General features: G+C 56.8%; 57 protein-coding genes and 2 tRNA genes (2 of these 59 only partly in view). 8 read left to right on the forward strand and 51 right to left on the reverse strand.

Translation table 11 applies throughout. The features are described from left to right. The 5 genes in view from Q0X28_RS06505 to Q0X28_RS06525 are tightly spaced (at most 2 nt apart) and all read right to left on the reverse strand, a layout consistent with a single transcriptional unit that may run on beyond the window. Window positions 1-326 carry the 5' end (the start) of an MFS transporter gene (locus Q0X28_RS06505; RefSeq protein ID WP_296237328.1) on the reverse strand. Its footprint begins 1,159 nt before the window's first position, so the window shows 326 of its 1,485 coding nt (coding positions 1-326); the start codon lies at window positions 324-326; its stop codon lies beyond the left edge, outside the window. Continuing rightward, window positions 319-1,098, reverse strand: a complete 780-nt coding sequence (cobA, locus tag Q0X28_RS06510) for a uroporphyrinogen-III C-methyltransferase (protein WP_296237329.1) — start codon at window positions 1,096-1,098, stop codon at window positions 319-321. Before cobA ends, Q0X28_RS06505 begins: the two co-directional genes overlap by 8 nt. After that, window positions 1,095-2,594: a cobyrinate a,c-diamide synthase gene (locus Q0X28_RS06515; RefSeq protein ID WP_296237331.1), complete on the reverse strand. Its 1,500-nt coding sequence runs from the start codon at window positions 2,592-2,594 to the stop codon at window positions 1,095-1,097. Before Q0X28_RS06515 ends, cobA begins: the two co-directional genes overlap by 4 nt. Next, on the reverse strand, window positions 2,588-3,202 hold the full coding sequence (gene cobO, locus Q0X28_RS06520; protein WP_296237708.1) for a cob(I)yrinic acid a,c-diamide adenosyltransferase: 615 nt from the start codon (window positions 3,200-3,202) through the stop codon (window positions 2,588-2,590). The genes Q0X28_RS06515 and cobO overlap by 7 nt, the downstream gene beginning before the upstream one ends. 2 nt (window positions 3,203-3,204) lie before the next feature. Further along, on the reverse strand, window positions 3,205-5,136 hold the full coding sequence (locus Q0X28_RS06525) for a VWA domain-containing protein (RefSeq protein ID WP_298577184.1): 1,932 nt from the start codon (window positions 5,134-5,136) through the stop codon (window positions 3,205-3,207). 131 nt (window positions 5,137-5,267) lie between these two features. On the opposite strand from Q0X28_RS06525, the gene Q0X28_RS06530 reads away from it, so the two are divergent. Together Q0X28_RS06530 and Q0X28_RS06535 are read left to right on the forward strand one after the other, a co-directional pair. Continuing rightward, on the forward strand, window positions 5,268-6,695 hold the full coding sequence (locus Q0X28_RS06530; protein ID WP_296237336.1) for a mycothione reductase: 1,428 nt from the start codon (window positions 5,268-5,270) through the stop codon (window positions 6,693-6,695). A gap of 96 nt (window positions 6,696-6,791) precedes the next feature. Beyond that, window positions 6,792-7,733, forward strand: a complete 942-nt coding sequence (locus Q0X28_RS06535) for a triacylglycerol lipase (RefSeq protein WP_298577187.1) — start codon at window positions 6,792-6,794, stop codon at window positions 7,731-7,733. 56 nt (window positions 7,734-7,789) lie between these two features. Here Q0X28_RS06535 and Q0X28_RS06540 read toward each other — a convergent pair whose 3' ends face one another. The 6 genes from Q0X28_RS06540 to rlmN all read right to left on the reverse strand — a co-directional run bounded on the left by Q0X28_RS06540 (window position 7,790) and on the right by rlmN (window position 15,090). After that, the gene (locus Q0X28_RS06540) at window positions 7,790-9,331 is read right to left on the reverse strand and encodes a cobyric acid synthase (RefSeq protein WP_296237339.1); all 1,542 of its coding nucleotides are present in this window, start codon (window positions 9,329-9,331) and stop codon (window positions 7,790-7,792) included. Window positions 9,332-9,416: 85 nt separating this feature from the next. Then, the gene (gene map, locus Q0X28_RS06545) at window positions 9,417-10,304 is read right to left on the reverse strand and encodes a type I methionyl aminopeptidase (protein WP_296237341.1); all 888 of its coding nucleotides are present in this window, start codon (window positions 10,302-10,304) and stop codon (window positions 9,417-9,419) included. Between the two features lie 48 nt (window positions 10,305-10,352). Continuing rightward, on the reverse strand, window positions 10,353-11,480 hold the full coding sequence (gene ispG, locus Q0X28_RS06550; RefSeq protein WP_296237343.1) for a flavodoxin-dependent (E)-4-hydroxy-3-methylbut-2-enyl-diphosphate synthase: 1,128 nt from the start codon (window positions 11,478-11,480) through the stop codon (window positions 10,353-10,355). 70 nt (window positions 11,481-11,550) lie between these two features. Then, the gene (locus tag Q0X28_RS06555) at window positions 11,551-12,786 is read right to left on the reverse strand and encodes an RIP metalloprotease (RefSeq protein WP_296237346.1); all 1,236 of its coding nucleotides are present in this window, start codon (window positions 12,784-12,786) and stop codon (window positions 11,551-11,553) included. Continuing rightward, entirely contained in the window at window positions 12,783-13,952 is a 1,170-nt protein-coding gene (gene dxr, locus Q0X28_RS06560) for a 1-deoxy-D-xylulose-5-phosphate reductoisomerase (protein ID WP_296237348.1), read from the reverse strand. Before dxr ends, Q0X28_RS06555 begins: the two co-directional genes overlap by 4 nt. 28 nt (window positions 13,953-13,980) lie before the next feature. Then, window positions 13,981-15,090 carry a 23S rRNA (adenine(2503)-C(2))-methyltransferase RlmN gene (rlmN, locus tag Q0X28_RS06565; protein ID WP_296237349.1) on the reverse strand — a complete coding sequence of 370 codons (1,110 nt, stop codon included), beginning with the start codon at window positions 15,088-15,090 and terminating at the stop codon, window positions 13,981-13,983. 72 nt (window positions 15,091-15,162) lie between these two features. Here rlmN and Q0X28_RS06570 point away from each other — a divergent pair, with 72 nt between their 5' ends. Next, window positions 15,163-15,576: a lipopolysaccharide assembly LapA domain-containing protein gene (locus Q0X28_RS06570; RefSeq protein WP_298577191.1), complete on the forward strand. Its 414-nt coding sequence runs from the start codon at window positions 15,163-15,165 to the stop codon at window positions 15,574-15,576. A 203-nt stretch (window positions 15,577-15,779) separates the two neighbouring features. Here Q0X28_RS06570 and Q0X28_RS06575 read toward each other — a convergent pair whose 3' ends face one another. The 5 genes from Q0X28_RS06575 to rpsB all read right to left on the reverse strand — a co-directional run bounded on the left by Q0X28_RS06575 (window position 15,780) and on the right by rpsB (window position 19,896). Beyond that, complete coding sequence (locus tag Q0X28_RS06575) at window positions 15,780-16,706, reverse strand: phosphatidate cytidylyltransferase (protein ID WP_296237351.1); 927 nt, start codon at window positions 16,704-16,706, stop codon at window positions 15,780-15,782. Beyond that, entirely contained in the window at window positions 16,703-17,260 is a 558-nt protein-coding gene (gene frr / locus Q0X28_RS06580; RefSeq protein ID WP_296237352.1) for a ribosome recycling factor, read from the reverse strand. Before frr ends, Q0X28_RS06575 begins: the two co-directional genes overlap by 4 nt. A gap of 39 nt (window positions 17,261-17,299) precedes the next feature. After that, window positions 17,300-18,031, reverse strand: a complete 732-nt coding sequence (gene pyrH, locus Q0X28_RS06585) for a UMP kinase (protein ID WP_296237354.1) — start codon at window positions 18,029-18,031, stop codon at window positions 17,300-17,302. Between the two features lie 153 nt (window positions 18,032-18,184). Next, window positions 18,185-19,000 carry a translation elongation factor Ts gene (tsf, locus tag Q0X28_RS06590; RefSeq protein ID WP_296237356.1) on the reverse strand — a complete coding sequence of 272 codons (816 nt, stop codon included), beginning with the start codon at window positions 18,998-19,000 and terminating at the stop codon, window positions 18,185-18,187. 29 nt (window positions 19,001-19,029) lie between these two features. Beyond that, window positions 19,030-19,896, reverse strand: coding sequence for a 30S ribosomal protein S2 (rpsB, locus tag Q0X28_RS06595; protein WP_298577194.1), 867 nt, complete (start codon window positions 19,894-19,896; stop codon window positions 19,030-19,032). Window positions 19,897-20,328: 432 nt separating this feature from the next. On the opposite strand from rpsB, the gene Q0X28_RS08605 reads away from it, so the two are divergent. Next, entirely contained in the window at window positions 20,329-20,859 is a 531-nt protein-coding gene (locus Q0X28_RS08605; RefSeq protein ID WP_366936983.1) for a M23 family metallopeptidase, read from the forward strand. Window positions 20,860-20,899: 40 nt separating this feature from the next. Here Q0X28_RS08605 and Q0X28_RS06605 read toward each other — a convergent pair whose 3' ends face one another. The 13 genes from Q0X28_RS06605 to rpsP all read right to left on the reverse strand — a co-directional run bounded on the left by Q0X28_RS06605 (window position 20,900) and on the right by rpsP (window position 30,751). Beyond that, complete coding sequence (locus Q0X28_RS06605) at window positions 20,900-21,883, reverse strand: tyrosine-type recombinase/integrase (protein ID WP_296237362.1); 984 nt, start codon at window positions 21,881-21,883, stop codon at window positions 20,900-20,902. A 31-nt stretch (window positions 21,884-21,914) separates the two neighbouring features. Continuing rightward, entirely contained in the window at window positions 21,915-22,928 is a 1,014-nt protein-coding gene (gene hemH, locus Q0X28_RS06610; protein ID WP_296237364.1) for a ferrochelatase, read from the reverse strand. Further along, the gene (dprA, locus tag Q0X28_RS06615; protein ID WP_296237367.1) at window positions 22,903-24,069 is read right to left on the reverse strand and encodes a DNA-processing protein DprA; all 1,167 of its coding nucleotides are present in this window, start codon (window positions 24,067-24,069) and stop codon (window positions 22,903-22,905) included. The genes hemH and dprA overlap by 26 nt, the downstream gene beginning before the upstream one ends. 11 nt (window positions 24,070-24,080) lie before the next feature. Continuing rightward, entirely contained in the window at window positions 24,081-25,673 is a 1,593-nt protein-coding gene (locus Q0X28_RS06620; protein ID WP_296237369.1) for a YifB family Mg chelatase-like AAA ATPase, read from the reverse strand. Then, a complete protein-coding gene (locus Q0X28_RS06625) occupies window positions 25,670-26,071 on the reverse strand; it encodes a YraN family protein (RefSeq protein WP_296237371.1) in 402 nt (133 codons plus the stop codon). Before Q0X28_RS06625 ends, Q0X28_RS06620 begins: the two co-directional genes overlap by 4 nt. Window positions 26,072-26,219: 148 nt before the next feature. Next, window positions 26,220-26,522 (reverse strand): DUF2469 domain-containing protein, encoded by a 303-nt coding sequence (locus tag Q0X28_RS06630; RefSeq protein ID WP_296237373.1) that lies wholly within the window; start codon window positions 26,520-26,522, stop codon window positions 26,220-26,222. A 3-nt stretch (window positions 26,523-26,525) separates the two neighbouring features. After that, a complete protein-coding gene (locus Q0X28_RS06635) occupies window positions 26,526-27,200 on the reverse strand; it encodes a ribonuclease HII (RefSeq protein ID WP_296237376.1) in 675 nt (224 codons plus the stop codon). A gap of 31 nt (window positions 27,201-27,231) precedes the next feature. Beyond that, complete coding sequence (gene lepB / locus Q0X28_RS06640; RefSeq protein ID WP_296237378.1) at window positions 27,232-27,999, reverse strand: signal peptidase I; 768 nt, start codon at window positions 27,997-27,999, stop codon at window positions 27,232-27,234. Window positions 28,000-28,141: 142 nt separating this feature from the next. Beyond that, window positions 28,142-28,483, reverse strand: coding sequence for a 50S ribosomal protein L19 (gene rplS, locus Q0X28_RS06645; protein WP_053961459.1), 342 nt, complete (start codon window positions 28,481-28,483; stop codon window positions 28,142-28,144). Between the two features lie 167 nt (window positions 28,484-28,650). Beyond that, a complete protein-coding gene (trmD, locus tag Q0X28_RS06650) occupies window positions 28,651-29,448 on the reverse strand; it encodes a tRNA (guanosine(37)-N1)-methyltransferase TrmD (protein ID WP_298577199.1) in 798 nt (265 codons plus the stop codon). Beyond that, entirely contained in the window at window positions 29,445-29,969 is a 525-nt protein-coding gene (rimM, locus tag Q0X28_RS06655) for a ribosome maturation factor RimM (RefSeq protein WP_296237383.1), read from the reverse strand. Before rimM ends, trmD begins: the two co-directional genes overlap by 4 nt. 57 nt (window positions 29,970-30,026) lie before the next feature. Continuing rightward, complete coding sequence (locus Q0X28_RS06660) at window positions 30,027-30,275, reverse strand: RNA-binding protein (RefSeq protein WP_296237385.1); 249 nt, start codon at window positions 30,273-30,275, stop codon at window positions 30,027-30,029. A 2-nt stretch (window positions 30,276-30,277) separates the two neighbouring features. Further along, complete coding sequence (gene rpsP, locus Q0X28_RS06665; protein ID WP_296237387.1) at window positions 30,278-30,751, reverse strand: 30S ribosomal protein S16; 474 nt, start codon at window positions 30,749-30,751, stop codon at window positions 30,278-30,280. A gap of 227 nt (window positions 30,752-30,978) precedes the next feature. On the opposite strand from rpsP, the gene Q0X28_RS06670 reads away from it, so the two are divergent. After that, window positions 30,979-31,818, forward strand: coding sequence for an SDR family oxidoreductase (locus Q0X28_RS06670; protein WP_296237389.1), 840 nt, complete (start codon window positions 30,979-30,981; stop codon window positions 31,816-31,818). Between the two features lie 68 nt (window positions 31,819-31,886). Here the strand turns inward: Q0X28_RS06670 and ffh are convergent, their stop codons facing one another. After that, complete coding sequence (ffh, locus tag Q0X28_RS06675; RefSeq protein WP_296237391.1) at window positions 31,887-33,458, reverse strand: signal recognition particle protein; 1,572 nt, start codon at window positions 33,456-33,458, stop codon at window positions 31,887-31,889. A 145-nt stretch (window positions 33,459-33,603) separates the two neighbouring features. Further along, complete coding sequence (gene ftsY, locus Q0X28_RS06680) at window positions 33,604-35,172, reverse strand: signal recognition particle-docking protein FtsY (RefSeq protein WP_296237394.1); 1,569 nt, start codon at window positions 35,170-35,172, stop codon at window positions 33,604-33,606. 129 nt (window positions 35,173-35,301) lie between these two features. Here ftsY and Q0X28_RS06685 point away from each other — a divergent pair, with 129 nt between their 5' ends. Beyond that, the gene (locus tag Q0X28_RS06685; protein ID WP_298577203.1) at window positions 35,302-35,643 is read left to right on the forward strand and encodes a hypothetical protein; all 342 of its coding nucleotides are present in this window, start codon (window positions 35,302-35,304) and stop codon (window positions 35,641-35,643) included. 4 nt (window positions 35,644-35,647) lie between these two features. Here the strand turns inward: Q0X28_RS06685 and Q0X28_RS06690 are convergent, their stop codons facing one another. From Q0X28_RS06690 to Q0X28_RS06750, 13 genes are all read right to left on the reverse strand, one after another. Beyond that, entirely contained in the window at window positions 35,648-35,932 is a 285-nt protein-coding gene (locus tag Q0X28_RS06690; RefSeq protein WP_296237398.1) for an acylphosphatase, read from the reverse strand. Then, complete coding sequence (gene smc / locus Q0X28_RS06695; protein ID WP_298577205.1) at window positions 35,932-39,543, reverse strand: chromosome segregation protein SMC; 3,612 nt, start codon at window positions 39,541-39,543, stop codon at window positions 35,932-35,934. Before smc ends, Q0X28_RS06690 begins: the two co-directional genes overlap by 1 nt. A 10-nt stretch (window positions 39,544-39,553) precedes the next feature. Continuing rightward, complete coding sequence (gene mutM / locus Q0X28_RS06700) at window positions 39,554-40,447, reverse strand: bifunctional DNA-formamidopyrimidine glycosylase/DNA-(apurinic or apyrimidinic site) lyase (RefSeq protein ID WP_296237402.1); 894 nt, start codon at window positions 40,445-40,447, stop codon at window positions 39,554-39,556. Further along, window positions 40,447-41,340, reverse strand: coding sequence for a ribonuclease III (rnc, locus tag Q0X28_RS06705; RefSeq protein WP_298577207.1), 894 nt, complete (start codon window positions 41,338-41,340; stop codon window positions 40,447-40,449). The genes mutM and rnc overlap by 1 nt, the downstream gene beginning before the upstream one ends. A gap of 4 nt (window positions 41,341-41,344) precedes the next feature. After that, entirely contained in the window at window positions 41,345-42,010 is a 666-nt protein-coding gene (locus Q0X28_RS06710; RefSeq protein ID WP_296237406.1) for a DUF177 domain-containing protein, read from the reverse strand. Between the two features lie 34 nt (window positions 42,011-42,044). Further along, window positions 42,045-42,956: a DivIVA domain-containing protein gene (locus Q0X28_RS06715; protein ID WP_296237408.1), complete on the reverse strand. Its 912-nt coding sequence runs from the start codon at window positions 42,954-42,956 to the stop codon at window positions 42,045-42,047. 99 nt (window positions 42,957-43,055) lie between these two features. After that, window positions 43,056-43,526 carry a pantetheine-phosphate adenylyltransferase gene (gene coaD, locus Q0X28_RS06720; protein WP_296237410.1) on the reverse strand — a complete coding sequence of 157 codons (471 nt, stop codon included), beginning with the start codon at window positions 43,524-43,526 and terminating at the stop codon, window positions 43,056-43,058. Continuing rightward, window positions 43,523-44,188 carry an RsmD family RNA methyltransferase gene (locus Q0X28_RS06725; RefSeq protein WP_296237412.1) on the reverse strand — a complete coding sequence of 222 codons (666 nt, stop codon included), beginning with the start codon at window positions 44,186-44,188 and terminating at the stop codon, window positions 43,523-43,525. Before Q0X28_RS06725 ends, coaD begins: the two co-directional genes overlap by 4 nt. Beyond that, entirely contained in the window at window positions 44,188-44,424 is a 237-nt protein-coding gene (locus Q0X28_RS06730; RefSeq protein ID WP_296237414.1) for a biotin/lipoyl-containing protein, read from the reverse strand. Before Q0X28_RS06730 ends, Q0X28_RS06725 begins: the two co-directional genes overlap by 1 nt. A 13-nt stretch (window positions 44,425-44,437) precedes the next feature. After that, complete coding sequence (locus Q0X28_RS06735) at window positions 44,438-46,738, reverse strand: ATP-dependent DNA helicase RecG (protein ID WP_298577210.1); 2,301 nt, start codon at window positions 46,736-46,738, stop codon at window positions 44,438-44,440. A 5-nt stretch (window positions 46,739-46,743) separates the two neighbouring features. Next, window positions 46,744-47,433, reverse strand: a complete 690-nt coding sequence (locus Q0X28_RS06740; protein ID WP_296237418.1) for a uracil-DNA glycosylase — start codon at window positions 47,431-47,433, stop codon at window positions 46,744-46,746. 30 nt (window positions 47,434-47,463) lie between these two features. Further along, complete coding sequence (thiL, locus tag Q0X28_RS06745) at window positions 47,464-48,582, reverse strand: thiamine-phosphate kinase (RefSeq protein ID WP_296237419.1); 1,119 nt, start codon at window positions 48,580-48,582, stop codon at window positions 47,464-47,466. Between the two features lie 50 nt (window positions 48,583-48,632). Beyond that, complete coding sequence (locus Q0X28_RS06750; protein WP_298577213.1) at window positions 48,633-49,748, reverse strand: D-alanine--D-alanine ligase family protein; 1,116 nt, start codon at window positions 49,746-49,748, stop codon at window positions 48,633-48,635. 186 nt (window positions 49,749-49,934) lie between these two features. Between Q0X28_RS06750 and Q0X28_RS06755 the strand changes: the two genes are divergently transcribed. Beyond that, on the forward strand, window positions 49,935-51,023 hold the full coding sequence (locus Q0X28_RS06755) for an NUDIX hydrolase (RefSeq protein ID WP_296237421.1): 1,089 nt from the start codon (window positions 49,935-49,937) through the stop codon (window positions 51,021-51,023). Between the two features lie 127 nt (window positions 51,024-51,150). Here Q0X28_RS06755 and Q0X28_RS06760 read toward each other — a convergent pair whose 3' ends face one another. From Q0X28_RS06760 to leuC, 3 genes are all read right to left on the reverse strand, one after another. Further along, entirely contained in the window at window positions 51,151-51,594 is a 444-nt protein-coding gene (locus Q0X28_RS06760) for an HU family DNA-binding protein (protein ID WP_296237423.1), read from the reverse strand. 270 nt (window positions 51,595-51,864) lie between these two features. After that, on the reverse strand, window positions 51,865-52,452 hold the full coding sequence (leuD, locus tag Q0X28_RS06765; protein ID WP_296237424.1) for a 3-isopropylmalate dehydratase small subunit: 588 nt from the start codon (window positions 52,450-52,452) through the stop codon (window positions 51,865-51,867). Between the two features lie 28 nt (window positions 52,453-52,480). Further along, a complete protein-coding gene (leuC, locus tag Q0X28_RS06770) occupies window positions 52,481-53,923 on the reverse strand; it encodes a 3-isopropylmalate dehydratase large subunit (RefSeq protein ID WP_296237425.1) in 1,443 nt (480 codons plus the stop codon). A 221-nt stretch (window positions 53,924-54,144) separates the two neighbouring features. Here leuC and Q0X28_RS06775 point away from each other — a divergent pair, with 221 nt between their 5' ends. Continuing rightward, window positions 54,145-54,846, forward strand: a complete 702-nt coding sequence (locus Q0X28_RS06775; RefSeq protein WP_296237426.1) for an IclR family transcriptional regulator — start codon at window positions 54,145-54,147, stop codon at window positions 54,844-54,846. Between the two features lie 57 nt (window positions 54,847-54,903). On the opposite strand, the gene Q0X28_RS06780 is transcribed toward Q0X28_RS06775, so the two are convergent. The 4 genes from Q0X28_RS06780 to gltX all read right to left on the reverse strand — a co-directional run. Further along, on the reverse strand, window positions 54,904-55,110 hold the full coding sequence (locus Q0X28_RS06780) for a cold-shock protein (protein ID WP_296237427.1): 207 nt from the start codon (window positions 55,108-55,110) through the stop codon (window positions 54,904-54,906). Between the two features lie 247 nt (window positions 55,111-55,357). Further along, a tRNA-Glu gene (locus Q0X28_RS06785) sits at window positions 55,358-55,430 on the reverse strand. Between the two features lie 104 nt (window positions 55,431-55,534). After that, a tRNA-Gln gene (locus Q0X28_RS06790) sits at window positions 55,535-55,606 on the reverse strand. 71 nt (window positions 55,607-55,677) lie between these two features. Beyond that, window positions 55,678-56,503, reverse strand: partial view of a glutamate--tRNA ligase gene (gltX, locus tag Q0X28_RS06795; RefSeq protein ID WP_296237428.1) — the 3' portion only. It continues 680 nt past the right edge of the window; 826 of the gene's 1,506 nt are visible here — the last part of the coding sequence; its start codon lies beyond the right edge, outside the window; the stop codon is at window positions 55,678-55,680.

A 56,503-nucleotide genomic window follows, 5' to 3' on the forward strand; every position in this document is an offset into this window, starting at 1 on the left:
ATAAGTGGCCATCGGGAGAGCCCACATAGTAGCGAGGCGACAGTAAATATTCCCACACCAATGAGGAACGCACGTTTGCGTCCCAAAACATCCCCGATACGCCCGCCGAGAAGGAGTAGGCCGCCGTAGGCCAAAGCGTAGGCGGTAATCACCCAAGAACTTGCTGATTCAGAGAGCCCCAACTCCCGTTGGATGGGAGCGAGAGCGAGGTTAACGACGGTGCCGTCAACCACCACCATGAATTGGAGGAGAGAGAGTACCAACAGCGGGAGACCGAATGCGGTCGTCTTCTCCTGCGGCGCAGCAGCCTGGGGAGTATCAGTCATGGGGGAACTCCTTCGCAGGGGTTTCTAACGTGGCGAGAGTGAGGCGGGAAACATCGCCCACCACGATAATGGCCGGTGCAGAAACCCGATTACTCACTAGACTATCTGCCATCTGTTGCAAATCGCCATTTACCACTGTCTGCGTGGCATGAGTTCCCTGCGAAATAGCACAGATTGGAGTACTTGGTGAGAGTCCTTCAGTGAGAAGAGTCTGTGCAATTTCAGCACTCCGCTTTACTCCCATGAGGATGACAAGTGTTTCCGCACTTCGCGCCAATGCCTGCCAGTCGGGGTCAGCATCCGCAGAATGCCCAGTGACGATGGTGACCGCCTGCGCCACACCTCGGTGGGTGACCGGGATACCAACACTTGCCGGCACTGCTAGGGCAGAGCTGATGCCAGGAATGACGGTAACGGGAATGCCTGCCGCCTGGCAGGCGAGGGCTTCTTCCCCACCCCGGCCGAAGAGAAAGGGGTCCCCGCCTTTCAGACGTGCTACCGTTTTTCCTTCCTTAGCGGCCTTCACAATGAGACCGTTGATGTCATGCTGAGTAACACTGTGACCCCCTCGCCGGTATGGAGTCTTCCCAACCTGAATAATCTCCGCCTGCGGAGCATGCTCCAACACAGCAGGGCTGACCAGCCGATCCACAAAAACTACATCTGCGATAGCAAGTGCATCAACTGCCGCCAAGGTGAGGAGGCGAGGGTCTCCAGGCCCGGCGCCAATCAGAATGACGCGACCGGTAGAAGAATGAGAAGGAGAGGTCATGCGTTTCCTTCGCGGGTTTTATGGTAGTGCTGGGCGGCATGGACAAAGCGCTGAGCCACGGCTGGGCGTGCTACCGGGTGGGTGTGCAGATAGCTGGCGTAGAGAGTGGGGCTTGCCCATCCCTCGGCTATGACGTTCTGATTGTCGTGGTTCTCCCACTGCCAGGCCGTATCGATGCGATGACTGTCTGGCGGTTCCGTAATGTGAGTCCGGTGGAATTCGTGTCCACTGATCCGCTCACCTGGGTGGAATGCCCAGGAGGCGCTAGTACACGTTGCCTCCCGGTACCCCAAGGTCAGCCGCCCACTGAAGGTCGTGCGGCAGGGAAGAACGCCTGCTAGGGGTGTTCCATCAAGTGCTGCGGAAAGGTACACCAGTCCAGCGCACTCAGCCCAGATTGGCATCCCGGCGGTGGCGGCGGCACGAATACTCGTCAACAGCGTGTGATTCCGGGTGAGGTCGGTGAGGTGTTCCTCTGGGAAGCCTCCCGGGATGAGGAGCCCTGCGGCGGAATCTGGTAGTTGGTCGGTGGCGGGGTCAAGAAGATGAATGTGTGCTCCGGCTGCACGGAGAAGTTCCACTTCTTCGGGGTAAGTGAAAGAAAAAGCTGGTCCGCCGCACACCACAATGGTGGGAGACAGCGCAGGCGGAGAAGCTGCAGCTGGAATGGATCCCGGAGGGCAGTCCACTAAGTGTTCATCATTATCGCGCAGCGCGTCTGCTGGGTTCCAGGGTGCAGTATCCACCGCGGGGGCTGCGGGTTGCGCCAGGTTAGCGAGTACCTCCAGGTCACAGTAGGTCTGTAGGTGTGTGGCGAAGCTTTCCAGTGCTTGGTCTGTTTCCTGCCATGCTTCCGCTGTGGTGATAAGCCCCAGGTGCCGCGAGGGGCGTTCAGCTGCTGGCAAGGTGGGGATGGTTCCGAGAACCGGAAAACCGGCCCGCTGGCAGGCGTGTTCCAGGATCGCAGCATGCCGAGTAGTTTTCACCCGGTTAATGAGTGCTCCCGCGAAGCGCAGTGGAGTAGTGGAGTCTACCGCTGGATAGGTACGGATTCCGTAGAGCAGTGCAGCCAACGTGTCACTGGTGTGAGATCCATCTACGACAAGAACAATGGGGAGAGTGAGAAGTTGCGCAACATGGGCGGTGGATCCATAGGGGATCCGTGGGGCGTCTGCAGCGAGATTCATCCGACCGTCGTAGAGACCCATCACGCCTTCCACAAGGGCAAGGCGGTGCCCCTCTGCTCCATAACGGTAGAGAGGCAGAATGGCATCCTCATCACACAGGACAGGGTCTAGGTTGCGGCAGGACTGCCCGCTCGCCACCTGGTGGTACCCCGGATCGATGTAGTCGGGGCCGACTTTGAATCCAACGACACTACCGTGGGGAGCATAAAGATTCCGAAACGCACGCAAAAGACCTGCGGTAACGAGAGTCTTCCCGACCTGTGAGTGCATACCGGCGATAACGAGTCCCGGCGCAACTGGGCTTACCATTCGATCCCTTTTTGCCCACGTCGGCCCACATCCATGGGGTGTTTGATTTTCTCCATTGAGGTCACGAGGTCGGCGGCGGCGATGAGTTCTGCGGGTGCTCGTCGGCCTGTGATAACGACATGTTGTTGTCCTGGACGCTGCTTAAGTGTGTCGATAACTTGTTCGCAATCTACCCATCCGCGCTCTAGCACATAGGTGAACTCGTCAAGAAGGTAGAAACCATACTCTTCGTCCGCAAGACGCCGGGTGATTTCCGCCCAGCCAGCTGCAGCGGCGGCGGCTGGATCGTCATCCTGCTGGTGACGAATCCACGACCAGCCGCTTCCGAGTTTGTTCCAGTCGACGGGAGCACCTCGTCCGGTGGTATCGTGGAGTGCCCCGAGTTCTCTGAAGGCGGTTTCCTCCCCTACTTTCCACTGAGGGGATTTCACGAACTGGAAAACTGCCAGAGGGATACCTGCGTTCCAGGCGCGCAGTGCCATCCCGAATGCTGCTGTGGATTTTCCCTTGCCATCACCGGTGAACACTGCGGTGATAGGAATCTGACGTCGCTGGCGGGTGGTGAGTCCGTCAGCAGGTGCGGGTTGGGCAAGCTGACCCTGGGGCATCGTCACCCTCTCTTCTGCTGGTAGTCCGTTACGGACGAGAGACTAATACAGCGGGCACCTGCCGCTTCCGCGAGGCGTTGTGCCAGGCCCAGCCGGATTCGGCCTTCTTCACAATCTACTACCAGGGTACTAGCCGGCAGCCCACGTAGCTGCTGTGCCACGGTAAGGGTCTCTTCGCGCGGCGAGTACCCGGGGCAGGTGGAAACGGTGGCCCGCCCATCGGTGAGAATGACGAGGGCCAAGGCGATGCCATCGTCTTTGGTGTGCTCTCGGTTAAGAAGAGAGACGGCCTGACGAAGAGCTCCTGCGAGCGGGGTGCGTCCTCCCACAGTGAGGTTATCGAGCGCTGCTGCCGCCCGGTCGAGCGAGCGGGTAGGGGGAAGAACCTCCCGACCCTCCGCCCCTTGGCAGTCGATAAGCGCAACTTTGTCTCGATGTTGGTAAGAGTCTGTCAGGATGTCTCCCATGAGAGTGCGTACCGCGGAGATACGGGCTCGTGCCGCCATTGATCCGGAGGTATCGAGGAGAAAGACGACGAGCGTTTCACGAGTGCCATGGGTCTCAGCACTGCGGAGGTGCTTCCCTTGCACATGTGGAGAGGTTGGGGAGCTGAGAGCAGCCTCTGTGATCGTCGCTGCCGGGTGCAATGGCAGGCCAAGCAAGAAATCAACCGCCCGTACTCGGTAGCCGCGGTCGGACTGCCCGCGAACGCTCCCCGCTCCCCCTCCCGCCGCCGTGACGGTAGGGGGAGCTAGATGGTGGCGGAGAAGCTGGGCATCCGTACGGATGGCAGCTGCAGTAATCGGGGCGGGACCACTATCCTTCGTCAGACTAGAGGTCATGCGCCCCGCCTCATCAAAAGGGTGGGGTGGCCGCTCCTGCGAGGTAGTGGGGAGGTCATTATTTGATGATGTCGGATCGCTCTGATCTGCAGCCAGGGGCGAGTCTGCGGAGGCGCCGGGCGGTATGTGCGGTGTGCCGGACGGAGGAGCTTGTGGTGGGGCGCTAGCCTGTAGTAGCTCAGAAATCTGATCTTCCGACATTTGGGGTGGGTCAAAGGGTGCCCGGCGCCGTCGATGCGGGAGTGCTAGTAGCGCGGCCTCCCGCAAGTCCTCATCGGTGACGGTGGTACGTCCCTGCCATGCGGCGTGGGCACATGCTGCCCGTGTCATCACGACATCGGCACGCAACCCATCAACCCCCGCATGGGTGGCAATTCGGGAGATGCGCAGCACGAGCTCGTCGGAGATCTCGACCGTGGGGAGCACTTCGCGGGCGATATGGAGTCGTGTGCGCAACTGGCTGGTGGCGTCCTCCCACAACCGTACGAAACCGGAAGGGTTCGCGTCATAAGCGAGCCTCCGACGTACAATCTCGACTCGTTGGGCAGGGTCGGAAAGGGGCTCACTCTCCACGCTAAAACCAAAGCGGTCGAGAAGCTGTGGACGTAGTTCTCCCTCTTCCGGGTTCATCGTCCCCACCAAGATGAACGAGGTCTGTGCAGTATGCGAGATACCATCTCGCTCAACATGGACGAAGCCCGTGGCTGCGGCATCGAGGAGGACATCCACAAGGTGGTCTTTCAGCAGATTAATCTCATCAACGTAGAGGACACCGCCATCTGCTTGGGAGAGAAGCCCGGGTTGAAAGTGGTAGTCAGAGGATTCCAGAACTGCTGCTAAATCGAACGATCCCACCACGCGGTCTTCGGTGGCCCCAAGTGGAAGCTCAACGATGGGATGCTCCGCTTCTCCTAGAAGCGGAGCCATTCCCCGCACTGCAGTAGTTTTGGCAGACCCTTTGGCTCCTCGAATCACCACTCCTCCGATTCGAGGATCGATGGCCAGTAGGCAGAGGGCTTCTCGCATCTGTTGCTGCCCAACGATAGCGGCGAAGGGGTAGGCAGGTGGCGGGGTAGTCGATACGGTGCTCATAGGAGAAAGCTTAGGGTGTTCGCGGAACGAAATGAAGCGATCGGGCGTATACCATGGGAGGTGACCTTCTCTCCTCGCGGAAAAGCCTCTTCTGAGCAAGGCTTAGCAGCACACTTCACAAGGATGGTTGAATGACTGCAACACATTATGACCTTGTCGTCATCGGCACTGGCTCTGGTAACTCACTTTTTGATGAACGCTTCGGCAGCCTGAAGATCGCTCTCTGCGAAGACAAAATTTTCGGTGGCACCTGCCTCAACGTTGGGTGTATTCCCACCAAGATGTTTGTTTACCCTGCTGATCGAATTCATGACCTGCAAGACCTGGATCGTCTGGGTGTCAACGCTCAGGTCAATGAGGTGCGATGGGCGGAAATTGTGGATCGGGTGTGGAACCGCATTGATCCTATTTCTGCTGGTGGCGAGCGTTACCGTGTAGAGGACTGCAGCAATATCGATGTCTATGGACATGCTGAGTTCATTGGTGAAAAGCGTTTCCGAGTAGCCGACCGCAACGGCGCCGACACTCATGAGATCACCGCCGACCGTGTTGTCCTGGCGGCTGGCTCGCGCGCGGCTGTTCCCGGAGTGGTCACTGAGTCTGGGGTGCAGTACTACACCAACGAGGACATCATGCGCATTGACCGTGTTCCAGAGCATCTTGTCATTCTCGGTTCTGGCTATATTGCCACTGAGTTCGCCAATGTGTTTTCTGGGATGGGTGCGGAAGTGACACTGATCGGCCGTTCCCAGGTACTCCTCAAGCACCTTGACTATGAACTCGCTGAACTCTTTACGGAGATCGCAGGCGAGAAATGGGATGTGCGTCTCGGACAAGGGACGACTGCCATTAACCAGATAGAAAAGCAGCGTGAAGACGGCTCCTCGTACCTCGAGACCACCATCACTTTTGCGGACGGCAGCACCGTCGCTGGAGATGCTTTGCTCGTTGCTACCGGCCGCACACCCAATGTCGATCGCCTGGGACTCGAGAACAACTCCGGTGTCACGGTCGAGAAGGGACGTGTCGTCGTCGATGAGTTTGGCCGTACCACCGCACCTGATGTATGGGCTTTCGGTGATATCTCGTCTCCTTACCAACTTAAGCACGTTGCTAATGCGGAGATGCGCGCTGTCCAGCATAATCTCATGGCAGAGTCACCCGCAGACTATCGGAAGATGCCCCACCAGGTGGTCCCGGCTGCTATTTTCACCAACCCCCAGATTGCCCATGTCGGCCTCACTGAAGAAGCGGCCCGTGCTAAGGGGGAAGCAGAGGGCTTCCCTGTGACGGTCAAAGTTCAGAAGTACGGTGATGTCGCCTACGGCTGGGCTATGGAAGACAAGCACGGGATCGTCAAACTCATTGCGAACGCGGCAACTGGTGAGCTGCTCGGCGCACACGTACTCGGGCATGAAGCTAGTTTGCTCATTCAACCCATTATTCAGGCCATGAGCTTCCATCTAAAGGTTTCTGACATGGCGCGGGGTCAATACTGGATTCACCCTGCATTGACCGAAGTTGTAGAGAATGCTTTGTTGGGTCTCGATATTCAGTAACATGTGAGACAACTCTGCAACATGGCCACCAGCGTACTGTTGTAGCTGGTGGCCATGTTTTTATTGGGCTTTTCACACACGGGAGAATAGACAACCATGCTTCGCACTCGCTTCCTGCGCAAGACTGGAGCAACTCTTGCTGCACTAGCGTTGCTTTGTGCTCTACCGTCGGCCAGCCTTCCCCGGGCAAACGCCGATGATGCCATTGACCAAGACGACGTTCCGATGAAGGATGGCGTCCCCGCTATCCTCAACCATTGGGACTGTCGCTCTGCCAAGCATCCAACTCCGGTCATCATGATTCACGGAACGTTCTCACGTCAGTTGAGCCAGATTGACACTACCCAGATGCTGCACGATAACGGTTACTGCGTCTATGGCATCAATGCCGGCTATAACCCAGATATTCTCTACACCAAGATGAACCCAGAGTATTACGGACTTGCCCACGTTGATGAAACAACAGCTCAAGTCAATGCTTTCATCGAAAAGGTGAAGCGTAAGACTGGCGCAAAGAAAGTTGACCTCATTGGGCACTCCCAGGGTGGTCTCATTATTCGCAATCGGATTACCCGCTACGGTGGGAAAGACGTACGTGTAGCTATGTTCCTATCGGGCACCCATCATGGCACCACTCTGATGGGTGCGGCGACCATGGTGAAATACGCTATGCCCCACCTTTTCCCGATAATCTCTGAACCGATCGTCGGCCCTGCGGTCTACGAGCAGATGGTGGACTCGCCTTTCATGACCAACCTCAACAAGCATCGGGATACCGTCTCTGGCGTAACCTACGTCGTCATGGTCACCCCGGATGACAAACAAGCCACGCCCTGGCAGTCTGGTTTCATCACCAACCCGGTAAAGGGTGCGACCGTCTTTAATATCAACATCAAACAGTTGTGTAATATCCCTGCGGATGACGAAATAGACCATTCCGATACCCACATCGATTACCGAGCACTACGGGTCATTCGATGGGCACTGTCCCAATCCACACAACCGGGCGCACATCCGAATTGCCTCGCTAATAAATAGTCACGAGGGTAACGGACCCGTCACTTCGTCTACCTCATCATCACTGCCCTCGCGCACTAGCGTGCAGGGCAGTGATCTATTGCGCACCGGAGGAGATCCACCTGCGCTTCTTCCACCGCCGTGGCAGAAATCGGCGGCTCATGCAGCACAAAGCCAGTCTTGCCCACAGACTGCGCAACGTGCCGCAGCCAGAGCTGACGAACCGCATCATTGTGGAAAAAACCGTGGCAGTGTGTCCCCCACACTGTTCCGACGCGGCATCCCTCCGGTGTGCCATCCGTATAGTTGAGCAAAGGTTCTCCATCCAGATACGTAGAACACCCTTCATGAATCTCATACCCCTGCACGGGATACGTCACCGCTTGAGCACTACCCTGTACTCCCCCGGCAGGCAGTGACACCAGGGAGCCGGAGAACTCAGCCACGGTCTTAGTAGATGCATAGCAAATCTTCACGGGGAGCAACCCCAGCCCACTTACCGACTCAGCTTCGTCGACCAGAAAGCAGCCCAGCATCTGATATCCCCCGCACAACCCCATCACCATTTTCCCCGCCGCTCCCGCCTGTGTCACTGCTTTATCGAGACCACGGCTCCGCAACCACTGAAGATCAGCCAACGTGTCTTTACTCCCTGGCAGGACAACAGCATCGGCAGTCTCCACTTCCCCTGGGTGTCTCGCCCAATACACGTCAACGCCCGGCTCATAGGACAGCGCTTCAAGATCCGTCGCATTAGCTAGGCGTGGATAACGGATGGCCGCGATACGGAGCCGCGTCGTCCCCGCTGCTGGCTGCGGCACCCCAACATACTGGCCTTCCACTGCTTGCAAGGAGTCTTCCGCACCATACCAGTAGCCCTGCACAAAGGGCACTACACCCAAAACGGGAACTCCAGTTCGCTCCTCTACCGTCACAAGACCTGGTTCCAGAAGGGCTTCATCACCACGAAACTTATTGACGATGAAACCTTGCAGCAGCTCCCTATCAGCGTCATCAAGGAGCTCATAGGTTCCCACAAAGTGCGCCAGCACTCCCCCACGGTCAATATCCCCCACCACAATCACCGGAATGCTGGCGGCAGCTGCCAACCCCATATTCGAGATATCGGTGGCACGCAAATTCACCTCAGCTGGAGATCCGGCCCCTTCGCACACCACAATGTCGTACTCGCGACGTAACTGCTGGAGGTCTTCCACACACAGCTTCCGCAATCCTCGACGGTCGGGAAAATAGTCACGGGCCCCGACATCGGCTACCGGTTTACCGTGCACGATGAGCTGCGATCGCTGGTCACTCCGTGGCTTGAGGAGAATCGGGTTAAGGAAGGTCGACGGAGTGATACCAGAGGCTTTGGCCTGCACATACTGCGCTCGTCCGATCTCTCCCCCGTCTGGAGTGACCGCAGCGTTGTTGGACATGTTTTGTGCTTTGAAAGGAGCCACTCGCAGTCCGCGGTGACGCAGCACTGCGCATAACGCGGTGACGAGCACAGATTTTCCCGCATTAGAGGTACAGCCAGCGATAAGAACCGCAGGAGCAAGCTCGTCCGTCGCAGCAGACTGGGCAATCTGGAGCACTGCATCAACGAGGGTCCTCATGGGTCTCCCCTCCTTCCCTCTCGTGCACACGAAGGGCATACCGAGTGAAGCGTTCTCAGTATGCCCGTGGTGTCACGTTGACCTGCTAGCGGTGCGCGGGGTCCCCAGTTCCATCTGAGCGGATTGTCAGTACTTCGTACGAATCCTCTGTCACCAAGATGGTGTGTTCGAACTGGGCAGTCCAGAGGCGGTCGCGGTTTTGCACTGTCCATCCATCGTCCCAAATATCGTAGGCTAGCGAGCCAAGGTTGATCATCGGTTCAACGGTGAGCGTCATACCCGGTTCCATGATGTCAGTGACGGAAGGCTCATCGTAGTGCAACACTGCCAGACCATTGTGAAAAGTGGGGCCAACACCATGGCCAGTAAAGTCGCGCACAACGTTATAGCCGACGCGCTTGGCGTAAGACTCAATAACGCGACCGATAACATTCACCTGACGACCGGGTCGAATCGCCTTAATACCGCGCCACATCGCCTCATGGGTGCGTTCTACAAGAAGGCGGTGTTCTTCGCTGGGTTCTCCAGCAAAAAATGTTGCGTTCGTGTCGCCGTGTACGCCGTTCTTAAATGCGGTGACGTCAATGTTGACGATATCGCCTTCCTGAATCACTGTGGAATCTGGAATACCATGGCACACAATCTCATTGAGTGACGTACAGCAGGACTTGGTAAAGCCTCGATATCCCAGTGTAGAAGGGTATGCTCCGTGGTCACACATGTACTCGTGCGCAATGCGATCCACTTCGTCGGTGGTCACGCCGGGAGCAACCGCCTCCCCGGCCACCTGGAGTGCATCAGCGGCAATTGTGGAGGCTTCCCGCATCGCCTCAATGACCTCGGGAGTCTGCACATAGGGCTCACCGATGGCTTCTTGCACATCGTCCTTCCACACATATTCAGGCCGCTCAATATCAGCGGGAACAGTACGGATAGGGGTGGGTTTGCCAGGGTATAGCGGTCCTCGAGTCATCGATAGTCCTCTCCCAATAGGATATTTCAAGTGGGGTCGGTAATGGGGTTACTCGGCGGAAAGACCTTGCTCATCGGCGATGCGCTGAGCTTCCTCAATAAGAGTGGGGACGATCTCCTTTTCCGGCACAGTCTTAATGACTTGACCCTTCACGAAAATTTGTCCTTTGCCATTACCTGAAGCACAGCCCAAATCAGCTTCACGAGCTTCACCTGGGCCGTTGACAACGCAACCCATAACCGCCACGCGCAACGGGAAGGATACGTCCTTGAGGCCCTCTTCGACCTCATTCGCTAGTTCAACAACGTCCACCTGGCAGCGTCCACATGAGGGGCAGGAGACGATCTCCAGGCGCTTGGGGCGAAGGTTCAAACTTCGCAGAATAGCTTCGCCGACCTTAATCTCTTCTACTGGCGGTGCAGACAGACTGACGCGAATAGTATCCCCGATGCCTTGCGCAAGGAGCGTACCGAAGGCAACTGACGACTTAACCGTGCCTTGGAAGGCGGGCCCAGCTTCGGTAACACCCAAGTGCAGTGGGTAGTCGCACTGGGCTGCCAGCAGTTCATAGGCCCGCACCATCGTCACGGGATCATGGTGTTTTACCGAGATGGCAATGTCGTGGAAATCGTGCTCTGCAAAAAGACCGGCTTCCCAGAGCGCAGATTCAACGAGCGCCTCGGGCGTGGCCTTACCGTACTTTTCTAGTAATCGTTTGTCGAGAGAACCGGCATTAATACCAATACGGATGGGGATATTGGCAGCACGGGCAGCAGTGGCCACTTCCTTCACTCGTCCATCGAACTCACGAATATTACCGGGGTTCACGCGAACAGCGGCACAGCCAGCATCAATAGCGGCGAAGATATAGCGTGGCTGGAAGTGGATGTCGGCAATGACCGGGATAGGGCTCTTTGCCGCGATGGCTGCCAACGCATCAGCATCTTCCTGTCGCGGGCAGGCAACACGTACAATGTCGCAGCCGGCAGCGGCAAGCTCTGCGATCTGTTGCAGAGTGGCGTTAATGTCATGGGTACGAGTGGTGGTCATCGATTGGACAGAGACCGGAAAATCGGAGCCCACGCCCACATTCCCCACCATCAGCTGACGGGTTTTCCGGCGGGGATGGAGTACCGGTTCGGGAGCTTGGGGCATTCCCAGATCCACATCGGTCACGATGATTCTCCTCTCGAAAGGCTCGGGACACCTTTCTGTATCACTTTCTAATGCTAGTCACTGCGCACGTTTACTGCATAAGCCGAACCGGGTTCACCACATCAGCGATCACCGTCACGATAAACAGCAAAACTAGGAGACCTACCACAATTGTGGTCAGTGGCAGCAGCTTAGAGTAGTCGGCTGGCCCCAACGGCTCTTTACCTTGGAGACGGCGGATAGCATCCCGCAGTTTCTCGTAGATGATGACCATCACGTGGCCACCATCCAAAGGAGGCAGTGGGATGAGGTTGAAAAGCGCGAGGCAGAAGTTAATTTGCGCCAACAGCATCAAGAAAACGGACCAGGAGCCGAAAGCAAGTGCGTCACCACCGGCCACCGAAGCACCCACTACACTCATGGGGCTATTTGCCGATCGTTCTCCACCGAAGATGGATTTGACGAGGCCTGGAATCTGGGAAGGAATATTAACGAGAGCCTTTGCAATGGCTCCATTCAGATCCCAGGAGAAACTGACGGCAGCGGGAAAAGCTGTAGCCACATTGTAGTGGCGGAGAGGTTCAAGCGGTTCCTGTCGAACGCTCACTCCGGCAACGGCAACCCGACGGAGCGTACCTTTGCCATCTTCACCGGCGTCCGGTTTCTTCACCAATCGCAATGCCTGTTGCGGCTCAATACGGTAGGTGTAGTTCTTACCGGCTCTCTCAACACTGTATGTCACTGTCGACGTCGCGGATTGAGTGAGCGAAATGACCTGATCAGGATTCTTAATTCGCGTCCCATTGACATGCGTGATGATGTCTCCCGCTTGCACTCCAGCAGTGCCTGCCGGACCTTTGCCAGTGCAGTCGGCAACTGTGCCGTCTGTACGCTGGTCAGCCACACAGGTGGTGGCGGCGACACGCGTCACCATAGGTGAGTCCATATTGGGAAGACCCCATGCTGCCGCAACCACCCAGATGAGGACAACACCCAGGAGGATGTTCATGAAGATTCCACCCAGCATCACAATGATGCGTTTCCAGGCGGGCTTTTTATACATGGCATCGGGAGCTTCTTCTTCGGTCAGCTCCTCATCCAAGATGGTCATACCAGCGATATCGCAGAAACCGCCCAACGGCAATGCCTTAATACCGTACTCAGTTTCCCCTTTACGGCGGGAAAATAGTGTTGGTCCGAAACCGATGAAATAGGCACGGACGCGCATTCCCGACCATTTGGCGGTAAGTAAATGCCCCGCTTCATGGAGCGCCACCGAGACGGCGACGCCGATGATAAAAAGAATGATGCCGAGGGCAAAGGTCATGCATGCTCCTGGAGCTTCTGCTGGGCGTGTACGCGCGCCCACGCTTCGGTAGCGAGAACATCCCCGACACTACTGGGGGTCGCTACCCACTGGTCGGCTTCGGAAAGAACGTCCGCAACAGTATCAACGATTGCGGGGAAGGTTAAGTTCCCGGCAAGGAATGCGGCGGCTGCTTCTTCATTAGCGGCGTTATACACGGCGGTCATCGTTCCACCGGCTCGTCCTGCTGCACGGGCAAGCTCGACTGCGGGAAAGACGTCGTTATCGAGCGGTTCAAAACTCCACTCTTGCGGACGACTGAAATCGCAGGCGGGTGCCGCATCTGGGACTCGATCTGGCCACATCATTCCTAGCGAGATGGGAATCTTCATCGATGGCGGAGAGGCCTGCGCAATGGTCGATCCGTCTACGAACGTAACCATTGAGTGGACGATGGATTGCGGGTGGACGGCAACGGTGATGGCGTCGTAGCTTATTCCGAACAGCAGGTGTGCTTCGATGAGCTCCAACCCTTTGTTGACGAGGGAGGCAGAGTTGAGTGTATTCATTGGCCCCATATTCCAGGTGGGATGAGCTCCTGCCTGTTCTGGGGTCACCGACTCTAATTGTTGTCGCGTCCACCCCCGGAACGGTCCTCCAGAAGCTGTGAGCACCAGGCGTGCTACTTCTGTTGTCCGCCCCGACCGCAAACATTGTGCAAAAGCAGAGTGTTCTGAATCGACGGGCACGATCTGCCCTGGTTGGGCAGCAGCAATGACTAGTTCCCCACCGGCGACCAGAGACTCTTTATTGGCCAGGGCAAGGATTTCTCCCGCTTCTATGGCAGCAAGTGTGGGCCCTAGCCCCAACGACCCGACGAGTCCATTGAGGACTGTGTGCGCGGGGACGGATGCAACGAGATCGGTTGCGGCGCTGGCTCCCGCCCGTACAGTGACCCCAGTCCGATCTTGGACACACTGTGCAGCGGCGGGATCGGCTACTGCGACTTCGGTGACGCCGAACTCCAGAATCTGATCACAGAGAAGGTCGACAGACTGCTGCGTAGTGCCACCTGCTGCCAGGCCGACAACCTTCAGCAGGTGTGGATTGTCACGGATAATATCGAGGGCTTGGGTACCGATGGAGCCGGTAGACCCGAGTAAGAGAATAGAACGGGGCTCGGTCACTGGATCTTCTTTCTTCTTTCCGCCTAGTCTACTTCTCTTCTGCGGCGAGTTGACCACAGGCTGCCGCGATGTCTTGTCCGCGAGTATCGCGCACGGTACAGGTCACACCCTGCGCGCTCACATGCGCGACAAAGGCGTCTTGGCGGTCTCGGGGGGAAGCATCCCACTCACTTCCGGGGGTGGGATTGAGGGGGATGAGGTTGACATGTGCCATCTGCTGGAGCTCCCGATGGAGGAGCTGGCCCAGCATGTCAGCGCGCCAGAGTTGATCATTGACGTCGCGAATAAGCGCATATTCAATCGAGATGCGTCGGCCAGTACGATCAGCGTAATACTTAGCTGCATCGATGACGTCAGCAAGAGGCCATCGGTTATTGGCGGGGACGAGGGTATTGCGGAGTTCGTCGTCGGGACAGTGCAAGGAAATTGCCAGGGTGACGGCGAGATCTTCCTCTGCCAAACGGCGAATAGCGGGGGCCACCCCTACTGTTGACACTGTGACGTGACGTTGTGAGATGCCAAAACCTTGTGGGATGGGTGCGGTAATCTGTCGAACTGCTCGCAGAACTCGCTTGTAGTTGGCTAGTGGCTCTCCCATCCCCATAAAGACCACGTTGGAGAGACGGCCCGGGCCTCCCTTCATCTCCCCTTTTTCCATAATGCTGGCAGCCACACGCACTTGCTCAACAATCTCAGCCGCCGAGAGTTGGCGTTGAATACCCAGCTGTCCCGTAGCGCAGAAAGGGCATGCCTGTGCACAGCCTGCTTGTGAGGAGATACAGAGCGTTGCACGGTCACTGTAGCGCATGAGAACGGATTCGAGGACGGTGCCGTCCGGCGACTTCCAGAGCGTCTTCTGGGTAGCTCCCCCGTCTGCCTCTATATAGCGAACCGGGCTGAGGAGCTGCGGGAACAGAGCATCCTTCACCGCTTCCCGGACACCGGCGGGAAGGTCGGTCATCTGCAGTGGATCGGCTTCATAACGGCCATAATAGTGACGTGCGATTTGGTCTGCTCGGTAGGCAGGCAGCCCAAGTTCACGCATTTTGTCCTTGACCTCGGGAATAGTGAGATCGGCAAAGTGCGTTGGGGGAAGCCCTCGACGGGGGCCACGGGCGAGAGGTACAGAAATCGTCATAGCACCTCCATTGTGCCAGCTCTCGACTAATTTTCTTCACACGGCTCCCGAGATTCTGCAAGAATTAGCAGCATGAGCACCAAGAATAGCGATTCTCAGCCGATCACCGGTTCCCCTGCACCCGGCGTCTCAACAACTTCCACCGTGAACGCCCCGGCAATTCCCCCCACTGGTCGTATGGATGCTTCCCCTCATTTGTCGATCTCTGAAAAGCCCGCTAAGACTTCCAGTAAAGTAGGTGCGACCTGGGTTTTCCTCTTCCTGGGGATGCTACTCCTTATCCTGTTGCTGGTCTTCGTTTTGCAGAATCTTGATCAGGTGTCGATGACTCTCTTTACCTGGCAGATGTCGTTCCCTCTGGGAGTAGGAATGCTTCTTGCGGCCATCGCAGGTGCTCTCATCATGGCGCTTATCGGATCGGTACGCATTATTCAGCTACGTCGCCAGGTGGCACGAAGTACAAACAAGGACACGACCAATCTCTAAGCGCACAGCATTAGTGGTTCTCTCTAACGGAGAGGAGTCCCTAGACTCTCCCCGGGAGGATAGATACTGCAAGGCGCTGTGGACACCTCTAAGGTGGCCACAGCGCCTTTTCTCTATCCGTGTGCTCAACATACCCTTCCCGATCTGTGTTGTGTGGTCAGAAGCCGGCACAGCATAGCAGATGGGAAGAGCTACAACTGGTGTTAGAACAGCCCGTTGAGGGCAACGGCGATGGTGAGGACAATCCATGTCATAGCTGCGCTCGGAAGCATGCCGTCGACACGGTCCATCATGCCGCCATGGCCAGGAAGCAGGTTGCTCATATCTTTAATGCCGAGCTCACGCTTAACCTGCGACTCCACCAGATCACCGAAGATGTCTGAGAAGACCAGGCCCACTGCCAACACAATACCAACCCACCCGGGAAGCTTGAGCAGAAAGACCGTCATGGGGATAGCTGCAATCAGCGCGCAGACAAGAGAACCAGTGAGGCCTTCCCACGATTTCTTCGGACTAACTTTCGGGGCGAGTGGGTGCTTCCCCCACAGTACACCGAAGGTGTAACCACCGGTGTCAGAGCATACGACTGTGACAACGAATGTCACGAGCAGGAGGTTCCCTTTCAGAGTCCCATCGGCAGTCTCAAAGCCCATCAGGACGGTAGTAAAGGCGCCCATGAGAGGAATCCATGCCAGTAAGAAGCCCCCCATGCTGGTATCTCGCAACCAACCTGTCGGGGCCGCTTTGTTCCCGTCAAGGAATAGGCGGATTACTGAGAACAGCATGACAGACAGCAGGAATGCCACCATGATGCCGGTGACACCAGCCAGTGCCGACCACACGATCGCCTGCGCCATGATGTGTATCGCGACGGGGGGTATGCGGTATCCGTGTGCTTGCAGATGGTTGAGCACTTCATGGAGCCCGAGGCCCACCATGATGGCTGCCCCGACACTCCACACAAGCTGAATAATCAGCGTGTTGTCGGTGAGCGCAGGAACACCGAGAGCAAGGAAAAGAACAATCCCGCCGAAGACGATGCCTGTTCCGAATGCAGCTGGCAGATTACGCCCGGGGTTACGCTTCTTCTTCACTACTTGTGCGGGCTCTGGAGTGGTCGACACTGTCATACCTCCATGAGGTCGGTTTCTTTAGCGGCCACCATCTCGTCGATACTCTGGGTGTACTTCTTGGTGAGTGCGTCTACTTCCTTTTCGGCAGCCTTAACCTCATCCTCACCGGCTTCGCCATCCTTATCCATTTTCTTCAGATCCTCCATGGCCTTCCGACGAATACCGCGGAGAGCGATCTTGCCGTCCTCACCCTTAGATTTAGCCTGCTTAGTTAGCTCGCGACGGCGCTCTTCGGTGAGCTGTGGGACATTGATGCGCAGGACCTGCCCATCATTAGCAGGGTTAAACCCCAGGTCAGAGTTACGGATGGCATTCTCGATATTCGCCATCTGGCTCTGCTCATAGGGTTTGATAAGGACAAGACGGGCCTCGGGGATATTGATAGTGGCCATCTGGTTGATAGGAGTCATCACGCCGTAATAGTCGGCCATAACGTGGTTGAACATGGCGGCGGTCGCTCGTCCGGCACGGATGGTACTGAGGTTTTCACGGGTGTGTTCCACAGTTTTATCCATCTTGTCTTCTGCTTCGAAGAGAATCTCATCGATCATGGTGAAATGTTTCCTTTGGTGGTGGGTTGGTGAGCTGTTTTACTCGGGGACAACGAGCGTGCCGATGTCATCACCGTTCACAGCTCGGGCAATGTTTCCCTTTTTTAGCAGATTAAAGACGAGGATCGGCATCTTGTTCTCCATGCACAGGGAGAATGCCGTAGCGTCGGCGACCTGTAGTCCACGATCAATGCACTCGCGGGCGGTAATCTGGTGGAACATCGTGGCATCGGGGTTAGTGCGGGGGTCAGCGGTATAGACACCGTCGACTGCTTTCGCCATGAGTAGCACATCAGCACCCACTTCGAGGGCGCGCTGAGCTGCCGTGGTATCGGTGGAGAAGTAGGGCATACCCATTCCTGCGCCGAAGATGACAACCCTGCCTTTTTCCAGGTGGCGAATGGCCCGGAGGGGCAGATAAGGCTCGGCAACCTGCGCCATGGTGATGGCGGTTTGCACACGGGTAGTGATCCCACGTTGTTCGAGGAAGTCCTGCAGGGCTAGACAATTCATGACGGTACCCAACATGCCCATGTAGTCGGAACGAGAACGATCCATACCACGCTTAGAGAGTTCGCGACCGCGGAAGAAGTTACCGCCGCCAATAACTACGGCCACTTCGGTACCCGCTTCGACGATCCCGGCGATCTGGGCGGCAACTGAGTCAACGACATCGGGGTCGACTCCTACTGCACCTCCCCCGAACATTTCGCCACCTAGTTTCAGCAGGACGCGCTTGTAATGCGACCGTGAGGAGTTGTCCTCCGACATTATGTGAACCCCTTTTAAGGTTGTAATACGTGTGTTGCTCTCCATGATAGTAAAAAGCGGAGTCACCGTGAGATCTCTTCCATAAGAGACACAGTGACTCCGCTTTTCTATGCTTCATAGGGGTTATCGCTCGGCAACAACCCTGTGAGCGTCTTAGTGCTGACCAACCTCATAGCGGAGGAAGGAGAGAACCTTCACACCAGCTTCGTCGAGGACCTGGCCGACGCTCTTCTTGCTCTCTGCAACGGAAGGCTGATCAACCAGGCAGACGTCCTTGAAGAAGCCGTTGAGACGACCCTCAACGATCTTCGGGAGAGCCTGCTCGGGCTTGCCTTCCTCGCGAGCGGTGGCCTCGGCGATCTCGCGCTCCTTAGCGACGACATCGGCGGGGACCTCGTCACGAGTGACATATTTCGGTTTCAGGGCTGCAATCTGCATTGCGGCAGCGTGTGCAGCGGCATCTCCATCACCCTCGTACTGGACGAGCACGGCAACCTGCGGGGGCAGGTCGGCAGAGCGCTTGTGCATGTAGGTGGACACCTGACCGTCCAGCTTACCGTAGCGGGCAAGCTGCATCTTTTCGCCGATGATGGCGGAAAGACCCTGGACAGCATCAGCAACAGTCTCACCGTCAAGGTCGAGAGCCAGCAGCTCATCGAGATCGGCGGGGCGCTTTTCGGCAGCGAGGTTGACGATTCTGTCAGCCAAGTTGATGAACTGGTCGTTCTTGGCGACGAAGTCAGTCTCGGCATTCAGCTCGATGACGACGCCGTCCTTAGAAGCAACCAGACCCTGCGCGGTGGCACGCTCGGCGCGCTTGCCCACGTCCTTAGCGCCCTGGATACGCAGGATTTCGACAGCCTTGTCAAAGTCACCTTCAGACTCGGCGAGGGCGTTCTTGCAGGCCATCATGCCGGAGCCGGTGATTTCGCGGAGACGCTTAACGTCTGCAGCGGTGAAATTGGCCATTGTGGCAACCTTCCTAAAGTGTGGAGTGATTACTCGGCGTCAGCGGCAGCGTCGGCAGCCGGAGCTTCTTCAACAGCCGGGGACTCTTCCGCGGCGGCGTCTTCTGCCGGAGCATCAGCAGCAGCGGCAGCAAGCTGCTCGGCTTCCCATTCAGCAAGCGGTTCACCTTCGCCGGGCTTGTCGGCGACGTCATTCTTGGCAGCCTGTTCGGCGCGAGCCTGCAGACCTTCGGCAATAGCGGAAGCGATCACCTTGGTGAGAATGGCGTCGGAGCGGATAGCGTCGTCGTTAGCAGGGACCGGGTAGTCAACGTCGTCGGGGTCGCAGTTGGTATCGAGGATGCCGACGACCGGAATGTTGAGCTTCTTGGCTTCAGCGATAGCCAGATGTTCCTTGTTGGTGTCGATAACCCACATGACGGAAGGAACCTTGGTCATATCGCGGATACCGCCGAGGCTGCGCTCAAGCTTGGTCTTCTCACGGGTAAGCATGAGAATTTCCTTCTTGGTACGGCCCTCGAAGCCACCGGTCTGCTCCATGTTCTCAAGTTCCTTGAGACGGAGAAGACGCTTGTGAACGGTCTGGAAGTTGGTCAGCATACCACCCAGCCAGCGGTGGTTGACATAGGGCATACCCACGCGCTTGGCTTCTTCCTCAATCGCTTCCTGGGCCTGCTTCTTGGTGCCGACAAAGAGTACGTTGCCACCGTGGGCAACGGTCTGCTTCACGAAGTCGTAGGCCTCGTCGATGTAGGTAAGGGTCTGCTGAAGGTCAATGATGTAGATGCCGTTGCGCTCGGTGAAGATGAAACGCTTCATCTTGGGGTTCCAACGGCGGGTCTGATGACCAAAGTGTGCACCTGCGTCGAGCAGCTGCTTCATAGTTACAACAGCCATGTTGTAGTAGAGACTTGAAGAACAGCGATACGCTGCAGTCTCCATCCTCGCTTTCTTCTGTGTGGTTAGTGTGTTCTCACCCTGAGAACACCCTGGTAGAAAAGAGGTTTGCCCATCACTCGTGTGAACCACGGGGGTCCTCATCGCCAGTTCTCCCTACAGAACATTGGGGCCTGACGCTACGGGGAGAGTCACCTTCCGCGAGTGGAAGCTAGTCCCCGACGTAGTGCTTTCTACGCGAAGTCGAATGTGCCTCCGTATGCACACATCGCAGTTGAAATTCTACCTGGTAGCTCTCCCAAAAACGAATTGAGTACGGCATAATCTGCGGACTACCTACGTAGTACCGATACACCACAGTAATCCCAAGGGAAGGGACGAAAAGTGCCAGCTCTTCTCCGCCGTATCAACGCCATCGTACTGGCGATTCTGATGAGTGTAAGCACAGCGTTCACTCTCATCACCGCAGCCTTACCTACAGCTGGAGCTTTGCCATCATCTACAGAAAAACCACTGACGGGACCTGGGTACGATCCGCCCGTACCAGGGAGCACAGTACGTGGGTTTTCCGTCGGTCCTGAGCGTTGGTCACAGGGACATCGCGGCGTAGATCTGGCTAGCCATGTTGGGGAAGTTGTCCGTGCTGCCGGCCCGGGCACCGTCAGGTTTGCTGAGACTGTCGTGGACCGGCCACTTGTGGTTATCGACCATGGCCCCTCGCCGCTCGTTCCTCCTGGTGAACATCTGTACACGGTGTATGAACCAATTCGTCCGATCGTATCGGCAGGTCAAGTGGTTCGCCAGGGTCAACAAGTAGGATCCGTCGTCGCCGGCCATCACGGTTGTCCCGGCGTGTGTGTGCATTGGGGAGCTCGGTGGGGTCATGGACATGCGGTGGGGTATCTGAATCCCTGGCTATTGGTGAGGAACCTGCCGCTCAGTTTGCTCCGGTGGGTTGATTGATGTCTCCGTCACCTGCGGCAGCCATTCACTTGGAGAAGTGTTATCCGCGTGGATGCGCCTGTTTGTGCACAGCACGAAGACGCTCCGGGGAAACATGCGTGTAGAGCTGCGTGGTGGAGAGCGACGAATGTCCCAATAGCTCTTGCACTACTCGCAGATCTGCACCGCCCTCAAGCAACGCGGTGGCGGCAGAGTGTCGCAATCCGTGTGGTGCCACCTCTACCCCACCGGGCATCTCACCAGTGGAGATATGAACGACTTCCCGGACGATACGGGGATCGATGCGACCACCTCGCGCACCCACGATAAGCGCTTGGTGTGAACGTTGATTTGCCAGTTGGGGGCGACCGGTCTGCAGCCATGCTGTCAATGCTCGCTGTGCGGGAAGCCCGTAGGGAACGATGCGCTCTTTGTTCCCTTTACCAATCACGCGAATGACACGCCGTTCCTGATCAATAGCGGAAAGATCAAGGTTGACGAGTTCCGAGACGCGAATGCCTGTGTCGTAGAGCAACTCAATGATGAGCCAGTCACGGATCGCTACCGGGTTCCCTTCTTCTGCCGCGGCGGCAAGATCCGCCAACACTTTATCCATCTGCTGGTGGTGAACAACTTGCGGAAGCTGTTTTTTCACCGGCGGAGTTTGCAGGCGGGTGGAGGGGTCCGTCGCCATTCGCCCAGTCCGTACCGCCCACCCGCACAGTGCGCGGATCGATGCGATGTGGCGAGCAATGGTGGCTGAAGACACTCCACGGGTGACATCCCGGGAGAGCCATTTACGAAGCAGTGGAAGCGTGATGAGGTTCCAGTTAGCCTCTGTTATGGTCGTTCGTTCTACTCCAGGCTGGGTGACGCGCAGGAAAAAATCGATGAGGCCATGTGCGTCTGCGAGATAGGAGCGTTGGGTATTGGCAGACAATTGGCGTCGTACGATGACATAGTCGCCGAACTCCGCGAGGTCGAGCGACCACGGGGTAGGTAGTTCGGCGTGAACAGTGCTGAGTGCTCGATGTCCGCGTCCCATACCACTACTGTGCAGGGGAGAAAGGGAGAAATCAACCCATACACAGTGGCGCTGGTGAGGTATTTTCCACCGATTGGTAGAGCGAGACCAGGGTGTGCGTAAACGCAGGATCAGCATTGATGGGGCTAATGACCCGGTAGGACTGGCCTCCTGCTGCCAGGAATTGCTCGCGATAGTCGAGACCCACTTCTCCCAAGGTTTCTAAACAGTCCGCAACAAAGGCGGGGGTTGCTACAACGAGATTGCTGACGCCTTCCTGCGGTAGCTCGGTGACACGCTGTCGTGTTGCCGGACCAAGCCACTCCCCAGGACCGAATTTTGATTGAAAGCTCATCGACACAGGTAGATTGGGGTAAGCGTCAGCAATAGCATCACGGGTTGCACAACATTGCGCTTTATAGTGTGCGGCGAGGTGGTAGCGCTGGTTGGGGACGCCATGGAACGACAGCAATAGATGGTCACACTCCCCCGTTCTCAGACATGTCTCTATTTGTCGGTGATACCAGCCAATCATGTGCGCTTCCGTGGCGAAGCTGGGGACAAATCGAAGGTATGGGTGCGCTGGTGTCTCTCGGTGCGAACGGTCTTTATCGGAACCTTGGGTGCGATGGTCGAGTGCATCGTAGAAGTTGAGGACACGATCCACGACTGGGGTGACAGTAGATGTCGCAAATTGAGGATAAAGGGGAATGATGGTGAGCGTATCGATATCCCAGTCTGTGAGTACCTCTTCGATGGTGGGTGAGGAGGCGCAGAAAGCGTATTTCACGTCAACATTTGGTAAGGCCTGCTGGAGCATGTCGCATTGTTGTTGCGTGATCACTGCGAGAGGTGACCCATTGGGTGTCCATATTGCGCGATAACGATCGACGAGTTTACGCGGGCGAACTCGCAAAACGATGCCATGCAGAATGGGCTTCCATAGGGCGGGCGGAAGATTGACAACACAACGGTCACTGAGCATGGCGGCGAGGAATGCTCGGATTGCGTTCTCAGTAGGCTCATCTGGGCTACCTAGGTTAACAATGAGGCACCCGTTCTTCATGTGGCGCAGTCTCTTTCCGTGTCCAGCGGTCGGCAGTTGCGGTGATCAGTCTACAGTCCACAAGGGCTTTTAGAGACATTTGCACTTTGAGTGTCTCCAATCCTGTTTCTGTACGGATCTCCTCCAAAGAGCTAGAAAAGAAGGGAGAGATCGCATTCCATACTTTTTTCTCATCGTCGCTCAATCGATCAATCGGAGAATTCGCGCTCTCCAGCGGTAGGGCCAACTGCCCTATGGGACCGAGCTCTTCCAGAATCTCCGCGCCCCTTGTCACCAGCGTGGCTCCCTCACGTATGAGACGATGGCATCCAACACCATCCACATCTTGGCTACTGTGCGGCACAGCCATCACGGGTTTACCTAAATCACGTGCCCAACCAGCTGTGTTGAGGGCACCTGAACGCCATGCCGCTGAGGTCACCAACACTCCCTGAGAAAAAGCAGCAAGAAGACGGTTGCGGGCAAGAAAGCGATAGCGAGCTGGACGCGTACCCGGCGGATACTCACTGACGATGAGCCCATTGTGCACGATGCTTCGAGCCAGTGCGGTGTGTCGTGCCGGATAGACTCGATCCAATCCGCATGCCACCACAGCAATTGTCGAAGTTCCCAACTGTACGGCCGTCTGATGCGCGATACTATCGACTCCACAAGCCAGCCCAGAAACGAGACCAATATTCTCGACCGCCATTTCTGCACACAATGTGGCAGTGACTCTCTTCCCATCAGTTGAGGGATGGCGACTTCCTACCACCGCGATTGACGGACAACGGAGGACGTCCATATTGCCCTTTACCCACAGCGCATAGGGGGCCCATGCAGCTGCGTCCCGCACCTGCCGGGCATACATAGCGGAATAACCAAACTCGGCTAGGTGATCACTCGGCCACTCGGGCATATCAGGAGTCAACAAATGGAAACCATTGGCTTGTGCACACTCTAGATCGTCCTGTGCACAGTCCCAGTCTCGTCGAGCCCGCACCCGGTGTTCGAGGACCTCTGGCAGATGGTCATGGTGTCGGATGACATAGGCAGTTTCTTCAGGGCCGAGCTCCGCAATAAGATCTGCCAGCGGGGCACAGGGGCCTTCCACAACTCGCGAGAGATAGGCCCATGCTTCTTGAGTAGTTGTCTGAGTCATAGAAATCGTGATTAGAGATCGTCGAGTGGACTGCGTAGTTGAAGGGCTGTTGCCACTTCTCTCGTGGAAGGCACTGATTGTCCGGCAAGGTCGGCAAGTGTCCAAGCCACTCGGATAGTGCGGGACAATCCTCGCGCTGAGAGGACCCCCGCACGAAGTTGGCTGTGAACCGGTCGTAGTGCTGTGGCGGGGAGCGGATGATCATCAAGTAGCGCGTCGGGGACATCGCTGTTGATGTAATGGTCACCCCACCGTTCGGCCGCACGAATACGTGCCGCTATGACGCGTTCACGAAGTTCGCGAGAGCTCACCCCACGCCCTTCGGTAAGCGCAGCTAAACCTACTGGCGCAACCCGTACGCGTAGATCTACCCGATCCAGGAGCGGGCCGGAGAGGCGCGCTCTGTAGCGTGCACGGGTAGCGCTGGAGCAGCGGCAGTCTTGTGGTGAAGGGGCACCACATGGGCAGGAGTTACCGGCAAGCACGAGCTGGCAGCGCGAAGGATAGGTGACAGTGCCTTTACTCCTGCCGAGACGCACTTCGCCTTCCTGCAAGGGAGTTCGCAGCATATCGAGGGTGCCTGCAGGGATCTCGGTACACTCGTCGAGGAAGAGAACACCTCTATGTGCAAGCGATACCACGCCGGGCAGTGCATATCCACTACCACCACCCAAGAGTGCTGCTGGAGTGATACCCGCATGTGGTGCCTCGAAGGGAGGCTGGGTGATGAGCGGATGAGCGGGGTTAATTCTGCCTCGGAGTGAATGTAGTGCAGTAACTTCCAAGGCATGGACATATGTGAGCGGAGGAAGGATGGTGGGGATACGCTGCGCAATCATCGATTTCCCTGCACCCGGAGGCCCAAGCATAAGCAGATGGTGTCCTCCTGCGGCAGCAATGAGAGCTGCTTCCACCGCTGGGCGTTGCCCGCGGATATCTGAGAAATCTCCAGGAGATTCACTATTTCCCGATGCAGCCAGAATTCCCTCACTCTCACACTGACACTGTTGGACTTCCGCGGCGTGGGACATCCCGTCAGCGGCGGCGCCACATTCTGCGGTGGCTTCTTGGGGTAGCTGGGAGATTCCTTTGTGGAGCGAGTCGAGCAGTGTCGTGAGGTGGTCCGCCGGAATAATCTGCAACCCGGTGACGAGACTCGCCTCTGCACTGTTTTCCCGAGGTACCACCAGGGTCCTAATCCCTGCCTCACATGCTGCCGCTGCCATCGGCAATACACCGTGGACAGGCAAGACACGTCCATCGAGCCCCACTTCTCCGACAACCGCTAGTGTCTGTGCGGAACTGGTGAGAGCTGGCAGGTGCGATTGTGCAGACAAGATGGCTAAGGCGATAGCGAGATCGAAGTGCGCTCCCGTTTTGGGAATATCCGCGGGTGAGAGGGAGAGGGTGAGGCGCTGTCGTGGCCATGGAAGGCCGGCAGTAGAGAAGGCGGAGCGAAGGCGATCTCCCGCTTCACGAACCGCTGTATCAGCACGGCCGACAATATGGGTTGCGGGTAGCCCTCCCCCACAATGTGCTTCAACAGTCACCACCGTGGCGTGTAACCCTTGCATGGTGAGGCTGTGCGCAACTCCTAGGCTCATCGCAGCACATCCCGGAAATGCTGAATCTCAAATCCTTCAGTGGGGTTACCCAGTAGTGAAAGCACGTCAAAGCGTATTCCATCATGTGGTGGAAGAGACGCCGGAGACTCTTTATACCGAGAGATGAGCCATTCTGAGGAAATCAGACGGATCGTCTGCTCTTTGGCTCGCGTAATGGACTCTTCTGGCCAGCCTGCACGAATGGTGCGCCGTGTTTTTACCTCGACAAACACAATCTGGGCAGCATCATGATCCGACGCAATGATGTCGAGTTCACCGCGAATTCCTGACAGGCGCACATTTCGCGCGAGAATTGTGAAATTGTGGTCACACAGCCATTGCGCGGCAATATCTTCGCCGAGTGCTCCGAGCTCTTGGGGTGTCAACGTATCGGTCATGTCTCACAGCATGACGCACCCGTACCCCTTTTCGGTCTGCGGAAGAGGATATGGACGGGTCCTATACACAACTCTCCAGGAATGTGGAGAACCCCACCGCTAAGCGGACGAAACGTTTACCCATTGACGAAGTTTCGACGTTAAGGAGTTACGGCAGTTCGATATCTGGTTTGTCCAACTCTTCGATGTTGACGTCTTTGAAAGTGACGACTCGAACGTTCTTCACGAAGCGCGCCGGACGATACATGTCCCATACCCAGGCATCCGACATCAGTACCTCGAAGTAGACCTCGCCCTGGCTATTTCGCGGAATCATTTCTACGGCATTAGCAAGATAGAAGCGACGCTCGGTCTCCACAACATAGCTGAACTGGTTGACGATGTCCTTGTACTCTCGGTACAGGGACAGCTCCATCCTGGCTTCGTAGTCTTCCAGGTCTTCTACACCCATTCGCTATTCCTCCTCGACAGGTGACGTTTGGCGCATCCCCGCAATGTGGTGGGCTTTTGCCACGTTCGCATAACTCATGCGGTGTATGGGGCTTACTCCATAGTGTTCCATAGCGGCTTGATGAGAGGCTGTCGCATAGCCTTTGTGCCCTGCAAATCCGTATTCGGGGAATACCTGGTCAAAACCGACCATTATGTGGTCTCGGGAGACCTTCGCCAGCACGCTGGCGGCGGCAATACAGGAAACGTTGGCGTCTCCTTTGAGAACAGGCAGTGAGGGCATGGGAAGCCCCGGGACAGGAAAACCGTCAGTCAGAACATAGCCGGGGAGGACACTCAGCTGGGCGACCGCTCTGCGCATTCCCTCGATATTTGCTCGCTGTATGCCAATCTCATCTACCTCGGTGGCACTGAAATGCACGATGGACCAGGCGACTGCATGCGCTTGGATAAGAGGAAAGAGGCGTTCGCGGCGTGCCGGCGTGAGCTTTTTGGAGTCAGCGAGTCCCGCTAGGTCTGGCACACACACGTCAGGCAGAATGCATGCAGCGACAGTGAGTGGTCCCGCGCATGCGCCACGCCCAGCTTCATCGACTCCCGCAACTGGACCGCACCCGTGGGCAATGAGCATTTCCTCCATCTCATGGAGGTAGGTGGAGTCTAACGTATTGTTCTCCATAGCAGCAAAGGAAACAAGCGGAAGGACAAGGTTACTTGGGCTGAACCAGCGGCTGAGAGTCCACCTTCTGCCAACGCTTTACGGGAGAAATGATGGTCTGGACCTTGCCGCGGATATTCTTCACTGGGACGGCCCCGCGGTATTGGTCTTGCATGTGATAGCGGGAGTCGCCGGAGTCCGTTCGGTTATCTCCCATCACCCACATAAATCCTTTGGGGATAGTAATGGGGCCAAAGTAGGGGCCACCGCAGGCGTTGGATCCGTTGGGGTTTCCTCCCCAATCAACAACTGGCGGGTAGAGGGTATAAGAGGAGTCGATAACGTGGTCATCCACGGTGATGCCCTTGTCTCCGGGCTGACAGCGAACGGTTTGGCCTCCCACAGCAATGATGCGTTTAACCAGGTCGTTCTCATCCGGGGGCACTAATCCGACGAAGGATCCGGCATTCTGCAAAGCGCGAACAAAGGGATCGTCAGAGCGGCTGGACTCGAATGCGTCATTCCATGAGTCGGGACCTTTGAACACGACGACATCGCCAGGTTTCGGATCCCCGGTGCGATAGCTGATCTTGTCAACGAGAATACGGTCGCCAACCTGCAGGGTGGGCATCATTGACTCCGAAGGGATGACGTAGACACGCGCGAAGACATTCTGCACAAGAGCACTTAAAGCTAGCGCGATCACGACGATGATGAGGACCTCTTTGAGGAAGCTCAGCACACCGCTTCCAGCAGATTTTTCTTTCTCTTGACGGTTGTTGGCACCGTCAGCGGCGTTTTTTTCCGTGCGACCAAGCATGCTTTCGGGAAGGCCTTTCACTGTGGCGCGAGGCGCGGTGAGCGCGACCGATAATTACTCTGTGTACAGGATACGACGAACCGGACCAGAAGTCCTGACGGCTCTGATCCGGTTCGTCGAAGTCTCAATGAAAAACGAGAGATTAACGCTTTTCCTTGATCTTGGCAGCCTTGCCGTGGCGGTCGCGCAGGTAGTAGAGCTTGGCGCGACGAACATCACCGCGAATGGCGACCTCAATCTGATCGATATTGGGGGAATGTACCGGGAAAGTACGCTCCACGCCGACACCGAAGGACACCTTGCGCACGGTGAAGGTTTCACGAATGCCAGAGCCTTGGCGACGAATGACTACACCCTTGAAGACCTGGATGCGTTCCTTGGATCCTTCGATAACTTTCACGTGAACGTTGACGGTATCGCCGGGACGGAATGCCGGGATGTCATCACGCATCGACTGCGCGTCGACGGAATCAATGAGGTTCATAATAGTTCCTTGCATGCTAGTCATAAGGCAGAGGAACCTAGCGGCAGGTGCTCAACTGGTTCGTACCCCGATCAGGCAGTTTGTACGTGCGTGGTTGAGCCATGAGCGGTCCACCACAGGAGGTGCACAAACAACAGGATAATTCTGCCATATAACGTGACTTTTCCCTAATCGCAGGCGGTGGGAGGGTGGCACAGTTCTCCCTGGGCCACCACAGTCTCCTCATCGTCAGCCTGCTCCGCCAAGGAATCCAGAAGATACTGGTCTTGCGGGGTGAGATCGACACTACGGAGCAGCTCGGGGCGGCGTTCGTAGGTACGTCGGAGGGATTGTTCGTGCCGCCACTGGTCAATCCGGGCGTGATGCCCTGACAACAGTACTTCGGGCACAGCAAGATCGCGCCAGACTTCAGGACGAGTGTACGAAGGCCCCTCGAGAAGACCATCAGAGAAGGAATCTTCCTCACACGAGCGTTTGTTGCCCAGCACCCCTGGGAGGAGTCGAATAATTGCCTCACTGATGACTAGCACAGCAACCTCTCCCCCATTGAGGACGTAGTCTCCGATGGACACTTCGACAACTCGCATTCGACGCCGTGCATCGTCAACCACACGTTGATCAATGCCCTCGTAACGACCGCATGCAAACACGAGATGCGTTTCCTGAGACCAGGTTGCCGCATCGCGCTGGGTGAATGGACGACCGGCCGGGGTAGGAACGACGAGGAGTGGGTCATCCGCGAGGTCAACCGTATCTAGTGCTTCTCCCCATACCGTTGGTTTCATGACCATCCCCGGGCCACCGCCATAGGGAGTGTCATCGACAGACCGATGGACATCGTGGGCAAAGTCTCGGAGGTTATGGACCTGCACGTCCACCGTGCCTGCCTCAATCGCTTTTCCGGGAAGTGACTGATGAAGCGGCACAAGGTATTTCGGGAAAATAGTAAAGATGTCTAATTTCATGGCAGCTCCCACAACCCTTCCGGAAGATCGACAATAAGACGACCAGCAGCAACGTCGACTTCTGGCACCATAGCGGTAACGAAGGGTACAAGATGCGTACGCTCCTCAGCATCAGTGATACTGAGCAAATCCTGAGCCGTATAGGGTAGGACATCCGTCACCTCACCAAGCTTCTCTCCCCCAACGTTGACAACCTCCAGTCCGATGAGGGAGGTGACGTGATACTCGTCTTCTACCGGGTTGTCTGCGTTAACGAGCTCGTCAGAATCAATAATGATATCGGCGCGGCGAAGTGCATCTGCAGCAGTCCGATCATTGATATCAGCGAGGTGAATGAGGAGTCGGTCCTGATGCCAACGAGCGGCCGTCACCTCATGATGAGAGGTGACGCCGCTCGTAAGACGTAATGTAATTGTGGTGCCTACCGCGAACCGTTCGTCGGGGGAATCCGTACGGACGTCGACAACAAGATCGCCACGGATTCCGTGGGATTTGATGACGGTGCCGGTGGCTAGCTCCATGGGGTAACTCCTTGCGGTGGCAGCAACTACAGGTTTCTGCCTCCAGCGTAATGGTAGTTACTGATCGGAATCTACAACGTCGACGCGCAGATTGCGCCCGCCCAAGGCGGTGACGACAGTGCGCAGCGCAGTGGCGTTACGCCCGCCACGGCCAATAACTTTGCCCAGGTCATCCGGGTTAACAGTGATTTCGATGGTGCGGCCACGACGACCGTGCACCAGAGCGACTTCCACGTCATCCGGATTGCTGACAATACCGCGGACCAAGTGGTCAACAGCATCCGCAACGATGGTGGCGTTCAGCATTGTTATTCAGCCTCAGCAGCCTCGTCAGCGGTATTCTCAGAAGCAGCTTCTTCAGCAGCCTTCTTCTCGGCCTCTTCCTTAGCCTTCTTGTCAGCCTTACGCTTGGCGGTGATGGCCTCGGCGGTAGGCTCGTTGGCGGCTTCTTCGAGGGCTTTGTTGAAGAGATCCAGCTTAGAGGGCTTGGGCTCAGCAACCTTAAGGGTGCCTTCCGTGCCAGGGAAGCCCTTGAACTTCTGCCAGTCGCCGGTGACCTTGAGGAGGTTCAATACCGCATCAGTAGGCTGAGCGCCAACACCGAGCCAGTACTGGACACGCTCGGAATTAATCTCGATGACGCTGGGCTCGCGCTTCGGGTGGTACTGACCGATGGTCTCGATGGCGCGGCCGGAACGACGAGTACGGGCATCAGCAACGACGATGCGGTATTCGGGAGTGCGAATCTTGCCGAGACGCATGAGCTTAATCTTGACAGCCATGAATGGCTCCTTTTCTGTGTCACAGGGGAATGCAGCGATACAGGAGTCCGTATCCGGTTTTCCCCCTCGAGTGGGTGTGACGGTCGGTCGGCACATCTGGAAGGTACTATCCGTCACAGAAACCGGATCCGACGCCCTCTTTAGGTCCTTGTTAATTAATGTAGACCAGGTGTTAATTCTGCCAGAGATGGACACAAGAAGGAAATTCGCTGTTTAGAATCCTTGCTATGGCAGATCACACAAAATCCCTTATTCATCCGCAGTATTCCCCACATGTCCTCATCACGGGTGGATCCAGCGGTATTGGACGTTGCACCGCCGAACGGCTCGCGGCGGCCGGCTACACCGTCTATTCCTGTGCTCGACGTTGTGAAGAAAAAACGGAAGACTTCGCCTCTGGTGGCTCAATTATCAACCGCCACATGGACGTCACCGATCCTGAGTCAATTAAGGCTGTTATTAGCGCCATCCCTGATCTGGGCATCGTTATTCACTGTGCGGGATTTGGTGTCGCTGGGTCCTGCGAGTGTATTCCCATCGACCGTGTTCGCGCGCAGATGGAAACCAACTACTTCGGTGTGCTGAACGTTAACCAGGTGGCTCTCCCCCGTCTTCGCGAGCACAAAAACTCGCTGGTTATTGTAATTAGTTCTGTTGCAGGTTTCCTCTCCGTCCCCTTCCAATCGCACTATTCTTCGTCGAAGTACGCGGTTGAAGCCTATGTCGATGGTTTGCGTATGGAGGGACGTCACTTCGGCATTAAGGCCACACTGGTGGAGCCCGGAGATACCAAAACTGAGTTCACTGCGGCACGTACCCATGACGAACCACAGGATTCCCCCTACTTCGCCACCGCGGAGACCGCTGTCGCGCAAATGTCTCACGACGAAGAGCATGGTGTCCCACCGAGCAAGGTGGTCGATGTCATCGTGAAAATGATGGGAAAGAAGAATCCCCCCATCCGTCAGGCAGTTGGAGCTGACTATCGCCTGGTGTACTGGGCGAAGCGGCTACTGCCGAATACTCTGCTGGAATGGGGTCTCCGCAAGACCTACATCAAGAAGTAAATACTAGAGAAGGATCCCCGTTGACTACGTTCAACGGGGATCCTTCTTCGGTCTGTGGCGGAAAATGCCTAGAACTTAGGGAACTCCAGTTTGCTGAGGTCCATCCCCTCCAGTCCAGGTGGCATTTGACCAAGGCCGCCACCCAAGCGGGAAAGATCCGGCATTCCGTTCCCGGCACCTGGCATTCCGGGTATGCCGGGCATGCCCGGCATACCTTGTGGCATGCGCTGCTGAGAACGTCCCTTTCCCTTGCGGCTATTCTTCCCCTTCTTGCCTTTACCTTTTCGACGGTTACCCGCCGGACCCATCCGGTTCGTGAGCTTGTTCATCATCTTACGAGCCGTCAGGAATCGCTCCACCAGTTGGTTCACCTCAGTGACAGTGACGCCAGAACCGGACGCAATACGCCGCCGACGGGAAGCGTTCAAGATCGTTGGATCTTCTCGTTCAGCAGGAGTCATGCCCCGGATGATTGCCTGAATATGGTCCAGCTGTTTCTCATCGACGGACGCAGCCGCCTGCTGCATTTCTTTCCCACCAGGCATCATGCCGAGAATATTAGAGAGCGGTCCCATTCGGCGCACCATTAGCAGCTGGTCGAGGAAGTCTTCCAACGTCAGCTGCCCGCTCATCATGCGCGTCGCAGTCTTTTCAGCTTCCTGCTGGTCAAAGACCTGTTCCGCCTGCTCGATGAGGGTGAGGAGGTCACCCATGCCGAGGATGCGGCTTGACATGCGATCAGGGTGGAAGACGTCAAAGTCGTCCAGTTTTTCACCGGTGGATGCGAACATGATGGGCACGCCCGTCATCTCACGCACCGACAGAGCAGCACCGCCACGGGCATCACCATCGAGCTTGGTGAGGACAACACCCGTGAAACCGACTCCATCACGGAAAGCTTCAGCTGTGGTGACCGCGTCCTGGCCAATCATGGCGTCTAGAACGAAGAAGATCTCGTCGGGGTTGACGGCATCACGGATCGCCCGTGCTTGACCCATCAGCTCCTCGTCGATGCCGAGTCGGCCGGCGGTATCGATAATGACGACGTCATAGACTTTGCGACGAGCCTCTTCGATACTCTGCCGGGCAACTTCGGCGGGATCACCGGAGGTCCGGCCAAGGGGGCTGTCGCCTGCCCCTACACTCGTCCCAGGGTTGGGGGCGAACACCGGTACACCGGCTCGCTCGCCCACAATCTGCAACTGACTGACGGCACCCGGACGCTGCAAGTCACATGCCACCAGCATGGGGGTGTGGCCATGTGCTGCAAGGTAGCGGGCAAGTTTACCTGCAAGAGTGGTTTTACCTGCGCCTTGGAGACCAGCCAGCATGATGACAGTAGGAAGCGTCTTAGAGAAATTAAGGCGTCGTGCTTCCCCACCGAGAATGCTGGTGAGCTCTTCGTTGACGATCTTGACGAACTGCTGAGCCGGGTTGAGGGCAGCGTGAACCTCTGCTCCCTTGGCACGAGCTTTGACACGCTTGACAAAACTCCGCACGACGGGAAGTGCGACGTCAGCATCAAGCAGTGCGAGGCGAATTTCCCGTGACGTTGCATCAATATCGGCATCAGTGAGCTTACCTTTGCCTTTGAGACCCTTGAGGGCGTTTCCTAGGCGATCGGAAAGAGACTCAAACACGTGTGTTTTCTCCTGGAATGGGGGCAGGGCGATGTACGCCGCATCAATTCTCCCTCATGTTACCCGCCTACCTCGTGAGAGGCGCGGTCGGTTCCGCAAGGCCAGGTGATCCTCGCTCTGGGATGCGAGTGAACAAGGGGGTGTTTTAGGCCAGCAGTGCGTCGACGAAGGCCGCCGGCTCGAATGGGGCAAGGTCATCGGCTCCTTCACCCAAACCCACCAGTTTCACTGGCACACCGAGCTCCTCCTGTACTTGGAAGACGATGCCGCCTTTCGCAGTACCGTCGAGCTTGGTGAGCACCACACCGGTGATGTCGACAACATTCTTAAACTCCTTGGCCTGCAGAATACCGTTTTGGCCTACCGTAGCATCGAGGACCAGAAGGACTTCATCAACACTGGCCTTCTTTGAGACCACACGCTTCACTTTGCCCAGTTCGTCCATGAGACCCGTTTTGGTATGCAATCGTCCGGCGGTGTCAATGAGTACCGCATCGACACCTTGTTGGACGCCCGCATCGACAGCATCGAAGGCGATGGCGGCAGGGTCTGCCCTTTCCGCACCGCGGATTGTGGTGGCGCCTACCCGATCACCCCAGGTCTGGAGCTGGTCAGCGGCTGCTGCCCGGAAGGTATCTGCGGCTCCCAACAGGACGCGCCGTCCATCACCAACAAGCACACGGGCAAGTTTGCCCGTCGTGGTTGTCTTTCCTGTGCCGTTGACACCCACCATGAGGAGGATAGCGGGATGGTCGTCGTGCGGAAGAGCCTTAAGGGAGCGATCAAGTTCGGGATGGCACTCTTCAATAAGAATCTCCCGCAGTAGAGCACGTGCGCCGGCTTCGTCATGGATCGATGAACTGGCAAGCTCATCCCGTAAACGGTCTGTCACCCGCAGAGTAATGGCGGTACCAAGGTCTGCCATGATGAGCGTGTCCTCGACCTCTTCCCACGCGTCCTCGTCAAGGTCACCCGCACCGAGGATACCGAGAACGCCGTTCGAGAAGACGTTGTTGGATCGCGAAAGACGGCCGCGAAGCCGAGAAAGCCGGCCACGAGCTGAGGGGACCTTTTCTGCCACCGGAGCCGTAGGTTCCTCTTCGCACGGCAGTTCGGCGACGTCGTCCGACCCTCCCTTAGCCGGAATGATCTCTACCTCTGTGCTGGCATAGGGATCCCCGGTAGGTAGTTCGTGTTCTGTAGGGGTGACGTCCTCTTCAGTTTGCGGCCCAGGAGCGAGCGGGGGCTCGTCCGACAGTGGCGGAATAGGATGGATCTCCGATTCACCAATTTCGGAGGTCTCAACTGGAACAGGGGCCTCAGCCGGAGCGGGAGCCTGCGGCACGACAACAGCCGGAGCACTGTTCTTCAGCTGAGTAGCTTGCCTCTCTTCCTGCTCTACGGAAGCTTCAGCAGTATCCGCGGGGGGAACTACCGGAGCAGGACTGGGAGTCGAAGCGCGGGTGGGAGTGGGCATCTTTTTGGGCGCAGGAGTTTTCTGCTTGAGCTCTCCGGAGCCCTCTGAGAAGGAAAAACCTCCACCTGCACTGTACGAGCCACTGCGTTCCTTCCCCTCCAGTTCCTTCTTTTCAGAGAAGGTGATGGCTTCTTGCTTCTTCTTTTTAGCCCCCAGAGCAAGCGCGATCGCGACAGCGACAATAATGACGCCGATGACGACGCCAACGATTATGGCGATGAGAGTATTAGTATCCACGGTACTAGTGTGTCAGGTTCTCGCTCTCCTTGCAGGAACCACGTCCCAGCATGTGTGGATTGTGGTTTTTCTGCCTCAAGCCAGCACAATAGAGGGGCACGACACGATGCACTGCTCAGGAGGGTTTCCATGAGTGACGACACTCAGCATGCCGCTATTAACGAGTGGGCGGATAAGCGTGGATTCCGCCCAGAAATCCCGTATAGCGAAGCTATTTCCATTATATACCAGCGGCGGTTCTCCCATGTTCCCGGCCTCTATACCCTCATTTTCGCCAATGGAGACCTTTTCGTAGGGATGGCTGACGACCTCGGTGACACACTCACCAAGCAGCCCACCTCCTGGCAGGACGACATTATTGGGGTACGGCTCATGGCCCGCTCGAAGAAAGGTCTCGACCTGGCTCAAGAAGCCATGGGACTACAGCGAGAGGTGCAGGCGCAGGGTTTCACCATCCACCCCCGCTGCTGACCATTTAACGTTCGTAAAAGCCGGACGGCAGCCCCCGCGGGGCACTGTAGTTTTCGACGACGACGTCGACATTCCCAGGTGTCTGCCCCGAGCGCAGAAGCTCAACCAAACGTTCGCACCGCGAACGGGGGCCTTCTGCGACCACATGAACACGCCCGCCACGTTTATTCGTTGCGCTTCCGACTATTCCCAGTTCTAATGCTCGACACCGCGTCCACCACCGGAAACCAACTCCCTGGACCCGTCCATGTACCCATGCGTCCAGCCGTACAGTATCCTCTTCTCGCATCAGGAGTTCCCCTGTGGGGATGCCGCCGCGAGGAGCGGCGTTGCTGGGTGCATCCGCTGCGAGATAACCCGGGTAATACCGTCTCCCTTCATGGTCACACCGTAGAGAACATCTGCCAAATCCATGGTGAGCTTTTGATGAGTTATCACCAACAACTGGGAGCGTTCCTTCAACTCCCGGAAAAGCCCCAACAATCGGTGCAAATTTGTGTCGTCGAGGGCTGCTTCCACTTCATCGAGGATGTAGAAGGGGCTCGGACGTGCTTTGAAGATAGCCACCAACATGGCAATTGCAGTGAGGGACTTTTCGCCGCCGGATAGTAGCGACAGCCGCTTCACTTTCTTGCCCGGTGGTCGCGCCTCTACCTCCACACCCGTGTTGAGCATGTCCTCCGGATCAGTCAGATAGAGGCGTCCTTCGCCGCCAGGGAAAAGCGTCGAGAATACGGTGACGAATTCTCGCGCAACATCTTGAAATGCCTCTTCAAGGACAGTCTGGATCCGCTCATCAACGTCCTCCACGACCTCGAGCAAGTCTTTCCGAGCTTTCTTAATGTCCTCTAGCTGGGTGGAGAGGAAGGTGTAGCGTTCCTGCAATGCGGCGAACTCTTCCAGAGCCAGCGGATTCACCTTGCCTAAACGGGCAAGATCACGCTCGGCAGCCTGCAAACGACGTTGTTGCTGCTCTCGGTCATAAGGAAGAGGCTGGGGACGAGAGACCTGCTCCCCACGTTCTTTTGCATCCTCATATTCCTGCATTTCCACAGGCGAAGGGGGAAGAAGGACATCAGGTCCATATTCCTCAATAAGATCATCCACAGCCATACCAAGGTCCTCGAGGACCTGCTGTTCCATCAAATGCAAGCGCTCCTGCGCTTGAGCACGAAGCACCTCGTCCTGGTGTGCGCTTTCGCAGAGCTTGTCAAAGTCCACACTGGCCTCATGGCGACGCTGCCGAGTCACTGAGAGCCTCTCAGACACTGCGGATTGTTGGCTGGCCAAAACCTGCCGACGCTCTTCCATCAACGAGAGCTGCTGCTGCAGTGCATTCTGAAGCTCCTGCCCCGCCTCCTGGACCGCTGCAATGATGTCCAGTGCACGCCCCCGCGTAGCCGCGCGGCGTTCGGCACGCTCCCGCAGTTCTCGTTCACGGGCGGCCTGCCGGTGGAGGGCATCTGCCCGTCCGCGGACATGAGAGGAACGCTCCTCTGCCGTCCGTACTGCCAACCGAGCTTCCATTTCAGTAGCACGCGTATGCGCCACGGCAGAAGCAGCCTCCGTTGCCACAGTATCGTCAAACAGCGTAGGCTCTTCCGGCTCCTCCGTGGCGAGACGCTGGCGTTCTTCCAGCTCTGTGAGTTCGACCAACAGACCCCGCTGCTGTTCTTCTAACTGATTCCTCTGCTCAATGAGTCGATCCTGTTGCAGAGAAGCACTCCGCACAGAAGCTGTGAGTCGAGCCAACTCCTTGGTCAGCGTGGCAATAGCGGAGTCTGATTCCACCAGGGCAGAGTAGGCTTGCGCGGCAGCCTGAGTACGGTCTCGATATTCCTCTTCCGCGCCACGAAAAGCTGCCTGCGCTTTCTCTACCCACGCTAAGGCAGCCTTTTCTGCTCGCTGGGCATCCTCAATAGCGGCATTGATCTCGACATCACTGTGCGCTTTTCGCGTACCACCAGTAGCCCATCCCCATCCGCGGGCGTCTCCGGAGCGCGTGACAACACGCAGACGGCGATCTCGTCGGATGACCTTCTCCGCCATCTCCATGTCCTCAACCAGCACAGCGTCCATGAGGAGAGAAGTGAGAGCACTTTGTAGCGACAAGGGTACACTCACGACATCGAGCGCCCATTGGGCCCCTGCGGGCAACGTCACATCCATTCGGAAGTCGTCCACATCACGGCTTTCAATAAGAAACATGGAACGTCCAGCAGAACCTGCGCGAAGTGCAGCAACTGCCTCCTGAGCCCGAGTACTACTCGAGACGGTATAAGCGGATGCAGCCTCTCCTAGCGCCACTGCGATGGCCGCCTCCCAACCGGGAGTGACGGTGAGTTTCTGGGCGACTTTCCCCGACAGACCAACGTGGTCGGCGTTTTTCTCAAGCCATGCGGCAGCATCTCCTGCTCCTAAAGTGAGAGCCAGAGCATCAATTCGAGCGTGCAATCCAGCCGCTTCCTTTTCTGCCGAGCGTTCGTCATTGCGGAGAGCTGTGCACCTCTCCTCTGCCCGATCACGCTCGGCAGTCGCCTGGTCAAATCGCTCATTGAGGTGCTGTTCGGAGTTCTCCAGAGTCTGCAGGCGCGACTCTGCAGCTGCTGCCTCCTGTTGAAGAGAGGTCAGCTGCTGGCGTGCTGTTTCGAGTTCTTCAGCATAACGTGCGGCTTGGCTCTCAGTTGATGAGATAGCGTTTCGCGTGGTCTGGATGGTACCAGCCAATCGGGCGATGCCTTCTCGACGATCGGCGACTGCTCGCATCACAGCCAACCGTTTCTTCTCCACCGCTTCCGCATACTTCTCAGCGTCTGCTCGCGCTTTGGTTGCAGCCGTCAGCGCTGCTGTCGCCGTACGGAGGGCTGCCACGATCTCAGCTTCCTCGCGTGCGGCTTCCTCTGCGCGTTTTTCTAACTGCGCTGGATCAGGGCCAAAATGCGGCTCAATTTCGGTACGCAAATGTCGCGCACGATCCTCAGCGATGCGAAGAGTAGCGGCCACGCGCTCGGACAGAGCGGAGAGTGCAAACCAGTTCTGCTGTGCACTGTCGAGAGCTGGGGTCAGAGCGGCAAGTTCTGTTTCTGCAGCCTCTACGGCCATTGACATCTCGCTGAGATAGGCCTCCGCCTGCTGACGTCGCGCCGCCATATCACGCTGTAGCTGCTCATGCTGAGAGGCTTCCGCACGACGCTGCACAAGATCATCTGCAGCAATACGAAGACGGGCATCGCGGGCGTCTGCCTGGATAACCTGTGCCCGTCGCGCTGCCTCTGCCTGTCGCCCAAGGGGTTTGAGTTGACGTCGTAGTTCTTTAGTGAGGTCACTGACACGATCGAAATTGACCTGCATTGCGGAGAGTTTGCGAAGGGCTTTCTCCTTTCGCCGACGGTGTTTCAGTACACCGGCTGCTTCTTCAATGAAGGCTCGACGCTCTTCTGGCCGGGATTCCAGAATCTCAGCTAGTTTTCCCTGCCCCACGATGACATGCATTTCTCTGCCAATACCGGAGTCCGATAGAAGCTCTTGAACATCCATGAGACGGACTCGGTCGCCGTTAATCTCGTACTCGCTCGCACCGTCACGGAACATTCGACGGGTTATCGAGACCTCGCTGTAGTCAATCGGGAGGGCACCGTCGCTATTGTCGATCGTCAGGGTGACTTCAGCGCGCCCGAGGGCCGCTTTGGTGGGAGTTCCGGCAAAGATGACGTCTTCCATCTTACCGCCGCGGAGGGTCTTTGCCCCCTGCTCCCCCATCACCCAGGTGAGTGCGTCGAGTACATTCGACTTTCCGGAGCCGTTAGGACCAACAATGGCGCAGATTCCGGGTTCGAATCGGAGAGTCGTTGCCGAAGCAAAGGACTTGAAGCCTTTGAGGGTCAGACTCTTGAGATACATGAGGTGAATTCTACCTGGTCCGAGCAGGGAGCTTCTGGCAACTGGGGCAGTAGGTATGCGAACGGCCACCCACCACCATGGACACCAACGGTGTGCCGCATCGATCACATGGTTCTCCAACCTTACCGTAGGCATGCAAAGAACGCGCAAAATAGCCTGGCTCACCAGCAGCATTAACGTACAGCGCATCAAACGAGGTACCACCTACGGCCAGTGCTCGGCGCATTACTGCTTGGACTTCTGTAAGCACAGTTGTGAGCTGTGCATAACTCAGACCAGAAGCAAGACGAGTACCGTGCAGACGCGCCGCCCACAGGGCTTCATCAGCATAGATGTTTCCCACCCCGGAGATGATCTCTTGGTTGAGTAGAGCATTTTTCAGGGGAACTCGGTGGCGACGTAGTTCGCGCACCGTCGCCACCATATCGAAGCCTTCCTCCAGGGGATCGGGAGCGATGTGCTGAGCCAACGAGGGAATCCATCGTTCCGTGCGTGGTTCCCACAGCAACTTATCAATGGTGAGATAGCCAAAGGTGCGCTGGTCTACGAAACTAACACTGCGCCCCTTCCCGATATGGGCGTGCATTCGGCAATGCGGTAGCAGGCTAGCCGCGCCGTCATCGATAATGAGCTGCCCACTCATCCCCAGATGGATAAGGAGAGCCGGGGCTAGCGAGGGCGTCAGGTGCGTGGACTCGCCCACCAACACGCACCAAAGGTACTTTCCGCGACGATCGATCTTCGCAATCGTGGCACCTTCCAAGGCCTGGGCTAGTGCGGCGGATCCGCCAGGATAGCGACGGCCAGTCCGCGGATGCAAGACGTCAACATCCCGCAGGGTGGCACCTGTGAGGTGTGTGACGAGTCCACGCCGCACTACCTCCACTTCTGGCAGCTCGGGCACTAGTTATCCTTGGAAGCAGGAACAGATGGCGCTGCTGAGCTCGAGCTCTCGGTAGTGTCTAGCGCATAACGCGGCATATCGGGCTGCTCATCCAAATTAATGTCGTGGGCGGGCATACCGGGAAGGGTAGCTTCTACCTGTGCGCTGATGGGCACCCCTGGGTGTTGCGCCTGAATGGCTTCCCACGTGTTTTTTGCAGCAGCTTGTTCCGCTTTTTTCTTGTTCGTTCCGACACCAATCCCGAATGCCCTGCCAGCAATAATTCCGGTGGCAAAGAATTCTTTGGCATGGTCGGGGCCAGTAGAGGTGATGTAGTAGGTGGGGGCAGAGTTGTACTGGCTGGCTGCATACTCTTGCAGACTGGTCTTCCAGTCAAGGCTCACTCCGGCACTACCTGCATTGTCAATAAGGGGCTGGGTGAGACTGAGGATCACGCGTCGGCTTACCTCAATCCCGTGGGTGATGTGGATGGCTCCAAACAGTGCTTCGGTGGCATCTGCCAGAATGGACTCTTTGCTGCGGCCACCCGTCATCTCCTCTCCTCTGCCGAGTAGGAGATACTGCCCCAAACCATGCGGACCGAGGGTGTTGGCTAAGCGAGCGAGCGAAAAACCCGACACAATGTTGGCTCGCATTTTTGCGAGTTCACCTTCACTGCGATCAGGATATTGCTGGAAGAGTTGCTCCGTTACGCAGATGCTCAGAACTGAGTCTCCCAGGAATTCCAGGCGCTCGTTATGAGGGATACCGGGGTGCTCGTATGCGTAGGAACGATGGCAGAGCGCGCGGATAAGGAGTTCACGGGAGAGATCAACCTGGAGATAGTCCAAGAGAGGTTGGTAATCGACAGACTCCCAGCCGGTAGGTAGGTCCCACGCGGAGGGGATGCTCATACAGTTAGCCTTCTTTCTTCGCTCCTGATGCGGTGGTTGACTCGTCACCAGCCGGTGAGTCAGTTCCCTCGGCGTCATCGTTCGTCGGCTCGGTTGCCGCGTCGTTGAGGAATGCGAGGTTCTGAAACTTCTCTAGGTCCGCCCAGCGGGGGTCGATGAGCTCGTTTTCTTCTCCCGACACACCATCAACTGCAGGCATGTCGACATCTTCGGGGCACGGGTGCCCTTCGACAGAGGAGCACGAGGGGGCGAAGGGAAGGGCCAGGCCTACGGCATCAATAATGGCTTGTTCAAGATCCAACTCGGTGGGGTCGTCAAGGATGTAGACCTCATCGTCGTCTTGAATGGTGTCGGCAGTTTCGGAGTCCGGGTAGACAAATAGCTCGGTGAGAGTGGCCTCGACAGTCCCATGAATCTCACTCAGACAATTGACACACTGGCCTTCTGTGGGACCAGTAATGAGCCCCGTCACGAGGACACCCTCGTTGACCGCTTCAAGTTCCACATCAATCGACACCGGGCTACCTGCCGGAATGCCGATGAGGTCGAGGCCGATCGGTTCATCAATGAGGAAAACTTTTTCGACGTGGTGGTGGTTTCCAGCAGCGCGGCCCAGGGGGCGGAGGTCGAGGACAAATTTCGACTGGTTCTCGAAAGCTTGTGTAGTCACAGGCCTAGTCTAACGTGTCTAGGCGACGAAAACGTTAGTCCCGGTATGCTTCGGGCGGGTACTGCTGGTAACCCTCGGCGTACCCGTCCCGGTAACCTTCGTAACCATCCTGGTAATCGTCCGAGTAGCCGTCGTCGTCATAGTCGGTGTCATAGCCGTCATCAACATTCTCGTCGTAGACCGCTCCCGTCGGCTGATAATCCTGGTAGTTATCACTACTACGGTCAGCTACTCCGGCAGTTGCCCGCAGGCTCTTTCGTCCATTAAGAACCTCGCGGGAGGTGGCATTGAGGATAGATTCAAACTCGGCCAGCTTCGTATCGACGTAGATGTCGCAGTCGCCCCGCATTCGATCTGCCTGGGCATGGGCAGCATCCACAATACGGGTTGCTTCTTCGCGGGATGTCTTCACCACTTCGGATTCGCTGATCAGACGAGCTTGCTCAGCACGACCCGCTGCGACGCTCGCTTCATAATCATCATTTGCTTTCGCGAGTAGGCGTTCAGCTTCGGCTTGAGCACGTTCGGTGACAGTCTCGTACTCCCGCTGTGCCTCGTGGAGGAGCCGGTTAGATTCGTTTTCTGCATCGGACACCATGACGGCCGCATTGTTGGTGGCTTCAGCCACCATGCGGTCGGCTTTATCCTTGGCTTCCGCAATCATTCGGTCAGCATCGGCGCGGGCAGCCGCAAGCTGTTGGTCAACCTGTGCGTTAGTCTCGTTTTTGGTGGTCTCTGCGTAGGTGTTGGCTTCGTTGACGAGGTCTTCACGCTTGTCGAGTACGTCTTGTGCGTCGTCGAGTTCTCCGGGCAACGCTTCGCGGATCTCGTCAAGGAGGAGGAGGGCATCAGAGCGCGGCACCATGCACTGCGCCGACATGGGGAGGCCGCGGGCCTCTTCAATCATGGCGACGAGTTCGTCGAGCGCTTCGAAAACATGGAACATGCGTGTTCTACCCTTCTCTTTTTATGGTCACTTCTAGTGTGCCGAATCCCGCTTGTTTTTGGGGGAAAGCGTGACGGTGTGTCGCTTGACCTGCATACCCTACATTCGTTCGAGCAGTTTTTCGAGGACTGACGGTGGCACAAAATCCGTAACGTCACCGCCGAAACGCACGACTTCTTTCACCAGACTTGAGGAGATGAAATTCAGTTCTGGCGATGTTGGCAGGAATATCGTGTCAATACCGGACAGTCGCTTATTGACATGCGCCATGGGAAGCTCGTACTCATAGTCCTGGTTAGAGCGGATACCTTTCACCACAGCTTTGGCGTGGACACGAGTGCAGTAGTCCACCAGAAGCCCGCTGAAAGAATCGATCTCCACATTGTTCACATCGGCGAACTCGCGCTGGAGGATGTCGAGCCGTTCCTCGACCGTAAATAGCCCCTGTTTACGGGGATTATGGGCGACACAGACGATGACGGTATCGAAGAGCCGGGCGGCCCGGCGCACAATGTCGACATGGCCGTAGGTGAGAGGGTCGAACGATCCTGGGCAAACGACGGTGCTCATGCTGCTAGATTACCTGTGCTTTCAACAATGGCGATGTCGATGCGAGTCTCCCCATACTTTTTGGACCGATACTCTCGATAGTGCGCTGGCCAGTGCGTGGGGGTATCGCGGGACGATCTCTCCAATACGATGACCGAGCCGTCGGCTACCCAGCCATTCTCGACAAGTGCGGTGAGGATGCCGGGCCAATCTTTCTCCACCTGTGCATAGGGTGGATCAGCAAAGACAAGATCATAGGGGGCGGCGACACTTGTCCGAGCCGCGTCCGCAGTGCTACTTTCACGCGCTACGGCGAACCCCCGCTCGACATGTGGCCTGGAAGGGAGAATTTCTGTGGTGGGGGCTGTCGCCAAGAAAGCTTGTACGCTGCGGCGAACGATAGTGACCCCGGGAGCTCCGACGACGCGCCGATTCCGTTCGGCGGAGGCAACTGCTGAGGCGTTCTTCTCCACCAAGGTCACTGCCTGCGCTCCCCGGGAGGCGGCCTCCAACCCTACCGCTCCAGACCCTGCGTAGAGGTCGAGAACGGTGGTGGCGTCCCAGTCGAGGAGGTTGTCGAGGCTATTGAAGAGAGCCTCCCGAACCCTGTCAGTGGTGGGACGAGTGGTGACGGGTGGTGAGAAAAGTTTACGTCCACGTGCGCGGCCTGAGACAATGCGCATTAACGCAGCTCCGCAAGGTCATCTCCACCATCTACGTCGACGAAGTCCTCATCAATCACATAGTGGATGGTGCCGGCAGCCGGTGCGGTGACAGCAGCGTCCAGCTTGATCGCTTCGACATAGCCGACCACGTCACCTTCTGCCACCGAACTATCTTGCGGTACAGTGCGGCGCCAGATACCCGCCAACGGCGCCACAATACGATGAGGCTCCGGTGCATTCTGGTAGTTCGTCATGCTTTCAGTGTAGCTACCCCAATGGGTACTGAACGCCGCTCTGTGCGGCTACTTTCTCGATTACTTCCGCCCACTGCGGGTAGCGGATGGCCCAGTCTGTCCCCTCCCCTGGTGTGGCACCCATGAGCATTTCCATATCGTGTCGAGCGGCGGCAACGATTTCCGCATCCCGCACAATGTCGAGGAGCCGTACAGGCATGGCTACTCCCGCCTGGGCTGTACCAAGTAGGTCACCCTCTCGGCGTTGTTCCAGGTCAACCTGCGCAAGATAAAAACCGTCGGTAGAGGATTCCACGGCTGCAAGGCGGGTGGCGGCCGGGGATGCCGGATCGCACTCGGTGAGGAGTAAACATAGGCCCGGCGCGCTCCCTCGTCCAACCCGACCGCGGAGCTGATGGAGTTGACTCACTCCGAAACGATCCGCATCAACAACCACCATGACCGTGGCACACGGCACGTCAATACCCACTTCGATTACTGTTGTGCAGATAACGACGTCCAGTTCATGCGCCGCAAACTGTTTCATGATTGCGGTTTTGTCGTCTGCACTCATGCGACCGTGTAGGAGGCCTACTCGCAACTGGGCAAGTGGGCCATTCGTCAGCCGTTGGAATGTTTCGGTAACGGTCGTTAGCTCACTATCTTCGTTATCTCCAATGGCAGGGCAGACAACATAGGCTTGGTGGCCGCGTGCGCTCTCCTCGCAGACACGCTGCCAGATACGGGGCACCCAGGTGGGATGGATCCGACTATTGACTACCGCTGTCGTGATGGGGGCACGCCCACGAGGGAGCTCTTTAAGGCTGGAAACCGTCAGGTCGCCGAAACTAGTGAGAGCGATGGTACGTGGAATAGGCGTAGCTGTCATCACTAGCATATGTGGAGTTTTTCCGTTGGCACCTTTGTCAGTGAGGACCAATCGTTGGCGTACACCGAACCTGTGTTGCTCATCAATGACGACCAGTCCCAGTCGGAAAAATTCGACTCCCTCTTGGAGGAGCGCCTGAGTACCAATGATGATGCCAGCCCGCCCCGTAACAATATCGAGAAGTGCTTGGCGTTTCTGCGCAGTAGACAGCGAACCAGTAAGGACGGTGACGGCGGTCTGCACGGCTGGTTGATTATCGTTATCGGCATAGCGCAGCTGGTCGGCAGTCCCGAGCTCCCCGAGGAGTTCCGTCACAGTTCGAGCATGTTGTTGGGCCAGTACTTCTGTAGGTGCCATCAGGACTGCCTGCTGGCCGTTATCGACGGCTTGCGCCATGGCGAGAAGTGCCACCACGGTTTTACCAGAACCTACTTCCCCTTGAAGAAGCCTATTCATCGGATGAGGCTGGCTGATATCCGCTGAAATCTCGCCGAATACGTCCTGTTGGCCATTGGTGAGCTGATAAGGCAGTCGTGATTGAAGAGCACTGAGAAGACCTCTCTCAACGGGTGGACAGGCAGGAGCTGACTGGGAATAATGCTCGCGTGCCTGTTGGAGGAGGACTGCTTCGAGACTAGCGGCTTCGTCATAGCGTAAACGCGCTTGTGCGGCGGCGATATCGTCGAGGTGCTCCGGCATATGGATAGTCCGCAAAGCGGTGTCGAGCGCAATCAAGTTGTGGCTGTCACGGATATGTGCGGGAAGAACATCAGGGAACGTAGGAATCTGCGGTAGTAGTTTTTCGATAAGCACCATAAGAAGCCACGAGGACACTCCATTCGTGGCCCTATATACCGGGATGATCGGCCGGTTGAGCAGCTCGATGATAGCGGGATCTACCCCCGTCAGGCCATCTTTATGGAGGTCCTCTGCAGTGAGATCAGTCGAAGTGGCAGAGGGCGTAACGAGAGTGGATGCACCGACAATCTTGGTGGCCTGGAGCAGTTTGGCGAACTGTCCCCCGGCGATGGCCGGCCCCCCACTTTGGAGGATAAGAAAGTTCGGATGGCTCATGTCGAAAAAACGGCCTCGCCGTTGAATAGTGCCGTCGAGCAGTACTTCCGTTCCTTCAGTGAGGATCCGGGCAATTCCATGGGGATGGAAAAAGGCGACGTTGATGAAGATACCGCCAGAGCGAACAGTCACCCGCAGAATATAGCCCTTACGTTGACGCATACGAGACAACTCCGAGCTGACCACCTGCCCACGCACCATCACACTGTCCCCATCGACAGTCTGTGCAGGGTCAAAGATCATGCGACCGTGAATGTACCGGCGGGGGAAGTGGTAGATCAGATCTGCTACGGTGTGAATTCCTAGCCCCTCCCCGAGGCTGTGAGCCACTTTTGCGGGGAGGATTCGCGCTAGGTAATCGGTGGGCTGCATGGCGGCTATTCTCCTGCAGCAGGGAGTCGCCATTCCACAGGCGTTGCCCCCTGCGCAATGAGTTTTTCGTTGGCACGGCTAAAAGGACGTGAACCGAAAAAGCCGCGGGAGGCAGACAACGGGGAGGGATGAGCAGAAGCGATTATTGGAGTAGAACCGAGACGTGGAGTGAGGGTTTGTGCATCGCGCCCCCACAAGATGGCAACCAGGGGCGCCTCGCGGGCCACCAGCGCGTCGATGGCACACTCTGTGATCTTTTCCCAGCCTTTGCCGCGATGCGAGGCGGGGGCACCGGGCCGAACGGTGAGGACTCTGTTGAGGAGGAGGACACCGGCTGCACTCCAGGGGGTGAGGTCTCCAGTGGCCGGGGTGGGATATCCGAGGTCTGCGGAGTACTCCTGGAAAATATTGCTCAAACTTCGCGGAAGGGGGTGGACAGAGGAGTCAACACAGAAGCTGAGGCCTACTGCATGTCCTGGGGTGGGGTAGGGATCTTGCCCCACGATGAGGACTTTTACCTCATCGAAGGGCTGAGTGAAGGCTCGCAACACGTTTTTTCCGGCGGGAAGGTAGCCGCGGCCCGCTGCCAACTCACGCCGGAGGAAGTCCCCCATCCGGGCAACATCGTCTGCGACGGGGGCGAGTACTTCTGCCCAGCCGGGGTCGATGAGCTCCGCAAGAGGGTGTGCTGTCACTATCTGCTCCTAGTAATTCAAGGTTTGCAGTTAATACTGCGTCACGTGGTTAAAGGATTCCCATCCGCCCACTGTCGATACTTCACTACCATCAATGCTAATAAAACTGCTGTCGTTCGTCGCTACAACAGTTTCAACCACACCAATTTGGCGAAACCCACCAGGGAGTTCCGTCCCCGCTGGGAATGTCGCAACGAGTCCGTGGTCTTCTCCCCCGGAAAGAATCCACGTGCGCACGATCTCACGTCCGCTATCTCGCTGTGCGACACGTTCAGCGCACAGTGCAGCCAGCTCGGCAAGAGACTCTCCGGCAGCCGCAAAAACCTGCTCAGTGGAGAGATTGAAGGTGAGCGTCACGGTCTCACCGACAGCTGGTATGTGCTCGCTCTGAAGCCGCAGCTCTTCCCCCAATTTCTCTTGGGAATGCCGCGCAATGTGGTAAAGGTCAAGTAGCAGTCCATCGGAGACATCAGTCATCGCTGTCGCCCCGTCTGCGGCGGCACGAGCACCGTAGCCGTAGGGAGGACGTGGACAGCGGTAGAGATCGCAGGCGTGTTCGACGAGAGCGTGGTGGAGGAACTTCTCTTGGGTGCCGAAGGTACCGGAGAGAATATCAAGCCCCGCTGCGGACCATCCCAGAGTGCCGGCAATGGCGACAATGTCACCGGGGCGTGCTCCGCTCTGCAGAACCGGGGCGTGAACTGGTTCGATGATTTGTCCGAGTGCGGTGACACAAATGACGATCTGTTGGGCTGAGGAAAAATCTCCACCCACTACGTCCGCTCCCGAGCGGTGTGCTTCTGCTACCGTACCTTGGCCGATTCCCGTGATGATGTGGGCGGGGGTATCGCGCGGTGCGGCGATGGCGACGACATAACCGGTGGGGTGCGCACCCATTGCTTCTATATCAGCGGCATTTTGCGCGATAGCACGCCGTCCGATGGAATGTGGGTCGGACCAGTCGAGCCGGAAGTGCTCACCCTCTACCAGGATGTCGGTGCTGACGACTGCTCGGTCTCCTCGTGCGGTAACCACTGCGGAGTCATCCCCTGCTCCCAGGACAGTTGAGGAGTGGCGGGGTGGGCAGACAACGCTGCTGATAATGCCGAGTTCGCCTAGTTCCGCGACGGTGGGTTCCACACTGGTCATGATGTCTCCTTGGGAAGGGTACGGCATCCAGGATTGGTCCTGAGCTCAGACTAGGGCTGATGGTGGGATAGTTCAGTATCGATGAGGGTAGCGATAAGGTCGGAGTAGCTCAGTCCAGTATCCGCCCACATCTTGGGGTACATCGAGATGGAGGTAAAACCTGGGAAGGTATTTATTTCATTAATGACGGGGCCTTCGTCAGTGATAAAGAAATCGACGCGTGCTAGCCCTTTACCGTCAATTGCTCGGAAGGCTTGGCAGGCTAGTTCCCGGACACGGTTAGAGATTTCTGCTGGTACTTGCGCAGGCAGATCGACGTCAATGACATCGTCCAAGTATTTCGTATCGAAGTCGTAAAAGTCACTATCTGCGGAGTCGCCATCGTTATCTCTAGCGGGGGCAGTGTCGGGGATTCTAATCTCTGCAATGTGGGAGGCAACGACCTCTCCTGTGGGGAGTTCCAGCACCCCACATTCGACTTCGCGCCCTTTAATAGCTGCTTCAACAATGACCTTGCTGTCACAGTTCCGAGCTGCAGCCACTCCTGCCGAGAAATCATCCCAGTCTGAGACCTTGCTAATCCCAATCGAGGAGCCGCCGCGGGCGGGCTTGACGAAGACTGGCAGTCCAAGAAACTCTTTCTGTTCGGGAGTGAGGTCATCGACACCAGAGCGCATCACCACCTGAGTGCCAATGGGAAGCCCAGCATTGCCCAGCACAACTTTTGTGAATTCTTTATCCATAGAGTTAGCTGAGGCCGCTACCCCACACCCCACATAGGGGACGCCTGCTAGCTCAAATAGCCCTTGGATGGTGCCGTCTTCTCCATTGGGTCCATGAAGGACGGGGAGAATCACATCTGCTGTGGCGACTATCTCACCGGTATGGTCACCGGCTGTGAACACGATAGTTCCTGGATGTTGAGGGTCGAGGAGTAGTGCCACTTCCTGGCCTGGGCATGGTTCCACGGCGGGAAGCTCGCGTCCGTGTTGGGAGAGCTTGTCAAGGTCCCCATCGCCGAGATACCACCCACCGTCTTGAGTAATACCGATGGGGACAATGGTGTACTGCTCCATCTGCTGCATAATGCTGGCGGCAGAGATGCAGGAGATGGAGTGTTCGGGGCTATTCCCCCCGTAGATAACAGCAACAGTGGTGGTAGTCATGCCATAAAAGTTACCCAATCCTTGCGGTAAATTCCTACTGACCAGTTGCGACTACAGCAGCATCTGGTGGCACTACGTACGGTGAGGGTGATGTTTATGTGAATAAGTGCTGATGTTCGCTTAGCGTGGGCTAGTGGTAGAGCCCGATAGCGCCCTAAAATATGCCTGACTAATGAAAGGTTTTTTATGCATTCTGCTCCTGCCTCTTGGACGCCTACGGGCGAGCCCTCTCCCCTGGCTGGTCTGGTGCCTTCGCACACTACCCTGTCTTCTACTGCTGGCGATCCCCATACCGGTGCGCTGCTGGCAGACAACCGGGGATCGGCACGGAAGTGGTTTGTGTACCGTATCGACGCTCGCAATTCCCCTGACAACCTCGTGCTTGCGGCAGGCGGTGTGGTGTGGCGCCGGTCAAAGTCGGGTGAGCTCGAGGTGCTTCTTGAGCACCGGAAGCGGTATAACGACTGGTCTATTCCGAAAGGCAAGATTGATCCAGGCGAGTCGCCGGTAATGACAGCGATCCGGGAGATTGCTGAGGAGACTGGTTTTCAGGTTCGGTTGGGCAAGTTTTTAAAACGTGTCCAGTATTCTCTATCCGGGAACCGCGACAAGGTGGTGTTTTTCTGGTCCGCTGAGGTTATTGGTGGCAAGTTCCGTGCCAATAGCGAGGTTGACCGTATTGCCTGGTTGCCTGTCGCGGAGGCGGAAGAAAAGATTCAGTATGAGTCTGATCGCAAGGTACTGCAGCGTTTCTTAAAAGCTGATGTTGCTTGGCATCCCGTCATTCTTGTCCGCCATGGTCGTGCAGGAGAGCGTGGCACTGGCGCGGAAGATGTGCTGCGACCATTGGACGCAGTAGGACGCCAGCAGGCTGTGACGTTGGCTGAAGCCGCCAGTGCCTATGGAGTGACCGAGCTCTATACTGCTGATCGCGTGCGTTGCGAACAGACAATGCTTCCCACCTCGCAGCTCCTTAATCTCCCTCTGAAGGTGGAGCGGACCCTCTCAGAGGAGGCTGCTCTTATTCACCCTGACGATACTGTCGATTTTTGGTTGGAGATGTGTGAGCGAGCTGCTCAAGGCGAAATACCGATGGTGTGCTCGCAGGGAGGAGTGATTCCCACTCTTCTCGAAGGGATGGAGACGACTGGCGGCATCGCTTTGGATTCCCGCACATGTAAGTGCAAGAAGGGTGGAATGTGGGTCATTTTCGTGGATGACCACGGTATTGCGAAAGCGGCAGATTACCTGCCGAGCCCGCTTGCTGTGCGCTAACCATTAAGCCATACAACCAGTCATAGCTCGAGAAAAAGACATACGGGAAGCCCACGTGTCCCTTGGCATATGCCAGGACCGCAGGGTTCCCGTATGGTTTGTCTCAGGTCAATAGGGCGTGAAGCCTTTACTTCTTGGACTTCTTCTTCTTGCCCTTCTTGGTCTTCTTGCCAGACTTCTCGGCCTTGGCACTCTTCTTTGAAACCTTCTTTTCTTTCTTCAATGTGTCTGCGTTCGACTCAAAGGTGTTAGTCGCCACTCGCTTTACCGAGATTCCAGTCTCGGGAAGCTGTGCCTCACCTTTGACGACGGCACGGAAGTACTGGCCGGGACGGAACATCGGCACCTGGGTGGGTGCTACCGGCACAGCTTCACCGGTGTGGGGATTGCGGGCGACACGGGCAGCTCGCTCGCGGCGTTCGAACGTTCCGAATCCCATAATGGTGACGGATTCATCGCGTTCAACACTCCTCACAATGATGTCGAGAGTGTTTTCAAGTGCACTGGTAGCTGTGTGTTGGTCGATGTCCATGCGGCGTGACAGTTCCGCCACAATATCGGCTTTATTCATTGCTCCTCCAGGTGTTCTTCGGAAAGCCCGGTTCTTACAGCGGAAACGGTGCCAGAAGGCCTGTATCCAGTGAAGGGGGCTGGCCTCAGTAACAACAGTTGCGCTCTCCTCTAGTAAGGAAGTGCGTGGAACGTACGTCCTCGCGGAGAAAAAGCAGTTGCGGTTCTCTCAGGAGAGCAACAATCGGTGCACCCCGCAGCTTCTAAGAACTAGGGGTCCTCTTCAAAATATAGCCGAAATTCGTTAGCTTAAGGGGCAATTGCCAATGAATTATCGAGTAGTCGGCTTGTAGCTCGGGCGGCCCGCCTCAAAGGCAGCGATTTTGTCCTCTTGGCGGAGGGTGAGACCGATATCGTCAAGACCTTCCATCAGACGCCAGCGGGTGTAGTCATCAAGGTCGAAAGGCACCACGAGGTCACCAGCAGTGACTGTACGATCTGCAAGGCTCACCGTTACCTCCATTCCGGGGTGAGCTTCCATGACCTCCCAAAGCCTCTCAATATCGCCTTGGGCAACCAGACCAGCTACCAGGCCGGCTTTGGAGGCGTTGCCGCGGAATATATCGGCGAAGCGGGAGGAGAGAACCACGCGGAAGCCGTAGTCCATGAGTGCCCACACAGCGTGCTCTCGGGAGGATCCGGTACCGAAGTCCGGGCCGGCTACCAGAATGCTGCCCTCACGGTAGGGCTTTTGGTTCAGGATGAAGTTCTCGTCATTGCGCCAGGCGGCGAAGAGTCCGTCTTCAAAACCGGAGCGCGTAACACGCTTGAGGAAAACTGCAGGGATAATTTGGTCGGTATCGACGTTCGAGCGACGCAGCGGGACGCCAACACCAGTGTGAGAGATGAACGGTTCCATGTTCTTTGTCCCTTCGTGGGTTGACGGGTTACTGGACGGGGTCGAGATCAGCAGGGGCGGCAAGAGTGCCACGTACTGCAGAGGCAGCAGCAACCTCTGGACTGACCAGATGGGTTCGGGAACCCTTACCCTGGCGCCCTTCGAAGTTGCGGTTGGAGGTGGAGGCAGATCGATCCCCTGCCGCCATGGTGTCTGGGTTCATTCCTAAACACATCGAGCAGCCCGGGTTGCGCCACTCAGCTCCCGCAGCAAGGAAGATTTGGTCCAAACCTTCTTCTTCAGCCTGCCGCTTGACGAGGCCAGAGCCAGGAACTACGAGCATACGCACACCATCGGCCACTTTACGACCTTTCAGCACGTCTGCTGCTGCGCGCAGGTCTTCGATACGACCATTCGTACACGATCCAACGAACACGGTGTTGATAGCAATGTCGCGCATCGGGGTGCCGGCTTCCAGATCCATATACTTGAGGGCTTTTTCGCAGGCAAGTTTCAAGGACTCATCGTCAAAATCGTCTGGGCTAGGAACAACGCCGGAGAGCTCTACGCCTTGTCCAGGGTTGGTACCCCAGGTGACAAACGGCTCAATGCCCTCGCCTTTCAAAACGACTTCCTTGTCAAAGATGGCACCTTCGTCTGTGCGCAGCTCTTTCCAGGCGGCAACAGCCTTATCCCACTCCTCACCTTTGGGAGCGTGGGGGCGGCCCTTCAGATAGTTGAAGGTGGTCTCATCGGGAGCCACCATGCCTGCGCGGGCACCGGCTTCGATGCTCATGTTGCAGATGGTCATGCGGTTTTCCATGGAGAGCTTTTCGATGGCGGAACCACGGTATTCGATAACGTGTCCCTGTCCACCTGCAGTTCCAATCTTCGCGATGATGGCGAGAATAATATCTTTTGCGGTTACACCAGGTTGCAGCTCACCGGTAACGGTAACCGACATGGTCTTGAACGGCTGCAACGGCAGTGTCTGGGTGGCCATAACGTGTTCCACTTCAGAAGTGCCAATGCCGAAGGCTAAGGCCCCGAACGCCCCGTGGGTGGAGGTGTGGGAGTCGCCGCAGACGACGGTCATACCCGGCTGAGTGAGCCCCAGTTGTGGGCCGATGACGTGAACAACACCCTGGTAGGGGCTACCCATGGGGTAGAGGCGAACGCCGAATTCTTCGCAGTTCTTGTGGAGTGCTTCCAGCTGAGTGCGAGAGGTGGGGTCGGCGATGATGCCATCAACCATGGGGGTGGTGGGAACGTTGTGGTCCTCGGTGGCGACGGTAAGGTCGGGGCGCCGCAGCTGCCGTCCTGCGAGGCGTAGCCCGTCGAATGCCTGTGGGCTGGTGACTTCGTGAAGCAGGTGTAGATCGATGTAGATGAGGTCCGGCTGGCGGGTTTCACCTTCCCCTTCTCCAGGAACGACGACGTGCTGTTCCCACACCTTTTCAGCGAGGGTCTTGGGGCCGTGCGTGGTGGTCACGATGCTCCCTTCTGTAACACCAAGTGTTACGGCGGACGGTGATGGCGGGCAGATAGTCCATGGGCTAGCTTTAAGTACAGTGCTTGCACGTCAACTATCGTGATGCAGCTACCCACGTTTCCACTTTAATGATGCAGGTGCGAACGTGTTTTTCTAGAATTGAATTAGGTTATCCTAAAAAAGTACTTGCATCTCACAAGATGAGATGATACACTCAGAATATGGGAAAGTCAAGCGGAATCGGCGTCCTCGACAAGACGATGCTCATCCTTACCACGGTGGCGGAAGAACCCTGCTCACTCAACGAATTATGTGAACGATCAAGCCTTCCTCGCGCCACCGCCCACCGCCTTGCCGTAGGCATGGAGCTTCACCGCCTACTCAGCCGCGATGCCTCCGGTCTGTGGCGTCCAGGCCCAGCACTCGCCGAACTGGCAGCAAAATCCACCGATGCCCTCCTCGAAGCAGCCCACCTGGTCCTTCCCCGCTTGCGGGATATCACCGGAGAATCTGTGCAACTCTACCGCATCGAAAATGGACAACGTGTCTGTATCGCCACATCTGAACCACCTACCGGGCTGCGTGATAGTGTGCCCGTCGGCGCACATTTGCCACTCTATGTAGGTGCCTCTTCGAAGGTACTCGTTGCCTGGGCAGATTCCAGTATCCAACGATCAGTATTAGCAGAGGGCGAGATTACTGATACCCAACTCCGCGATACCCGGCGACGAGGTTGGGCGCAGAGTGTCGGAGAACGCGAGCCTGGTGTCGCAAGTGTCTCTGTACCGGTTCGAGATGCCCGTGGGGCAGTCGTCGCTGCAGTCGCTGTGTCCGGACCAATCGACCGAATCGCTAAACGCCCCGCAAATATGTGGGCAGCAGACCTCAAAACCGCATCGAGCGTCATCACCAAACGGCTTTAACAACTGAACAGATATGAGGAGAGCGCACCTACCCGGTACGCTCTCCTCATATGTCTACTAACGGAGTGTATGAACTCCAATTGCCTGTGGGCCGCGACGCCCCTCCCCCACTTCATACTCCACTCGCTGGTGTTCTTCCAGTGTGAGGAAGCCATCCCCAACAATCTCCGAATAATGGACGAAGACATCAGCGCCATTGTCATCGGGGGTAATAAAACCATAGCCTTTTTCTGAATTGAACCACTTAACGGTACCCGTTTCCATGGCGTGTCCTTTCTTCTCCCCGTTCACCAGCAAGCTAGCGGAGAGTCCTCAACGGGATGGTGTTATCCCATTTCTCTCCACTATAACGAGAACTCTGAAAAGGATGCTTCTGCTTCCGTGTCCTCACGGTGCTAGAGGGATATCTGCTAGGCGATTTTCAAACAATGCACCCGAGCACTGATGCCTTACAACTGAAACATCCGGAATACAGAAACCCCCCGACCGAAGCCGGGGAGTTTCTGAGTTGTACCCCCAACGGGATTTGAACCCGTGTTACCGGCGTGAGAGGCCGACGTCCTAGGCCGCTAGACGATAGGGGCGTAACCACTTAGTGAACTAGTGGTGACAGAAGCTTAGCGTATCGCTTCCCATTTTCCAAAACTGTTGTCAGCTCTGGGTTTCTACACTCTCATGGAGTGAAGAGCTGGCCTACCAGGACTCGAACCTAGAATGGCTGAACCAGAATCAGCTGTGTTGCCAATTACACCATAGGCCACTGGGGTCTCATGACCGCCTTAGAAAGGTTACCACTTCACCCCGTGTTAACACCAAATCGAGATATTAACCCTAGTTTTCCAGCGGAATGGCCTGGTAACTCAGTGCTGCAGTGAGGCGTTCCACCGTCACCGTACGACCCAGCATCTCCATCGACTCGAAAAGCGGCGGGGAAATGTGGGTACCAGTAACAGCCACTCGCACTGGAGTAAACGCCTTACGTGGCTTCAGCTCCATCTTCTCGATGAGTTCCTGCTTAAGCGCAGCCTCGATGGCGGAAGCTGTCCACTCGTCATCGGAGATCCCCTCGAGAGCAGCCAACGCAGCACGCAACACCGGCTTGGCATCATCTTTGAGGTTCTTGCGACCCGACTTCTCGTCGATGGCAAAAGCTTCACCACAGTAGAGGAAGTCAAGCAAATCCCATGCATCGCTCAGAACAACAATACGAGTCTGGACGAGCTCAGCTGCCAGGCTAAAAATGTCCTCATCAAGGTCGGCGGGGAGGGTCGTCCCCGTCTTTGAAGGAAACTCCTGCATATAGGCAAGGAGGCGCGCCCGGAAATCAGCAGGCTCAAGCATTCGGATGTGCTCTGCGTTAATAGCATCTGCCTTCTTCTGGTCGAAGTGCGCAGGTGCCGAGTTCACGTTGACCACATCGAAGTTATCGACCAGCTCGTCGATCGTAAAGACGTCGCGGTCAGGAGCGAGACTCCATCCCAGCAGCGCGAGATAATTGAGCAAGCCTTCCGGAAGGAAACCACGATCCCGGTGAATGAACAGATTAGATTCCGGATCGCGCTTGGAAAGCTTCTTATTTCCAGTTCCCATGACGAAGGGTAGATGGGCGAACTTCGGGATGTGCTTCGCTACACCGATACGCATGAGAGCTTCATAG

The organism is uncultured Lawsonella sp. (assembly GCF_947252745.1).
Taxonomy (GTDB): Bacteria; Actinomycetota; Actinomycetes; order Mycobacteriales; family Mycobacteriaceae; genus Lawsonella.

Excerpts from the sequence above, each read along its gene's own strand:
- smc (WP_298577205.1), bottom strand. The coding sequence starts at position 39,543 with ATGTATCTCAAGAGTCTGACCCTCAAAGGCTTCAAGTCCTTTGCTTCG.
- Q0X28_RS06575 (WP_296237351.1), bottom strand. The coding sequence starts at position 16,706 with ATGACAGTGTCGACCACTCCAGAGCCCGCACAAGTAGTGAAGAAGAAG.
- Q0X28_RS06540 (WP_296237339.1), bottom strand. The coding sequence starts at position 9,331 with ATGAGGACCCTCGTTGATGCAGTGCTCCAGATTGCCCAGTCTGCTGCG.
- rpsB (WP_298577194.1), bottom strand. The coding sequence starts at position 19,896 with ATGGCTGTTGTAACTATGAAGCAGCTGCTCGACGCAGGTGCACACTTT.
- Q0X28_RS06730 (WP_296237414.1), bottom strand. The coding sequence starts at position 44,424 with ATGACGAACTACCAGAATGCACCGGAGCCTCATCGTATTGTGGCGCCG.
- Q0X28_RS06735 (WP_298577210.1), bottom strand. The coding sequence starts at position 46,738 with ATGCAGCCCACCGATTACCTAGCGCGAATCCTCCCCGCAAAAGTGGCT.
- thiL (WP_296237419.1), bottom strand. The coding sequence starts at position 48,582 with ATGACCAGTGTGGAACCCACCGTCGCGGAACTAGGCGAACTCGGCATT.
- Q0X28_RS06690 (WP_296237398.1), bottom strand. The coding sequence starts at position 35,932 with ATGCGAGAAGAGGATACTGTACGGCTGGACGCATGGGTACATGGACGG.
- Q0X28_RS06715 (WP_296237408.1), bottom strand. The coding sequence starts at position 42,956 with ATGTTCCATGTTTTCGAAGCGCTCGACGAACTCGTCGCCATGATTGAA.
- Q0X28_RS06605 (WP_296237362.1), bottom strand. The coding sequence starts at position 21,883 with ATGGGACGCGGACATCGAGCACTCAGCACTGTTCACGCCGAACTACCT.
- Q0X28_RS06630 (WP_296237373.1), bottom strand. The coding sequence starts at position 26,522 with ATGGGTGTAGAAGACCTGGAAGACTACGAAGCCAGGATGGAGCTGTCC.
- Q0X28_RS06685 (WP_298577203.1), top strand. The coding sequence starts at position 35,302 with ATGAGTGACGACACTCAGCATGCCGCTATTAACGAGTGGGCGGATAAG.
- rlmN (WP_296237349.1), bottom strand. The coding sequence starts at position 15,090 with ATGACGATTTCTGTACCTCTCGCCCGTGGCCCCCGTCGAGGGCTTCCC.
- Q0X28_RS08605 (WP_366936983.1), top strand. The coding sequence starts at position 20,329 with ATGAGTGTAAGCACAGCGTTCACTCTCATCACCGCAGCCTTACCTACA.
- rplS (WP_053961459.1), bottom strand. The coding sequence starts at position 28,483 with ATGAACCTCATTGATTCCGTCGACGCGCAGTCGATGCGTGATGACATC.
- lepB (WP_296237378.1), bottom strand. The coding sequence starts at position 27,999 with ATGCTTGGTCGCACGGAAAAAAACGCCGCTGACGGTGCCAACAACCGT.
- Q0X28_RS06620 (WP_296237369.1), bottom strand. The coding sequence starts at position 25,673 with ATGAGCCTAGGAGTTGCGCACAGCCTCACCATGCAAGGGTTACACGCC.
- Q0X28_RS06660 (WP_296237385.1), bottom strand. The coding sequence starts at position 30,275 with ATGCTGAACGCCACCATCGTTGCGGATGCTGTTGACCACTTGGTCCGC.
- rnc (WP_298577207.1), bottom strand. The coding sequence starts at position 41,340 with ATGAGCATCCCCTCCGCGTGGGACCTACCTACCGGCTGGGAGTCTGTC.
- rimM (WP_296237383.1), bottom strand. The coding sequence starts at position 29,969 with ATGGAGCTAGCCACCGGCACCGTCATCAAATCCCACGGAATCCGTGGC.
- pyrH (WP_296237354.1), bottom strand. The coding sequence starts at position 18,031 with ATGTCGGAGGACAACTCCTCACGGTCGCATTACAAGCGCGTCCTGCTG.
- Q0X28_RS06535 (WP_298577187.1), top strand. The coding sequence starts at position 6,792 with ATGCTTCGCACTCGCTTCCTGCGCAAGACTGGAGCAACTCTTGCTGCA.
- cobA (WP_296237329.1), bottom strand. The coding sequence starts at position 1,098 with ATGACCTCTCCTTCTCATTCTTCTACCGGTCGCGTCATTCTGATTGGC.
- frr (WP_296237352.1), bottom strand. The coding sequence starts at position 17,260 with ATGATCGATGAGATTCTCTTCGAAGCAGAAGACAAGATGGATAAAACT.
- Q0X28_RS06515 (WP_296237331.1), bottom strand. The coding sequence starts at position 2,594 with ATGGTAAGCCCAGTTGCGCCGGGACTCGTTATCGCCGGTATGCACTCA.
- coaD (WP_296237410.1), bottom strand. The coding sequence starts at position 43,526 with ATGAGCACCGTCGTTTGCCCAGGATCGTTCGACCCTCTCACCTACGGC.
- Q0X28_RS06570 (WP_298577191.1), top strand. The coding sequence starts at position 15,163 with ATGAGCACCAAGAATAGCGATTCTCAGCCGATCACCGGTTCCCCTGCA.
- Q0X28_RS06530 (WP_296237336.1), top strand. The coding sequence starts at position 5,268 with ATGACTGCAACACATTATGACCTTGTCGTCATCGGCACTGGCTCTGGT.
- Q0X28_RS06780 (WP_296237427.1), bottom strand. The coding sequence starts at position 55,110 with ATGGAAACGGGTACCGTTAAGTGGTTCAATTCAGAAAAAGGCTATGGT.
- Q0X28_RS06625 (WP_296237371.1), bottom strand. The coding sequence starts at position 26,071 with ATGACCGATACGTTGACACCCCAAGAGCTCGGAGCACTCGGCGAAGAT.
- Q0X28_RS06760 (WP_296237423.1), bottom strand. The coding sequence starts at position 51,594 with ATGAATAAAGCCGATATTGTGGCGGAACTGTCACGCCGCATGGACATC.
- tsf (WP_296237356.1), bottom strand. The coding sequence starts at position 19,000 with ATGGCCAATTTCACCGCTGCAGACGTTAAGCGTCTCCGCGAAATCACC.
- Q0X28_RS06670 (WP_296237389.1), top strand. The coding sequence starts at position 30,979 with ATGGCAGATCACACAAAATCCCTTATTCATCCGCAGTATTCCCCACAT.
- Q0X28_RS06775 (WP_296237426.1), top strand. The coding sequence starts at position 54,145 with ATGGGAAAGTCAAGCGGAATCGGCGTCCTCGACAAGACGATGCTCATC.
- trmD (WP_298577199.1), bottom strand. The coding sequence starts at position 29,448 with ATGAAATTAGACATCTTTACTATTTTCCCGAAATACCTTGTGCCGCTT.
- Q0X28_RS06750 (WP_298577213.1), bottom strand. The coding sequence starts at position 49,748 with ATGACTACCACCACTGTTGCTGTTATCTACGGGGGGAATAGCCCCGAA.
- Q0X28_RS06755 (WP_296237421.1), top strand. The coding sequence starts at position 49,935 with ATGCATTCTGCTCCTGCCTCTTGGACGCCTACGGGCGAGCCCTCTCCC.
- rpsP (WP_296237387.1), bottom strand. The coding sequence starts at position 30,751 with ATGGCTGTCAAGATTAAGCTCATGCGTCTCGGCAAGATTCGCACTCCC.
- Q0X28_RS06635 (WP_296237376.1), bottom strand. The coding sequence starts at position 27,200 with ATGGAGAACAATACGTTAGACTCCACCTACCTCCATGAGATGGAGGAA.
- cobO (WP_296237708.1), bottom strand. The coding sequence starts at position 3,202 with ATGCCCCAGGGTCAGCTTGCCCAACCCGCACCTGCTGACGGACTCACC.
- leuD (WP_296237424.1), bottom strand. The coding sequence starts at position 52,452 with ATGGAACCGTTCATCTCTCACACTGGTGTTGGCGTCCCGCTGCGTCGC.
- Q0X28_RS06555 (WP_296237346.1), bottom strand. The coding sequence starts at position 12,786 with ATGACCTTTGCCCTCGGCATCATTCTTTTTATCATCGGCGTCGCCGTC.
- dprA (WP_296237367.1), bottom strand. The coding sequence starts at position 24,069 with ATGACTCAGACAACTACTCAAGAAGCATGGGCCTATCTCTCGCGAGTT.
- hemH (WP_296237364.1), bottom strand. The coding sequence starts at position 22,928 with ATGAAGAACGGGTGCCTCATTGTTAACCTAGGTAGCCCAGATGAGCCT.
- map (WP_296237341.1), bottom strand. The coding sequence starts at position 10,304 with ATGACTCGAGGACCGCTATACCCTGGCAAACCCACCCCTATCCGTACT.
- Q0X28_RS06725 (WP_296237412.1), bottom strand. The coding sequence starts at position 44,188 with ATGCGCATTGTCTCAGGCCGCGCACGTGGACGTAAACTTTTCTCACCA.
- Q0X28_RS06525 (WP_298577184.1), bottom strand. The coding sequence starts at position 5,136 with ATGAGCACCGTATCGACTACCCCGCCACCTGCCTACCCCTTCGCCGCT.